Here is a 55,553-nt window from a genome sequence, read left to right on the forward strand (position 1 = left end):
ATCTGAAGCCCGGCGAGGTTTGCTGCCAGTGGCCCGACTGCCGCAAGCCGGCGACGGCCCGCGCGCCCAAGTCGCGTGAGCGGCTGAACGATTTCTACGACTTCTGTCAGGGCCATGCGGGCGAATACAACAAGGGCTGGAATTTCTACGCCGGCATGAGCGACGGCGAGGTCCGCGCGGCCAAGGAGAACGAGGCCATGACCGGTGGCCGCCCGACCTGGGAAATGAAGGCGGGCAAGTTCAGCCGCGAGGCCGCCGCCTTCGCGTCCAAGATGGGCACCGCCAACACCAAGGGGGCCGGCAGCTGGCAGGACAGTTTCGGCCTGTTCGGCCGTCGCACCCGGGAGCAGGCCGGCCCGGCCGGTGAGGACACCCTGCGCCTCGGCAAGCTGGAGCGCGCGGCCCTGGCGGTGCTCGACCTCGACACCCGTACCGACAAGGCCGGGGTCAAGGCGCGCTATCACGAGATGCTGAAGCGCTTTCACCCCGACCTGAACCAGGGCGACCGGGGTGCCGAGGCCAAGCTGCAGAGCGTGATCAAGGCCTACAAGACCCTGAAGAAGGCCGGTCTGGCCTGAACCACAGCGGCCTCGTCGCATCGGACCGGTCCGGCGGGGTTTAAGTGTGCGCGGGCCTGCGCTAATCGCACAGCATGACCTCTTCTCCCGACTCGACGCCCGATCCGCTGCTGACGCTCGAACCGCACCGCAAGGCGACCGTGCGCGAGATATTCGGGGTCGATTCCGACATGGTGGTGCCGGTCTTCACCGAGCGCGACGGCCATGTGCCCGAGATCGACGAGGCCTATCGCTTCGATCCGCAGACGACCCTGGCCATCTGCGCCGGCTTCAGCTTCGACCGCCGCGTCATGGTCCAGGGTTATCACGGCACCGGCAAGTCGACCCATATCGAACAGGTCGCCGCCCGGCTGAACTGGCCGATGGTGCGGGTGAACCTCGACAGCCACGTCAGCCGCATCGATCTGGTCGGCAAGGACGCCATCGTCCTCAAGGACGGCAAACAGATCACCGAATTCCGCGAGGGCATGCTGCCCTGGGCCATCCAGCGCCCGATCGCCCTGGTGTTCGACGAATATGACGCCGGCCGTCCCGATGTGATGTTCGTGATCCAGCGCGTGCTGGAGGCGCAAGGCCGCCTGACCCTGCTGGACCAGAACCGCGTCATCCGGCCGAACCCCTGGTTCCGCCTGTTCGCCACCACCAACACCATCGGCCTGGGCGACACCTCGGGCCTGTATCACGGCACCCAGCAGATCAATCAGGGCCAGATGGACCGCTGGAACATCGTCACCACGCTCAACTACCTCGACCACGACGTCGAGGCCGGGATCGTGGCCGCCAAGGTGCCCGAATGGCAGGACGCCGACGGCCGCCGCCGCATCGCCGCCATGGTCCGCGTCGCCGACATGACCCGCAACGCCTTCATGAACGGCGACATCTCCACGGTCATGAGCCCGCGCACGGTCATCACCTGGGCCCAGAACGCCATCATCTTTGCGGGTGATGTGGGGCTGAGCTTCCGCCTGACCTTTCTGAACAAATGCGACGAGCTGGAGCGGCCGACGATTGCGGAGTTCTACCAGCGGGCGTTCGGGGAGGATCTGCCGGAGGCGGCGGTGAGGGTGAAGGTGGGTTAGGCTCCCGCCCGGAGCACCCTCAACTCCCGCCAGGCCGGTTCGTGAAGGTCCGCGTCGACGAGTACGTCCTGCAGGTCCTGGGTCTTGAACAGGGTCGCAACGCCGCCAGCCTTCCAGATCGCTTCGATTTGGGTTCTGTTCGCGCTCAGGTCTTCTGCCCAAAGCGCTCCATTGTTCGCCAAGTCTGTCAGATCGGAACGCTCACCAAACACGACGGTCAGGAGCATCACGCCGCCCTCGGCGTGATCATCTCCAGCGCCGCACCCATCTTCCGCCGCTGCTCCAGCAGGTCGTGGTCGATCTGCAGTCCGAGAAAAAAGCCCGCGCTGAGCCCCCAGTAGCGCGTGAGGCGCAGGTCCGTGTCGGCGGTCACCGCCCGCTTGCCCAGCACGATCTCATTGATCCGGCGCGGCGGCACGCCGATGGCATTGGCGAGGGCCGTCTGGCTCATGCCCAGGGGCTTGAGAAAATCCTCCAACAGGACATCGCCCGGCGTCGGGTTCTTCAGCCAGTCTTCAGGACGGCCGATGCCGGCGAAACGATCAGTGATAGTCGCAGATTTCGACATCCTCGCACCCTCCTTCACTCCAGCGGAAGCAGATCCGCCACTGCTGATTGATCCGGATCGCGTGCTGGCCCTTGCGGTCCTTCGTCAGGGCCTCGAGCCCGTTGCCGGGCGGAATACGCAAGTCCTCGAGCCTCAAACTCCGGTTCAGTTGGCGCAGCTTGCGCAACGCCACGTCCTGAATCTCAACGGGCAGGCGGCGCGAACGTTCGCCGTTCCAGATCTTCCTCGTCTCCCGATCCCGAAAGCTGCGGATCATCACCGGCACCTATAACGCATAACGTTATACGGGGCAATCGTGCCTGTATTCCAGAGAGAGCTCCTGGTCCGGCTCACGCGACGACACCCTCCTTGGTTGCCTCTTATGCGCCCTTATTGCTTGTATCTTTGCCAATCTGACGCTGTCTGTCGAGAGGCCGCGCTTTCAGTGAGGACTTGCCGACGGCGACAGCGCGGGTGAAGGTCGGTCAACGATTCTTCCCGAGGTTGAGCGATGCTGATTGTCGGACTTTCGGTTTTGGCGATGGTCTCCGACCCGCAGTCGGCCCGGCCCTCTGATGAAGCGATGCTGGCCCTCATCGCAGAACGCATTCCGGGGGCGGTCGTGCTTCAGAGCCAGGACTGGATGATGCCTGCGGGACTGGATGGCGCGCGCGGGCTTTGCGGCGTCGCACGGATCGACGGCAAGCCCCAACCCTTCCTCGTCTACACGCTCTGGCGACCGGCCGGTAACGAGGACGGAAATCGTTGGTCAACCGCACTGCGGGCACCACTTTCCTCGGAAGCGACAGTTCACAACAATTTCGAGCGCCGCGGCGTCCTCAACGCCTGCCCTGAGCTCGCCCCGCCGGCCGGCGTAGACTGGCCAATGGCTCTTCCCCGAAGCGCCGGGGTGGTCCGTTCCACCGATCGGCTGGACGCTGAGGGTCAGGTCATCCCGTGACAGGCTGATCGCAGCTGAAGGCCCCGCTTACCCGTTCCCCCTCCCCCCAAGCCCCCGCCGCCATCTCCCGCGCCGTCTCCCGAACCCCCTCCGGCCACCCCTCCACCGCCGCTGCAAACCCCGCCCCGTCACCCGCGAACAGCATACGCGTCGCCGCCTCATAGCCGGGCAGGTCGCCCGCGATCGCGGTCATGAAGCGATAGGTCGCCTCCTTTGCCTGGCGCGCCCGGTCCGGCCGCTCCGCCTCGCGCAGTGCGCCCTCGACCAGTTTGCGCAAGGCCACCGATGCCCCGCCCGGCTGGCCCGCCAGCCAGTCCCAGTGGCGCGGCAGCAGGGTGACCTCGCGCGCGGTGACGCCCAGTTTCGGACGGCCTGGGCCGCGCTTCTCCGGTCCGGACGCCGGGGTCAGCCGGGCCAGGACGGCGGCCAGATCGCCGCGCAGGTCGAGGTCGACGACCCGGCCGTCCGCCGCGTCGAAAGCCAGGACGGTCTCGCCCCCATCGGTCGCCGCCTTGACCGCCGCCACGACCTCGGCGGCTTTCCCGCGCGCCAGCAGACGGTGGCCGGCGAAGGCGAACAGGGGTTGGTGGGCGGGCACGGTCATGGGGTGGATCCTCGGTTCAGGCGATGGGATTTACCCGGGTATAACAAGCCGGTCAATATGATCCGGGTAATATCTGAGCGCACCGGGTTGCGACACGGTGCCCGCCGGCTCTTTTCGCGGGAACCGGGCGTCCCCAGATGCGCTCCATCGGCACCCTCCCCTCCCCGATCCCAAGGATTCCTCCCATGACCAACCACCGTATCGACGCCGCCGCAGAGACCCTGACCGGCAAGGCCCAGTCCGCCCTCGGCCGCCTGACCGGCGACAGCCGGCTGCAGCTGGATGGCCGTCTCAACGAAGTGAAGGGCAAGGCGCGCGACGCCTATGGCCGGGTCATCGACGGGCTGGACGGCCTTGTCGAAAAGGCTCCGTCGGATCTGCGGGAACCCGCCCGCACGGGTCTGGATTTTGCCCGCCGCAAGCCGCTGCTGACCACCGGCATCGTCGCCGGCCTGGCCTTGCTGCTCAGCAGCATGGGTCGCCGCCGCTAGAGCCCAACGGACCCGATCGTCAAAAGGCCCGGGCATCGCTGCCCGGGCCTTTTTCGTTTCGACGTTCGGGATGAGACCCCTCCACCACCCTTCGGGCGGTCCCCCTCCCCCGGAGGGGGAGGAATTCGGTCAGTCCGCGGCCTGGGCCTCGACCGCCTTGACCTGGGCCGCATTGGGGCCCGTGACGTCGAAGGCGATCTTGCCGTCGGTCAGGGTGACCTTCACATGGCCGCCGCGGGTCAGGCGTCCGAACAGGATGTCGTCGGCCAGCGGCTTCTTGATGTGCTCCTGGATGACCCGGGCCAGAGGCCGTGCGCCATACAGTTCGTCGAAGCCGTTCTTGGCCAGCCAGTCGGCCGCCTCGTCGGTCAGTTCGATGGTGATGTTCCGGTCCGCCAGCTGGGCCTCCAGCTGGATGATGAATTTGGTCACCACCGACTTGATCGTTTCGGAGTCCAGCGCCTTGAAGGCGACGATGGCGTCGAGGCGGTTGCGGAACTCCGGCGCGAACAGACGCTGGATGGCCTTGTCGTCCTCGCCCTCGACCTTGCCCCGGCCGAAGCCGATGGAGGCGCGGGCGTTGTCGGCGGCGCCCGCGTTGGTGGTCATGATCAGGATGGTGTTCCGGAAATCGACCTTCTTGCCGACCGCATCGGTCAGCATCCCGTTGTCCATCACCTGGAGCAGGATGTTGTAGACATCCGGGTGGGCCTTTTCGATCTCGTCCAGCAGGACCACGGCGTGGGGGTGCTGGTCGACGGCGTCGGTCAGCAGGCCGCCCTGGTCATGGCCGACATAGCCCGGAGGCGCGCCGATCAGGCGGCTGACCGTATGCCGCTCCATATATTCCGACATGTCGAAGCGCAGCATCTCGATGCCGAGGGTCGAGGCCAGCTGTTTGGCCACCTCGGTCTTGCCCACGCCGGTCGGACCGCTGAACAGGAAGGCCCCGATCGGCTTGGACGGATCACGCAGACCCGCGCGGGCCAGTTTCATGGCCGCCGAGACCTGTTCGATCGCCGCCGACTGGCCGAAGACGACGCGGTTCAGGTCGGTCTCGAGCTGGCGCAGGCCCTCGGTGTCGGACTTGGACACCGACTTGGCCGGGATCCGGGCCATACGGGCGATGACGACCTCGATCTCCTTCTGGCCGATGACCTTCTTCCGCTTGGCCTCGGACAGCAGCATCTGGCTGGCACCCGCCTCGTCGATGACGTCGATCGCCTTGTCCGGGAGTTTGCGGTCGGTCATGTAGCGCGCCGACAGCTCGACCGCCGTGCGCAGGGCCCCGTCGGTGTAGCGGACCTTGTGGTGGCCTTCGTAGGAGGTCTTGAGCCCTTTCAGGATCTTGATCGTGTCCTCGACGGTCGGCTCATTGACGTCGATCTTCTGGAAGCGGCGGGCCAGGGCCCGGTCCTTCTCGAAATGCTGACGGTATTCCTTGTAGGTGGTCGAACCCATGCAGCGCAGGCTGCCTGACGCCAGGGCCGGCTTTAGCAGGTTCGAGGCGTCCATGGCCCCGCCCGAGGTCGCGCCGGCGCCGATCACGGTATGGATCTCGTCGATGAACAGGATGGCGTTGTCGTGCGTCTCCAGTTCCTTGACGACCTGTTTCAGCCGCTCCTCGAAATCGCCGCGATAGCGGGTGCCGGCCAGCAGCGCCCCCATGTCGAGGCTGTAGATGGTGGCGCCTTCCAGCACCTCCGGCACCTCGTGATTTACGATCTTGCGGGCCAGGCCCTCGGCGATGGCGGTCTTGCCGACCCCGGGGTCACCGACCAGCAGCGGGTTGTTCTTGGTCCGGCGGCACAGGATCTGGATGGCCCGCTCGACCTCGGCGTGACGGCCGATCAGGGGATCGATCTTGCCGTTCCGCGACTTTTCATTGAGGTCGACGCAATAGGCTTCCAGGGCCTCGCCGCCGGTCTTGGCGGCGGCGGCGTCTTCGGCGTCCTCGGGGCTTCCGCCGGTCTTGGCAGGGCTCTTGTCGACGCTGCTGCCGGCCTTCTTGGCGATACCGTGGGCGATGTAGTTGACCGCGTCATAGCGGGTCATGTCCTGCTCCTGCAGGAAATAGGCGGCGTGACTCTCGCGCTCGCTGAAGATGGCGACCAGCACATTCGCGCCCGAGACCTCCTCGCGGCCCGAGCTCTGGACGTGGATCACCGCGCGCTGGATCACGCGCTGGAAGCCGGCCGTGGGCTTGGCGTCCTCGCCGTCGCTGGTGGCCAACGCCGCCAGGTCTGTGTCGACATAGAGGGTCAGGGCCGTCTTCAGCGCGACCAGATCGACATTGCAGGCCGTCATCACATTGGCGGCGTCCGGGTCATCGACCAGGGCCAGCAGCAGGTGTTCAAGCGTGGCGTATTCGTGCCGCCGCTCGTTGGCGTAATGCACCGCACGGTGCAGGGTCTCTTCGAGAGGACGCGAAAATGAGGGCATGGGGAGGTTCCTCTCAGTCCTTTTCCATCGTGCATTGCAGCGGGTGCTGGTGGCGTCGCGCCGTCTCGATCACCTGGGCGACCTTGGTCTCGGCCACCTCATAGGTGAAGACGCCGCACACCCCGACGCCATGCTGGTGCACATGCAGCATGATGCGGGTGGCCGCCTCGCGGTCCTTCTGGAAGAACCGTTCCAGCACATAGATGACGAACTCCATCGGCGTGTAGTCGTCGTTCAGGATCAGCACCCGATAAAGCGAGGGCTTCTGAAGTTTCGGCCTGGTTTCGGTGACCGTGGCGGACCCGAGGCCTCCACCATTCTGTTCACCTGGCCTGCGGGACGGCGGCATTCGTAATCCGTATGGGGAGAGTCGATGGCTCAGATAGGGAATGATGGCCTGAATTGAAGCCGCGTCCAGTGACTCTTGAGTGGGCTGCGTCAATTCTCCCTCGCCCGCAGTGGGGTCGGCCAAACGAAAAAGCCCCGGCGTTTCCGCCGGGGCCTCTCGTATGCTTGCAGGTGACGCTCGTTGAAGCGTCGGGTCGCCTTAGCGGGCGGCCTGGAACTTTTCGACCGAGGCGGTGACGCGCTCGTTGATCGGCTTGAAGCTGTTCTTGACCGAGGCGGTCAGGACGTCCGTCGCCTTGGTGACTTCCGCCAGATAGGCTTCGGTCGCCGACTTGGCCCAGGTCGTCTGCAGCTCGAGCAGCTCCTGGATCGAACGGGCCTGCGACATCGACTGGGCCGCGGCGACGCCGTCTTCCCAGGACTTCTTCGTGAAGGCAGCCGACTGGGCCGACAGGGTCTCGACGCCTTTCTGGGCGGCGGCGGCCGAGGCGACGATGGCTTCCAGGTTCTGCTTGCCCTGGATGTTGAGCTCGGTGAGGCCGGCGGCCGACTTGTCGGCGACGTCCTTGAGCGCCTTGGCACCGGCGGCCTGGGCCTGCTCGGCATTGGCCTGGAAGGTGGTCTGGGCCTTTTCAGCAGTCGCCTTGACGCTGGCGGTCGCGGTTTCGACGGTCTTCTTCACGGTATCCGTCGCGGTCTCGACGGTCTTCTTGACGGTATCGGCGGTGGTGTCAGCCATGAGGGGCTCCTGAACGTATTCGCGGTCGGGGAGGACCGCCTGAAATGCTTCCGCGAGGAACGAGTCCATCGCGACAGGCGGTCATATGGTGCAGGTGCGAAGTCGCGTCAAGCAGAAATGGTGCAATGCACAAAAGTTCACAAAATCGTTGACGGGTTGTTTACCCTCACGAAACCGGAATGACGCATGTTAGCTTTTTTATCAGCGTCGCGTGGTGGGGCCGCCGTCGCGCCAAACGTCCTGTGAGGCCTGTCTTTGCCGCTTTCCGCCCTGATCCGTCGCGGACTTCTGTCGCTGCTGCTGGCCGTCGCGGTGACGATGACGCCGACGCGCCCGCCGCTCGCCCAGTCGGCTGACAATGCGCGCTACGCCGCCATCGTCGTGGATGCCGAGTCCGGCGAGGTGCTGTTCGCCCGCCACGCCGACAGCCGTCGTTATCCGGCCTCGATCACCAAGGTGATGACCCTCTATCTGGCGTTCGAGGCCCTGGCCGAAGGCAAGATCAAGCTCGACGACGTCATCACCGTCTCACCCCACGCCGCCAGCCAGCCGCCGTCCAAACTGGGGCTCGCCGCCGGCCAGACCATCACCGTGGACGACGCCATGCGGGCCACGGCGGTCCGCAGCTCCAACGATATGGCCATGGCACTGGCCGAACACATCAGCGGCTCCCAGGACCGGTTCGCCGCCCAGATGACGCTGAAGGCCCGTGAACTGGGGATGACCCAGACCCGCTATGTCAATCCCAATGGGCTGCCGGACGCCCGCCAGCTGACGTCCGCGCGCGACCTGGCGATCCTCGCCCGGGCGGTCATGCGCGACTACCCGCAGTACTACAGCTATTTCGGGCTCCAGGACTGGGCCTACAACGGTCGCGACTATCGCAACACCAATGGCCTGCTCCGTGAGGGCCAAGGCTATGACGGCATGAAGACCGGCTACACCAACGCCTCCGGCTACAATCTGGCCGCCTCGGCGGTCCGCGACGGTCGCCGGATCATCACCATTGTCCTCGGTGGCCGCTCGACGGCCAGCCGCAACGCCCATGTGGCAGCCCTGATGGATACCGGGTTCGAGGTCGAACGCGCCCGCGCCCGTGGCGAGACGATCCAGGTGGCCCAGACCTTCTTCGAGGCGCGCGGCTTCGGCCTCGGCCCGGACAGCAACGGTCCGATCGAATACGCGGCCGCCACCGGCGAGAATGACGACGCAAGCGCGGGGTCCAGCGCTCCGCCTGGCAGCGGCGTCGCCTACGCCGCCCTGCCCGCCCCTCCGCCGCCGGTCGCCCGGGTGACCCCGGCCCCCTCCGAGCCTGCCGCCGCCGAACGGCCGGCCGATGTGACGGCCATCCTCAACGGTGGATCCAACGTCGCATCCCCACCTCGCGCCCGCCCGCCGGCCCGGCCGCCGGCGCGGGAACCCGCGCGCGAGCCCGCGGGCCGCTGGGCCGTGCAGGTCGGTGCCTTCCGTGACGAGACGGTCGCCCGAAACTGGCTGACCGAGGTCAACCGCCGCTTCCGCAGCCAGTTCACGGCCGCAGAGCGCACCGTCCAGAATGCCAGCGGCTGGTACCGCTCGCGCTTCACCGGCATGACCGAGCAGGGAGCCCGCTCGGCCTGCGCGGCCCTGGAGGAACGTCGGGTCACCTGTCTGGTGGTGCGGCCGGAGTAACCCGCACCCTCGGCGATCCGCCGAACGCGCACCCGGGGCTGGACCGGACCGACCTTTTCCCCTATACGCGCCGCCTTTCCAGGACTTCGGTCCCGGTCGCGGAACTCCAAAGGGTTCGGGAAGTCATCCCGGCCGCCGCATCGGGATCCATCGTGGGAGAGGACTTACCCGGTCCCCTCGCGCCGACGTCCTACAAGGGAGAATACCGCATGGCTCTTTACGAGCACACGGTCATGTCGCGCCAGGATATCAGCGCGCAACAGGCCGAAGCGCTGAACGACACCATCAAGGGTTTGATCGAAGCCGGCGGCGGCACCGTCGCCAAGATCGAATACTGGGGTCTGCGCAACCTGACCTATCGGGTCAAGAAGAACCGCAAGGCGCACTATTCGCTGCTCGCCGTCGATTGCCCGCCCGCCGCCATGGCCGAGGTCGAGCGTCAGCTGTCGATCAACGAGGACGTCCTTCGCTGGCTGACCGTCCGCGTCGAGGAACTCGACCTGGAACTGTCGCCCCTGCTGGCCCGCCGCGAGCGCGAGCGTGAACGTGAGCGTGAACGCACGCCGCGTGACGACGCCGCCGAAGCCGCATTTTAAGGAACCCGGAACATGACCGACACCACCGCTCCGTCGCCGGGCGCGCCGGCCGGCTCCGGCGCCGCCGGACGCCGTCCCTTCTATCGTCGCCGCAAGGTTTGCCCGTTCACGGGTGAAGGCGCGCCGAAGATCGACTACAAGGACGTCAAACTGCTGCAACGCTACATCAGCGAGCGCGGCAAGATCGTTCCTTCGCGCATCACCGCCGTTTCCCAGATCAAGCAACGCGAACTGGCCAAGGCCATCAAGCGCGCCCGCTATCTGGCCCTCCTGCCTTACGTGGTGAAATAAGATGAAGGTCGTTCTGCTTGAGCGCGTCGATAATCTCGGCGCCATCGGCGACGTCGTGTCCGTCAAGGACGGCTTCGCCCGCAACTTCCTTCTGCCGCGTGACAAGGCCCGTCGGGCCACGTCGGCGAACCTGAAGGCGTTCGAACTCGACCGCGCCGCCATCGAGGCCCGCAACGAGAAGAACAAGGCTGACGCCGGTGCGATCGGTTCCAAGATCGACGGCCAGACCTATGTCATGATCCGGCAGGCCGGTGAGACGGGCCAGCTGTACGGTTCGGTCGCCGCCCGCGACGTCGTCGAGGCCGTCACGGCCGAAGGCGGCAAGGTCGAGCGCAGCCAGATCGTGCTCAACACCCCGATCAAGACGCTGGGCGTCCACGAAGTGCTGGTTCGCCTGCACGCCGAGGTCTCGGCCACCGTCAAGATCAACATCGCCCGTTCGGCCGACGAAGCCGAGCGTCAGGCGAAGGGTGAGGACGTGATCAAGGCCGCCTATGACGAGGACCGCGAACTGGCCCTCGAACAGGCCAAGGACATGGTCGCCGGCGGCGCCGGCCAGCAGGAAGGCCTCGGTTCGGAAGCCTGAACCGGAGTCAGCCGATAACAAGTCAGTGATCGGGCGCGTCCAGTCGGGCGCGCCCTTTCTCTTGGCCGCGATACCGCCTTAAAGGCTCGGCCAAGCTTGGCCGTCCGGGGAGATTGACCATGAAGAAACTCGCGCTCGTCGTCGGCCTCGCCGCGACCCTGTTCGCCACCGCCGCCCAGGCCATGACGGTCCAGGAGTTCCTGACCACCGCCTCCCGGATTCCGCAGAATCCGACGGCCATGCTCCGGTCCGACACACGCCGGCTCATCCGCGAGTTCGAGGGTGCGGTCCGCACGGTTCGCGCCGAGCAGGTCGCGGCCCGACAGGCCGGTCGCAAGCCCGCGACCTGCATGCCGGAGCGGGTGTCGTTTTCACCCGACGCCATCCTTGGACGGTTCAATTCCATCCCGGCGAACCGTCGCAACATCAGCGTCACCCAGGCGATGCGCGAATGGATGGCCGAACGCCACCCCTGCCCTGCAAGCTGAACCATAACTGATCAGGCTACGGAATTCCGGGGCATCCACAGAGCCGCGGACTTATCCCTCTGCCGCGGCTACGTCCGCGCATGTCGCATGGCCTGCGCATGGTTAAGACATGACCCCGATGAACGCCTTCGCCCCCGTCCAATTCCCGTCGCCGATGGACTCCGGCCCGATCCCGTCGATGCCGCACAATCTCGAGGCGGAACAGGCCCTTCTCGGCTCGCTGTTGTTCGACAATGCCGTGTTCGAACGGCTGTCCGACCGCCTGCGCGGTTCGCATTTCCACGAGCCCTTCCACCAGCGCCTGTACGAAGCGATCGAGGACCACATCCGCCAGGGCATGCTGGCCGAGCCGACCATTCTGATGGAGCGGTTCAAGCTGGACCCGGCCTTCCAGGAGTTCGGCGGCCTGCGCTATCTCGCCGATCTGGTCGACCGCGCCCCGCCGGCGGCCAATGCCCCCGACTATGCGCGGGTGGTCTATGACCTGGCCCTGCGCCGCGACCTGATCCGCATCGGCGGCGCGATCGTGCGCGAGGCGCCGCAGCCCGAAACCGCCGCCATCGACCAGATCGAACAGGCCGAACAGCAGCTGTACACCCTGGCCGAAACGGGCAAGCCGTCCTCGGGCTTTGTCAGCTTCTCCAGCGCCCTCGGTGGCGCGGTGCAGATGGCCGCGGAGGCCTATCAGCGCGATGGCAAACTGGCCGGTCTGGCCACCCATCTGGACGATCTGGACGCCAAGCTGGGCGGCCTGCACGCCTCTGACCTGCTGGTCCTCGCCGGCCGGCCGTCGATGGGCAAGACCGCGCTGGCGACCAACATCGCCTTCAACGTCGCGCGCAACTACCGCTGGGAGCCGACGCCCGAGGGCCGCAAGACGGTCAGCGGCGGGGTGGTCGCCTTCTATTCGCTGGAAATGAGCGCCGAACAGCTGGCCATGCGGATCCTGGCCGACGCGTCGGGCGTGTCCTCGGACAAGCTGCGCAAGGGCGAGATCGACGCCGCCGATTTCGGCCGCATCCGCGAGGCCGCCGTAGAGATCGGCGAAAGCCCCCTGTTCATCGACGCCACCGGTGGCCTGTCGATCTCCAAGCTCGCCGCCCGCGCCCGCCGCCTGAAACGCCAGGAGCACGGCCTCGACCTGATCATCGTCGACTACCTCCAGCTCATCACGGTCGGCGAGGGCAACAACCAGAAGAACCGGGTGCAGGAGGTGTCGGAAATCACCGGCGCCCTCAAGGCCCTGGCCAAGGAACTGAGTGTGCCCATCCTGGCCCTGTCCCAGCTGTCGCGTCAGGTCGAGCAGCGCGAGGACAAACGGCCCCAGTTGTCTGACCTGCGCGAATCCGGCTCGATCGAACAGGACGCGGACTGCGTCATGTTCGTCTATCGCGAGAGCTACTATCTGGGCCGCGCCGAACCCCGCGAGGGCACGCCCGAACACCTGCAATGGCAGGAGGACATGGACCGGCTGGAGCACCAGGCCGAGGTCGTCATCGGCAAACAGCGCCACGGCCCGATCGGCATCATCAAGCTGAGCTTCGACGCCAATACGACCAAGTTCGGAAATCTGGCGCAGGGCCAGCGGTACGAGGGTTACGGGGACTGAACCGACGGCCTCAGTCGGGCCGGCCATGCAGGGCGGCGATCAGGTCGAGCCGTTCGGGGAATGGAACCGGCTTCGCGACCGGCCCGTCATTGGTGAATTCCAGCAGCTGGTCGCGCTCCGCCCCGAACTCGGGCCAGACCGGACGGCCTGGTCCGTTCGGATCGCCCCTTGCCGCGAAGGTGGTCCAGTAGTCGGCCATGGCCGTCGCCGCCTGTGCGTCCCGTTCGCCCATGGGCCGGCCGACGGTGTGCAGATTGTCGAACACATAGGGCCGCTCCGACGCATGGGGGGCACCACCGCGGGGCTCGGGATCTGGCTCCGGCACCACATCGAACCGGTACAGATAGGTCGGATGCCCGTTGGCCGCATGCAGCCGCGCGAGATGCCGCGCAGGTTCGTTGAAGACCAGATCGCTCAGCACATGGGCGTCATAGCCGTCCTGCCCGCCATAGGCCGCGAGGAAGGCCGACCGCGCCTCCGGTGTCATGGCGTCCTCAATCGCGCCGTAGGGGCTCAGGTCGGAGGGCTTGATCCGCCAGAGTTCGGCGCTGTTGGCACCGATGATCAGGGGCACGGGTGCCTCCAGTCCGGCAGCGAAGGCCGGGGCGACATCCTCACCGACAAGGCCGCCGCCGTCATGACCGTCAATCACCATCAGATCGCCGCCGAAAAAGCTGGGTGCGGGTGTCAGCAACCGTTCTGCCGGGAGCGCCCGGAGCTGTTCGACCGAGGCGTCCGCAGGCAGGCCGGCCGCGATCGCGAAGGCGAGGCCCCGGTCCTCGAGGGAGGGAGACCCGTCGGGCGTCCGGAATGTCGCCGTGCCCTCGTCACGGCCTAGGCCGGACTGGACGACGGCCCGGTGGAACAGCCCCCGCGCGGGCTCAGAAATCATCAGCCGCGTCACCATCACGCCACCGGCCGACTCGCCGAAGACGGTGACATTGCCCGGATCGCCCCCGAAGGCAGCGGCATTGTCGCGGACCCATTCCAGCGCGGCGATGACGTCCGCCAGCCCGTAGTTCCCGACGATCTCCTCGCCGCCCGCCTCGGCCGTCAGGGCCGGATGTCCGAAAAAGCCCAGCCGCCCCAGCCGGTAGTTCAGCGTCACCACCACCACCCCGCGCTTCGCCAGATTGGCACCGTCGTAGAGCGCCGCCGTGCCCGAGCCGTTGTTCAGCCCGCCGCCGTGGATCCAGACCATCACCGGCAGGGGCTCATCGCCCCGCGCCTGCGGCGTCCAGACATTCAGCGTCAGACAGTCCTCGCTCATCGGCAGGGGGCCGACGCCGGGGTCGCCGTTCGACGGCGGCTGGATGCAGATCGCACCAACCTGTCCCGCATCGCGCTCGCCCGCCCAGGCCTCGGCGGGTTGCGGTGCCCGCCAGCGCCGCGCCCCGACCGGCGGGGCGGCATAGGGGATGGCCTTGAAGCTGGCCACGCCGTCCGCCTGCCGGCCGAGCAGCCGTCCCTGCTCGACGGTAGCGCGAGGGAATGGATCGGAAGGCGAAGCCGGGTTCGTCATCAGCACCGCCGCTGCCAGGATGGAGGCCAGGAACATCGCCCGAGCCTAACCGGCTCCGGCCCGACTCCCAATGGCCCGATATGCCGGATCGACGGCGGCCTTCAGAAACGGACGGCGGTGAGGGGGTTGAAGTCGGTTCAGGCTTCCCCGCGGTCCTTCAGACCGGAGAGGAAGGGCACCAGTCGGTCGCGCCAGGCCCGGTAGCCGGCCTCGTTCGGGTGCACACCGTCCATGAAGAAGGACCGGTTCTGCTGACCGTCAGGGCTGAGGAAGACCGGATAGAGGTCGAGATAGCGGACATGATCAGACGCGCCCGGCTCCATGGCAAACCCCGCCAGGGCTGCATTGACCGGAATGACCAGATCCCGGTTCCGCGCCGCCTCATTGGTCGGCAGCAGTGACTGCAGGACGATCTGCGCCCCCGGCTTGCGCGCATGGACCGCCGCGACCACCGCCCGGATGCCCGCCACCACACTGTCCACCGCCGGAGTCTCGGCGTCCCAGCTGTTGTTGATGCCGACCATCAGCACGATCACATCAGGCTCGAGATCCGGCCGGTCCAGTTGGCCCAGGCCGCCCTCGGATCGCGGCTGGATCCGGTAAAGGACGTGCTCGGTCCGATCGCCGGAAATGCCGAAATTCAAACCGAGACTGGACGGGTCGCGGCCGCCGAAGGTCTCGTCCCAGATCACCCGACCGCCGCGTGCCCCCGGGAACCAGGGGTTGTTTCCCATCGTCCAGAAATCGGTGATGGAGTCCCCGAGGAACAGCAGCCGCACATCTGCCAGGCTGTCCGGCTGTTCCAGGCGCGCGCTGATCTCGCTGAGGCGTTTCTGCCAGTATTCGATCCGTTCGGCCGGACGGGTCGAGTTGAAGCCCTCAGGGGTCTGGGCCATGGCCGGGGTCCCGGCCAGGAACAGGCCGAGCGCCGTTGCGACCCCGATGGCCCATGCCGGCCCCGCGCCTGATCGATCTCGCTTCACGTCCACTCTCCTGCCGTCGAGGCTGGACGCTAGGCCTTCGATCCGCCGCAAGCAATTCGGTCTGACAGGAGGTTCAGCGACCGAGGTCCTTGAGCACCGCCCGCGCCGCATTATGCCCCGGCGCGCCGGTGACGCCGCCGCCCGGGTGGGCACCAGAGCCGCACAGATAGAGGCCCGGAACCGGCATGCGGTGATCGGCGTGGCCCAGCACCGGCCGGGCACTGAACAGCTGGTCCAGGCTCAGCCGGCCATGGAAGATGTCGCCGCCCATCAGGCCGAACCTCCGTTCCAGATCGCGCGGCCCCAGCGCCAGCCGCCCGACCACCGCGGCCTTGAAGCCCGGGGCGTAGCGGTCGACCGTCTCGATCATCAGATCAGCCACGGTGTCCCGGTGTTCATCGCCCAGGGCCGGGTCGACATGCTGGCAGAACAGGCTGGCGACATGCTGTCCGGCGGGCGCGAGACTGTCGTCCAGCGTCGAGGGGATCAGCATCTCGACGATCGGCTTCGAAGACCAGCCGTTCAGGCGCGCCTCGGCATGGGCCCGGTCCATATAGGCCAGCGACGGCGCCATGATGATCCCGGCCGTCAGATGGTCGCCTGTCCCCGGCAGGCTGGTGAAATCGGGCAGTTCCGACAGGGCCACATTCATGCGGAAGGTGCCGGATCCGGACTGGTAGTTGCCGATCCGCTCGCGGAAGTCCGCCGGGACCACGGCGTCATCCACCAGCTGTTCGAACAGCAGGCGCGGATGCAGGTTGGAGACCACCGCCCGGGCCCGGACCACGTCGCCCGCCCCGGTGACGGCCCCGACCGCCCGGCCCTTTTCGGTCAGGACCTCGGCGACCGGCGTCTCCAGCCGCACCTCGACCCCCTGTTCGGCGCAGGCCGCGGCCATGGCCCGGGTGATCGCCCCCATGCCGCCCAGGGCGTGACCCCAGACGCCCTTGCGCCCGTTCACCTCGCCGAAGACGTGGTGCAGCAGCACATAGGCCGAGCCGGGCGTATAGGGGCTGGCATAGTTGCCGACGACGCTGTCGAAGCCGAACAGGGCCTTGATCGGATCGCTCTCGAACCAGCCGTCCAGCCAGTCGCCCGCCGATTTGGCGAACAGGTCCAGCAGGTCGCGCCGTCCCTGGGTATCCAGCCCGGCGGCCTGTCTGCCCAGCGACGCGCCCTTCAGCAGTTCAGGCAGCATGGCCATCCAGCCGCCCTCCACCATGTTGGGCGGGGCCCTGAGAATCCAGTCGCGCAGCACCGCCGCGACCACCTCCAGACGCCGCTCGTACTCGGGCAGCCGTTCCGCATCGCGCGTCGAGAATTTCGCCAGCTGTCCTTGCGTCCGCCCCTCACCCGCGAGGAAATGGCGGCCGTCGTCCAGCGGCAGGAAGTTGGAGACCTTGCGCTCGACCACGGTCAGCCCGTGGCGGGCCAGGTCCATGTCGGCGATGACCTTCGGGTTCAGCAGGCTGACGGTGTAGCTGGCGGTCGAGTTGCGGAAGCCGGGGTGGAATTCCTCCGTCACCGCCGCCCCGCCCACGACGTGCCGCCGCTCCAGGACCGTGACCTTCAGCCCGGCCCGCGCGAGATAGAAGGCACAGACGAGGCCATTGTGGCCCCCGCCCAGGATGACGACGTCGGTGGTGGTGGTGGTCATGGTCTGATCTAGCGGGGCAAGGGTCGGAGTGGCTAGTGGCTAGTGGGCCAAACCTCCGGCTTCGCTGCAAACGGAAGGGCGGCTCTGACTGCGCCGTTGCACTGATGGCGGCCAACCACTGGCCACCAGCCACTAGCCACTAGCCACTTCCTCCTCCGGCCGGTGCACCAGCGACACCAGCACCACGCTGATCATCATCAGCAGGAACCAGCTGCCCAGCTTGTCGAGCGAGACCATATGCCAGCCGTCGCTCTGGGACGGATAGACCCAGGCATTGGCGAAGGTGGCGATGTTCTCGGCCAGCCAGATGAAGGTCGCGACCAGAAAGAAGCCGAGCAGGAACGGCATCTTCCGCCGCTGCCGGTCCGGGGTGAAATAGAACCAACCGCGCCCGAACAGTACCGCGGTCAGGGCGAACAGGCCCAGCCGGATGTCCGGAAGCCAGTGATGGGCGAAGAAGTTGATGTAGATCGCCGCGGCCAGAACCCAGGTCGTCCAAAGCGGCGGATAGTGGCGGAATCTGATGTCGAAGATGCGCTGGATCCGGGCGATGTAGCTGCCCACCGCCGCATACATGAAGCCCGAGAACAGCGGCACCATGCCGATCCGCAGGAGGCTGTCCTCCGGATAGATCCACGACCCGTGCTGCGTCTTGAACAGCTCCATGATGGTGCCGACGACGTGGAAGACGAGAATGACCCTCGCCTCCTCCCAGCTCTCCAGCTTGAACGCCAGCATCGCCGCCTGGATGGCCAGCGCCCCGACCACCAGGAAGTCGTACCGCGCGATCGGCGCATCCTCCGGCCACCACAGATGCGTCGCCAGCAGCAGGGCCAGCATCGCCCCTCCGAACAGACAGGCCCAGCCCTGTTTGATCCCGAACATCAGGAATTCGAAGCCGTACCGGGACCATGCCCGCCGGTCCGCGACGGTCTGCAGCCGCAGCAGCCACTGACGACCCAGGGTTTCGAGGGGAAGGCGCGGGGATTCGGTCACAGGGGAAGGCTAACCGGCCCGGTCCTCAAAGGCATCCGGGATTTCCGGGTCCCGCCCGGGCCCGGCTGGACTGCCTTCACGGCATGAGCAGCGACAGGAGGCCCACAGCCACGGTAAGGCCGCCGAGTCCGAGGGACAGGGGCACGCGCAGCGCCAGCCAGCCGCCGGGCGTCAGACCCGCCGCCCTGAGCCGCAGGTCGACCAGCAGACTGGCTGCGATGGCGAGGCCGAGGAAGATCAGGGAGGGGCCGGGCCAGGTCCCGCCGGTGGCCCATGGCCATGCGCTGGCGAGCGCCAGCAGGGACGGCACGACCGCCGCGACCCAGGCCCAGGTCGGGGTCCGGGTGCCACCCATGGCCGCCAGCCCCCACCACAGCCCGCCGAGAAAGCTGAAAATCAGGGCGGCATAGGCATAGCCGAGGCCCAGGGCCGCGAACCACACGTCCGCCCCACCCGTCACCAGGGCGGCCACGACCAGCCCCTGCGGTATCAGACCAGCCAGCCCCAGCGCCCGGGCGGCAAACGGCAGGGTCGGCGGCGCTTCCGGTCCATTGGGCTGGGTCATGATGTGCCGGGCCTGAGCTGTACCGTCGAACCTTGAATGCGCCGGTCTGCGCGATCCCGGGACGGATCGGGACGGCCGCTCACCTCACCCGCGCCCGCGATAGGTCGGCACGCCCTGGTCAGGCAGCCAAAGCCCCTCGGGCGCCACACCCGTCTGCCAGAAGACGTCGATCGGGATGCCGCCGCGCGGATACCAGTAGCCGCCGATCCGCAGCCATTTCGGTTGCAACAGGTCGGCGATCCGCCGCCCGATGGCCACAGTGCAGTCCTCGTGGAAGGCACCGTGGTTGCGAAAGGCGGTCAGGTACAGTTTCAGGCTCTTGGACTCGACCAGCCAGTCGCCCGGCGCATAGTCGATCACGATGTGGGCGAAGTCCGGCTGACCCGTCACCGGGCACAGGCTGGTGAACTCCGGGACCGTGAACCGGGCCAGGTAGAGGGTCCCCGGGTGGGGGTTGGGCACACGCTCCAGCTCGGCCGTTTCAGGGCTGGTCGGCTGGACGGTGTGCTGGCCGAGCTGGCTCAGGCCTGAGGTGTCGGTGGTCATGGCGGGGATGTAGCGGGTTCGGCCTTCGGCGTCATCTGGCGGAGAGTGATGAGTGGCTAGTGGCTGGTGGCTGGTGGCTGGTGATTGGTGATTATCGCATCCCCGGCGGCGGAAGGGTGGCGCGGACGGCCCCGTCGCGCCAGCGGCGGCCAGCCACTAACCACTAACCACTAACCACTCTTCAAGTTGCCTTCCCCTGCGACACCCCGCTATCCGTAGCGAAAGACAACCCGGGGACACGCCATGGCCATTCCGACTTCTCTGCAACACGGTCTGAAACTGCCGGTCATCGCCGCGCCCATGTTCCTGGTCTCCGGGCCGGATCTGGTGGTCGAGACCTGCAATGCCGGCGTCATCGGCACATTCCCGTCGCTGAACCAGCGCACCACCGAGGGCTATCGGGAGTGGCTGCACGAGATCAAGGCGCGCCTGAACCCCGACGCGGCCGCCTTTGGCGTCAACCACATCGTCCATCCGACCAATCCGCGCCTGATGGCCGACATGATGGTGTCGGTCGAGGAGAAGGTGCCGCTGATCATCACCTCGCTGGGCGCCGTCCGCGATGTGGTCGATGCGGTCCACGGCTACGGCGGCGTGGTCTTCCACGACATCGCCAATGTCCGCCATGCCAGAAAGGCGGCCGAGGCCGGTGTCGACGGCCTGATCCTGGTGGCCAACGGCGCGGGCGGCCACGCCGGGATCATCAACCCCTTCGCCCTGGTCAATGAGGTCCGCGAGTTCTTCAAGGGAACCATCATCCTGTCGGGCTGTCTGTCGAACGGCCAGGACGTCGCAGCGGCGCTGATGCTGGGGGCCGACTTCGCCTATCTGGGCACCCGCTTCATCAACACCACCGAGGCCATGGCCCCGGACGCCTACAAGGAGATGATCATCGACAGCGGCGCGACGGACATCGTCCACACCCCCGCCGTATCGGGCATCCCGGCCAATTTCATGATCAAGTCGCTGCAGGCGAACGGGATCGATCCCAAACAACTGCCCGAACACAAGCTCGACATGGGCGACGAGGCCAAGGCCTGGAAGACCGTCTGGTCCGCCGGCCAGGGTGCCGGGACGATCCATGACGTGGTCCCGGCCGGCGAACTGGTGGCGCGGCTCCGGTCGGAATATGCCGAGGCGACGAAGCAATTCGCCAACAAGGTCGGCGTCGCCTAGACCATGGGCGGATGACCCGCCTCTTCCGCCTCGTCCTCGCTTTCGGAGCCGTCTTGCCGACCGCCGTCCTGGCCCAGGACCGCGACACGGCGCGCTATAGCCCGGAACGGCCATCACACTGGTCGTTCGAGCTGGGCGCAGGCACCGACAACCGGTCAAAGGCGGCGTCCAAGAGCGACGGTGCACCCTATGTTTTCGGTGACGTCCAGTGGAACGCGGCCAGTGGCTTCTATGCGGATCTCGAGGTCGAGACGATCGACTCATCCGGGGCCTGGGCGGAGACGGAAGCGGAGGCCGGCTGGCAGTTTGAGGCCGCCGGGCTGGAGTTCGACACGTCGCTCTCCCGTCGGTGGCGTCTTGGTGCCGACGCCGGCCATGACGACGCGGCATGGGAGTTCCAGTTCGACGTGATGCGGGACTTTGGCGCCGTCGACGCCCGCCTGCGCCTCGAGCATTCGCCCGACGGACTGGGATCGACCCTCGCCACGACCTGGGTCGAGACGCGTCTTCGCTGGCCCGTCACGGACCGGCTGCGAGCCAGCGTCGTCCTCGGTCGGCGCGAACAGGAGAACGCGCCGGACTACTCCGGCTGGAACGCCGGCGTGGCCTATGCCCTGAATGACACGACCGCGCTCGACCTGCGCTGGCACGGCAACGATGCCGAAGTCGGGGGCACCCAGTTCGAGGACGCCCTGGTCGCCTCTGTCCTGCTCAGCTTCTAGACCTCGGCACCATAGCCGGGGGCGACGATACGGACCGCGCCGTTCAGCGTCGCCCTCCCGGCCTCGCTTTTCGCGCCGGGCTCCCCATCTGTGAAGCATGAGCAGCCATCGCCCCACCACCCTGGAACGCGCCTATGCGCTGGCGCGCAGCGGCAGTTGCCGGACCGTCAGCGAGATCAAACAGGCGCTCCAGGCCGAAGGATTCGAGCGGATCCAGGATTCCCTGTACGGCCCGACCCTCACGGCGGCCCTGCGCAAGCTCTGCCAGGAACATCACATCGCCGCCCCGGATGACGAGACTGTCGAATCGCCGCACCCGCCGCCCGCTTGATTTTGACGCCACGCCAGTCCAAAAGCCTGATGTCGAGCTCTCTGCGAAACGCCACCCTCTGCTTTCGCACTGAGGTCTAGCCGCTCCTTTCAGACCCGACAGACCGCAGGGGCTTTTCCCTGTGGTCAACTGCTAGCGGAGGTCCTGAAAATGGCTACCGGCACTGTGAAATGGTTCAACTCCACCAAGGGCTACGGCTTCATCCAGCCTGACGACGGCGGCAAGGACGTGTTCGTCCACATCTCGGCCGTCGAACAAGCGGGCCTGCGCGGCCTGGATGAAAACCAGAAGGTTTCCTACGAAATCGAGCGCGACAAGCGTTCGGGCAAGGAATCGGCTGGTCAGCTGAAGACCGAAGGCTGAGTTCACGCACCCTTCCCGGGTGCATGATTTCGACGGCGGCGAGGGCCCAGGCCTTCGCCGCCGTTTTGCTATCTGCGCCACGCCGCTTGCTATTGACCCGAAAAGCGCCCACCTGAGGCTTCGTCGATCTCTCTGCGAAACGCTGCTGCCCCTTTGCATCGCGCACCGAGGTCCAAAGCCGATCCCATTCAGACCCGACAGGCCGACCCGGAACCTCTTCCGGCGGTCAACGCCTAACGGAGGTCTCAAAATGGCTACCGGCACTGTGAAATGGTACAACTCCACCAAGGGTTACGGCTTCATCGCCCCCGATGACGGCGGCAAGGACGTGTTCGTCCACGCCTCGGCCGTTGAAACGTCCGATCTGGGCACGCTGAACGAAAACCAGAAGATTTCCTACGAAGTCGAGCGCGACTCGCGTTCGGGCAAGGAATCGGCCGGTCGCCTCAAGGCCGCCGAATAGTTTCCGACCAACGACCCTGCCGGGCTTGATGCCTGGCTGACGGAAGGGCCGGTCGCCGAACAGGCGCCGGCCCGACTGTTTTTCAACTTCCGGAGAAGCCGATGACCCCGCTGGCAGACAAGCTCCCCACCATGACCGACCCCGACCTGAAGGCCCTGCGCCTCAATGCGGTCCGTCTGTCCGAGAGCGGCTCCCCCACCAAGATGGCGACCGCCGCGGAGCTGGTGCCCCTGATTGACGCCGAAGTGGCCCGCCGCACCGCCGACAAGACGACCATCACCGTCAAAAAGCCCCGCGCCCCCGCCAAGAAGAAGGTCGTCCCCGCGACCGGTCACCAGACCGCCCTGCCGGACAGCAAGGCCGCCTAGGTCTGCCCTGCGAGCGGCGGCTCCGGCCTGCTCGATTGACCTTGAGCCCGTTTCGCTGACAACGTCCCGCATCGGCGGATCGCGTCCGCCTCAACAGGGGCTTTCATGCGCATCCGTTCGCTCGCCGTCATTCTCGCCTGCACCCTGGCGCCAATGCCTGTTCTGGCCCAGGCCGCCGGCGTCGTCGAAAAGCCGGCAGCCCTGGTTGCCGATGGTGTCCCCGCCATTCCGGCGACGCTGGCGGCCGAGACCCGACCGTATATGGAGTTCCGTACCGCCGGCTTCGCGGGCTGGAATGCGGCCGACCGGTCGATGCTGATTTCGACCCGCTTCGGCAATACGGCGCAGATCCATCGGGTCGCCATGCCGATGGGCGCACGCGAGCAACTCAGCTTCGAGGTGGAACCGGTCGGCGGGCGCTGGTCCCCCGCCGGCGACGTGCTGGTCGTCAGCAAGGACAGGGGAGGCGATGAGTTCTTCCAGCTCTATACCCTGGCCAACGGCCGCCTGACCCTGCTGACGGACGGAGGACGCAGCCGCAACAGCTTCGGGGCCTGGAGCCAGGACGGGCGCCTGATCGGCTATTCCTCCACCCGACGCAACGGCCGGGACAGCGATCTCTACGTCATGGATCCGCGTGACCCATCGACCGCCCGCATGGTGGCCGAGGTCAGCGGCGGCGGCTGGAGCATCGCCGACTTCTCGCCCGACGGCCGCACCGCCCTGGTGGTCCAGGGGATCCAGGTCACCAAGTCGAACCTCCATGCCCTCGATCTCGCGAGCGGACGCATGACCCCCATCGGGGATCACAGCCTGCCGATCGCCTTTGGCGGTGCCGCGTTCGCACCCGACGGGACCTTGTGGGTCACCTCGGATCAGGACAGCGACTTCCAGCGGCTGGGTCGTATCGATATGGCCACCGGTGTCTTCACTGCCGTCTCGACAGAGCCCCGCTGGGACGTCGAGGATTTCGACATCGCCGAGGACGGCTCCTTTATCGCCTATTCGATCAACGAGGCCGGCAGCACCCGCCTGCGCCTGCTCGACCCGGCGTCGGGCCGTGTTCGCGCGGTCGACAGCCTGCCCGCGGGCATCGCCGGCGGCCTCGACATCGCGCCCTGGGGCGAGATCGGACTGACCTTCTCCTCGGCCCGCAGCGCCTCCGACGCCTTTTCCATCGACCCCCGGACCCTGGCGGTCACCCGCTGGACCCGCAGCGAGACCGGCGGCCTGGATGTCACGCGCAACGTCGAGCCGGAGCTGATCGAGGTCGCCAGCTTCGACGGAGAGCCGGTGTCCGGCTTCCTCTACCGCCCCGACCCTGCCCGCTTCCCGGGGCCCCGTCCGCTGATCGTCAACATCCACGGCGGACCCGAGGGCCAGAGCCGTCCGGGGTTCCTGGGGCGCAATAACTATCTGATCAACGAACTGGGGGTGGCCATCTTCTTCCCCAATGTCCGCGGCTCCACCGGCTACGGAAAGCGGTTCGTCAGCCTGGATAACGGGCCCGGGCTGCGCGAGAATTCCGTGCGCGATATCGGAGCCTACCTCGACCGTCTGGGTGCCGATCCGGCCATCGATGCGGCGCGTATCGCCGTGACCGGCGGCTCCTATGGCGGGTACATGTGCTACGCCGGGGCGATCCACTACGGCGACCGCCTTCGCGGGGCCAACTGCGTGGTCGCCATCTCCAATTTCGTGACCTTCCTGGAGAACACCGAGGCCTACCGCCGCGACCTGCGCCGCGTGGAATACGGTGACGAGCGCGACCCGTCCCAGCGCGCGCGCCTGATCGAGATCTCCCCCATGACCCGGGTCAACGAGATCAACATCCCCTTGATGGTGGTCACCGGCTGCAATGACCCCCGCGTCCCGGCGTCAGAGGCCGACCAGATGATCGCGGCTGTCCGGGCCAACGGCGGTTCCGCCTGGCACCTGCTCGGCCAGGACGAGGGCCACGGCTTTGCGAAAAAAGTGAACCAGGACTACCAGTTCTGGGCCAGTCTGCTGTTCTGGCGCGAGACCCTGCTGAGCGCGGACTGAACGCCGACCCGTCCATGAGCCTCGCCGTCGCCCTGTTCGCCACCCTGACGCTTCAGCAGCCTGACCCGCTGGCCCCGGCCAGAACGGGCCAGGTGCTCTGCTACGAGCCCGACGTTGCGCGTCAGACCTGCTATGGGATCGCGTCCTACCGCTGGCTGGGCGACGGAACCATCGTCAGCGACATCGTGGTTGCCGCCAGCCAGGTCCCGGCGATTATCGTGCACTCCAGCGCGCCCGTTTTCGTTCGCGGCGACGCGGAATGCACACGGCTCGTGCCCAGCGCCGATCAGATCACCGCCATCTACGAGGATGGCCAGAGACTGGGCGGCTCCGAGTTCGAGTCGTTCAGACGGATCCTGGGTTCGAGTATCGATCAGGCGAACGGGCGAGGCCGCGAGCTGTGTTTCACCTACAAGCCCCTGGCCAATGGGGATATCAAATCGACGGCGAGGATTGACGGCGTGGCACGCCCTGATCTGGGAGGGACCGCACGCTGGGTGCGTCCCGCCGATGGCTGGCGCGTCGCCTTCTAGCCCAGCGCCTGATCCAGGTCCGCGATCAGGTCCTCGACATCCTCCACCCCGACCGACAGCCGGATCAGGTTGTCGGTCACGCCGCCTGCCTCGCGAAGCTCCTTCGGCACCGAGGCATGGGTCATGATGGCCGGGTGGTTGACCAGGCTTTCGACCCCGCCCAGCGACTCCGCCAGGGTGAAGACCCGCACCCGCTCCAGCACCCGTTTGGTCCGCTCCAGATCGCCGTCGATCAGGGCTGTGACCATGCCGCCGTAGCGGCCGTTCATCTGGCGTGACGCCAGTTCATGCTGAGGATGGCTGGTCAGGCCGGGATAGATCACCTTGGCGATCCCCTTCCGGTCCTCCAGCCAGCGCGCCACCGCCATGGCTCCCTCATTGTGCGCCTTCATGCGCAGGCCCAGCGTCTTCAGGCCCCGGTTGGCCAGGAAGGCGTCGAACGGCCCCATCACGCCGCCGACCGAATTCTGGAGAAACTTGATCTCCTTCGCGAGATCCGGGTTCGCCGTGACCAAGGCCCCGCCGATGATGTCGGAGTGGCCGTTCAGATATTTGGTCGCCGAATGCATGACCACATCGGCCCCCAGCCTGAGCGGCTGCTGGCTCCAGGGCGTGGCGAAGGTGTTGTCGACGATCAGCAGCAGGCCATGGGTCCTGGCGATCTTCGACAGGCCGGCGATGTCGGCCAGTTTCATCAGCGGATTGGTCGGGGTCTCCGCCCAGATGAGCTTCGTCTTCGGCGTGATGGCCGCCTCGACGGCCGCCAGATCGCTCAGATCGACATAGGCGAAGTCCAGCCCCATCGACCGGCGGCGCACCCGCTCGAACAGCCGCCAAGACCCGCCGTACAGATCGTCGCCGGTGACGATGTGCGAGCCGGCGTCCAGCAGTTCCAGCGCCGTCGAGGTCGCCGCCATGCCGCTGGCGAAGCCGAAGCCGTGGGTCCCGCCCTCAAGGTCCGCCAGACAGGCTTCGAAGGCCTCGCGCGTCGGGTTCTTGCCGCGCGCATACTCATAGCCCTTGTTCACCCCCGGGCTTTCCTGGGCATAGGTCGAGGTGGCGTAGATCGGGGTCATGACCGCGCCGGTGGTCGGGTCGGGTCGCTGCCCGGCGTGAATCGCGCGGGTGGAGAAGCCCTGACTGTTCTTCAGCGATGCCATGGTGGTTCCGGTTACGGGGTTAGGCGACCGACGGGGCCGCCGAAGGAGGCCGCGTTGCGGCGAGGCCGGGCCGGGGCGGACCCCGGACCGTCGGGGCCTTGACGACCGGCCGGGTCGTCAAGGCCGCCATCAGGCCCACGCTCGTCGCCCGGCACCGGTGCCGCGAGGCGTCAGCCGGCGGGCGCGACGGGAGCGGCTGCGGCCGGCAGGAGGTTGGCGTCGAGGAAACGCCGCGTATGCTGGAACACCTCGCACCAGACGGGGCCGGTCATGGAGGGATCACGCGACGTCAGCATCTGGACCTCGACCGTCGCGCCGCGGCGGCGAAGGTCGGCGGCCAGGTCGCGCATGGTCGCGATCGAGATGACGGGGAAGGTAGAATAGCCCTCGATCAGCATCATCGGCAGCGCCCGGCGCGTCCGGCCGGGTTCGAAGATGTCCTCGCCGGTAGCAACCCCGATGGCCACGCGCGCCGTCGAATCCGGATGGGCCGATCCGTCCGTGGCGACGAAACCACCCAGGGAGAAGCCCCAGATTCCGACCCGCGTCGGATCCACGCCCTCCAGCGTGCCCATATAGGCCACGGCGTCATGGCCCGCCTCTTCCCACAGGCGGATGTCGCGGCCGTTCCAGGGAACCTGGCGCGCCCGGGCCTCGAAATAGTTCGGGACCAGCACATGGTAGCCACGGGCCGCCAGCTGGATGGCGTGCGGGTCGAACGAATGGGCGTCGACGGTCAGACCTTCCGAGCTGTGCAGCAGGACCACGGCGGCACCGTTGGCGGGGCCGGTCGGCTTGTAGATCAGGCCGCGCACCTTCTGGGAGTTGCTGGTGTACTCGGCCGGCCCGCGCGTCGCCCGTTGCGGCACATCGTCGGCGCAACCTGCCGAAGCAGCCGCCTGGGCCGCAGCGTTCGAGGCGGTGCCCAGCATCGCGGCCGCAGCCACGCAGGCGAGAAGGCGTCTGGAGAATTTCAGCGTCATCGGTTCAGGCTCAGATGGTTGATAAGGTCCGTGCGCGTAATCAGGCCCACAAATCGCTCGCCGTCCAGTACGATCGCCACACGATCGCGATCAAACAGGGGGATCAGCGCATCGAGGCTCTCACCGACCTGCACCGTATCGAGGTCGCGGGTCATCGCCGATGAAACCGGTTTGGCGAAGCGTTCGCGGCGGGTGATCTCGTCGGTGTTCATGACATGGACCAGATCGCTCTCGTCCAGGATGCCGACCAGACGGCCGTCCTGGATAATGGGCAGTTGCGAAACATCGGCCCCCCGCATCCGCTTGAAGGCCGTGTCCAGGGTATCGTCGGGCCCCGCCACGATCACATCGCCCTTCTCGTATTTGCGGGAAATCAGGTCGGACAGGTCGCCATGCAGCGGCTGTCCACCGAGGCCCTGATCCGCCAGCCAGGCATCATTGTAGACCTTGGACAGGTATTTCGCGCCGGTGTCGCAGACGAAGGTCACGACCCGCTTCGGCTCGGTCTGTTCGCGGCACCAGCGCAGGGCACTGGCGATGAGGGTGCCGGACGAGGAGCCGGCCAGGATCCCCTCCTTCAGCAACAGCTCGCGCACCGTGGCGACGGCTTCGGCGTCGGGGATCGAATAGGCCCGGTCGATCAGGCTCATGTCGGCGGTGTCCGGCACGAAATTCTGACCGATACCTTCAACGGTATAGCTGCCCTCAGGGCCGGGCACACCGTCATTGACGATCCCGGCGAGGGTCGAGCCGACCGGATCAGCCAGGATGATCTGGGCCTTCGAGCCCCTACTCTTCAGATAGCGGGCGATCCCGGTGATCGTGCCGCCCGAGCCGATACCGGCCGCGAAGGCGTCGATGTCGCCACCCATCTGTTCGTAGATTTCCGGCCCCGTGGTCTGGAAATGCGCCAGGGAGTTGGCCTCATTGGCGAACTGGTTGACGTAGAAGCCGCCCGGAATCTGCTGTGCCAGTCGCTCGGCCATGTCGGTGTAATATTCGGGATGCCCGTGCGGCACATCCGAACGCGTCAGGCGAACATCGGCACCCATCGCCCTGAGATGCTGAATCTTTTCCCGGGACATCTTGTCGGGGATGACCAGAAGCACCTTATAGCCCTTGGCCTGTCCGACCAGCGTCAGCGCCAGGCCCGTATTGCCGGCCGTCGCCTCGACGATGGTGCCACCGGGCTTGAGAAACCCCTCCGCCTCGGCCGCCGCAATCATTGACAGGGCGATACGGTCCTTGATCGACCCGCCGGGGTTCTGCGCCTCAAGCTTGAGGAACAGGCGACACGGGCCGGTATCGATCTTCGTCACCTCCACCATCGGCGTCTTGCCGATCAGGTCCAGCAGGGAGCCGGTCGGACCGGACAGGACGGGGGCGGCGGCCAGGGACATTCACAAACTCCGGGGGGCTTCTGCGCCGGAAGCTAGGCGCGCCCTCTCCCCATCACAAGCCGCGCAAGATTTCGCCTCTCGAAGAGCGCCGAAGCACGGTATCAAGGAATCCACATGACAAAGAACACCAAGAGGCCGCCCGCCGGTCTCCCCGACAAAGATACCCTGCTCGCCTTCCTGCGCGATGCGGGAACGGCCGAGAAGGCCGATATCGCCCGCCACTTCGGCCTCAAGGGTCATGAGCGGCGCATGTTGCGCGAAATGATCCGCGCACTCGAGGAAGAAGGAAAACTGGGTAAGCGCGGCCGCAAGGGCTTTTCCGAGGTCGGTGCCCTGCCCCCCGTCGGCGTCGCCGATGTCGTCGAGCGCGATCTCGACGGTGAACTCTATGTCCGTCTGGTCGAGGCCTCGGCCGACGCCCCGCGCGCCCTGCTGATTCCCGACAACGGCGGCAAGACCGGCCACGCGCCCGGCATGGGCGACCGCGTCCTGGTCAAGTTCGCCCGCGGCGAGGACGGCTGGGAAGCCCGGCTGATCAAGAAACTGGACGCCGGTGCCAACAAGATTCTGGGCGTCATCCGAAAATCGAACAGGGAGGTCCGGGTCGAGCCCGTGGACCGCCGGTCAAAGGACGTCCTGCTGGTCCCCCACGCCCAGGCCGAAGGCCTGCGCGACGGCGATCTGGTGCTGGCCGCCATCGAGAAGGGCGACCAGCGGTACGGTCCCAAACGCGGCAAGATCCTCGAGAAAATCGGCCACGAGGGCGACGCCCGCGCCGCCTCCCTGATCGCCATCGCCGCCCACAATGTGCCGATGGGCTTCTCCGAGGCCGTCGAGAAGGAGGCCGGAGATCAGGAACTGCCGTCGCTGAAGGGCCGCGAGGACCTGCGCGACCTGCCGCTGATCACCATCGACCCCGCCGACGCCCGCGACCACGATGACGCCGTCTATGCGATGCGCGACGAAGACCCCAAGAACCCCGACGGCTGGATCGTCTGGGTCGCCATCGCCGACGTCGCCGCCTACGTCCGGCCCAACACCAATCTGGACCGCGAGGCCCGCGACAAGGGCAACTCGACCTATTTCCCCGACCGCGTCGAGCCGATGCTGCCCGAGCGCCTGTCCAACGGCCTGTGCAGCCTGAAGGAGGGCGAGAACCGCGCCTGCCTCGCCGTGCGCATGGTCTTCGACAGGGACGGGCGGAAGACCGGCCACAAATTCGTTCGCGGCCTGATGCGGTCGCAGGCCAAGCTCAGCTACGAACAGGCCCAGGCGGCCATCAACGGCCAGACCGACGATGCGACCGGCCCGATCATGGCGGCCATCCTCGAACCGCTGTGGGCTGCCTATCGCACCATGCTCAAGGGCCGGCTGAAACGCAGCCCGCTGGCGATCGAAAGCCCGGAACGTCGCATCCGCATGAATGCCGAAGGCCAGATCATCTCGATCGAGCCCCGCGTCAGCCTCGAGGCCCACCGGCTGATCGAGGAGATGATGATCCAGGCCAATGTCTGCGCCGCCGAGACGCTGGAGCAGAAGAAGACACCCCTGCTCTACCGCGTCCACGATGCGCCCAGTCAGGAGAAGCTCTTCAACCTGGGCGACTTCCTCCAGACCATCGGCAAACCCTGGAACAAGGGTGAGCCCGCAACGACCAGACGGTTCAACAAACTGCTGGACGAGACCCGCGGCGGCGACCACGCCGAGGTCGTCAATGAGGTCGTCCTGCGCAGCCAGATGCAGGCCATCTACTCGGCCGAGAACGTCGGCCATTTCGGCCTCAACCTCGACCGCTACGCCCATTTCACCTCCCCGATCCGGCGCTACTCCGACCTGATCGTCCACCGCGGCCTGATCCGGGCCCTGGGGCTCGGAAAGGACGGTCTGACCGACCGCGAGATCAGCGAACTGCCCGCCATCGCGGAACAGGTGACCCTGACCGAGCGCCGCTCCATGGCCGCCGAGCGCGCTGCCATGGACCGCTATATGGCCGCCTTCCTGCAGGAGCGCGTCGGGGCGACCTTCCCCGGCCGCATTACCGGCGTGACCCGCTTCGGCCTGTTCATCCGGCTGGATGAGACCGGGGCAGACGGCCTGGTCCCAGTGTCCACCCTCGGGACCGAGTATTTCACCCACGACGACAAGTCCCATGCCCTGGTCGGGGAGCGCACCGGCGTGCGCTGGACCCTGGGCCGCAATGTCGAGGTCCGGCTGAAGGAAGCCACGCCCATCACCGGCGGCCTGGTCTTCGAGATGCTGTCCGATCCCGCCCCCCGTGATCCCAATGCCCCCGCGCCGCGCCTCGGCCAGCGCGCCCGTGGCTCCGGTGGCGGCGGTTTCCCCAAGCGGGGCACCGGCCGTCCCGGTGGGCCCAAGCCATCCGGCGGCGGACGCCCCTCTGGCGGTCTGAAGGGCGTTCGCAAGGGCAAGCGGCGCTGATGGCGAAAATCGTCACAACACTGCCGCATCCGATCCGCTAGTCTCGCGGCGGGAGGACGAGATGATCAGACCGAAACCTGGCATAGCCGCCCTGCTGGCCGCTTTCCTGCTCGCCGCTCCGGTCGGCGCCAATGACAGCGTCGCCTCCATGGGTGCCGGCGGCCTGGTCTTCCAGCGCACCGACGGCATCGCGATGCGCTCGGAAGACCTCTATGTATCCGCACGGGAAATCCGCGTCCGCTACCGCTTCTACAATCGCACAGACCGCGACATCGGCACCCTGGTCGCCTTTCCCATGCCCGATCTGCGGGGGGGTATAGAGAGCGATGTCGCGATCGAGGACCCGTTGCAGATGCCCTTCACCACCACCGTGAACGGCCGGCGGGTCGCAACCAATGTCGAACAGAAGGCTGTCTTCGGCGACGTCGATCACTCGGACATGATCCGCGGTCTGGGCCTGCCGCTTTCGCCGCGCGGCGAGGCGACGATGCGGGCCCTTGCCACCCTTCCCCGACCGCAGATCGACATGCTGGTCGAGATGGGCCTGCTGGAGGACCGGTCATGGACTGACGCCGGCGTCCGGCGCCTTGAGCTGGTGCCCCTCTGGACGCTTAGGACGACCCACTACTGGACCCAGGTTTTCCCGGCCGGACGAGAGCTCGACGTCCGCCATCGGTATGCACCGGCCGTCGGCGGCTCTGTCGGCAGCCGTTTCGGCTATCCAGCCCCGGACGGTGTCGACCCGGCCGGAGAAGATGCGGCCCGCTACTGCGCCGACGACGCCTTCCGGGCCGGTGCGCGCCGGATGCGGACGCGCGGCCTTTCCCTGAGCGAAACCTGGGTCGACTACATCCTGACCACCGGCGCCAACTGGGCAGAGCCGATCGGTGACTTCCGTCTGGTGGTCGACAAGGGCCGATCGCGCAATCTGGTGAGCTTCTGCGGTGAGGGCGTGCGTCGGATCAGTTCCACGCAGTTCGAGATCCGACGGCGCAATTTCACGCCCACCCGGGACCTGTCGGTGCTAATCCTGACCGGTGAACGCATCGACGACTGACCCCTTCGACCCGGACGGCGACCTGACCGACGCGCCGCGCGTCGGGGGACGCCAGCCGACGAAGGATGCCGCGACCCTGATCCTGACCCGCATCCGCAAGGGTGCGACCGAGGTGCTGATGGGGCGCCGGGCCCCCGGTCATGTCTTCATGGCGTCGAAATGGGTGTTTCCCGGCGGCCGGATCGACCGCTCGGACTTCACCGCCGCCGCCGCCAACGAGCTGCCGGCGGCCGATATGGCCCGACTGACCCGCGAGGTACCGGCCCGCCGCGCCCGCGCCCTGGCCCTGGCCGCGGTGCGCGAGACCTTCGAGGAGACCGGATTGTTGCTCGCCGCCCCCGCCCCCATCGCCTCCGTCGCCGGACCTTGGCGCGAGTTCCGGGCGGTCGGCGCCCTGCCTGACCTGGCGGCCCTGTCCTATGTGGCTCGGGCCATCACCCCGCCGGGCCGGAGCCGCCGCTTCGATGCCCGCTTCTTCATGGCCGACGTGCAGGCCCTGCTGCACCCGGAGCCGACCGCCGGCTCAGGCGAGCTGGACGAGATCGCCTGGCTCCCGCTCGCCGATACACGACCGCTGGACCTGCCGGCGATCACCCGGTTCGTGCTGGGCGAGGTCGGCGAACGCCTCGCCCGGCCGGATCGACCCCTGCCCTATGTCCGCATGGTGCGCGGCCGGCATGTGATCGAGCATCAGGACTGAGGGGACACGCGCCCCGGGAAGGCCGCCGCTGCCGCCCCGGTCGGCTCTAGGCGCCTGCGCCCGCCGCAGGGCGTGCGCGGCATTCCGCCAGCCAGCGCGCCAGATGGGTCAGCTCCTCGGGCGGCCGGTATTTGATCATCCGCGCGAAATCCAGACCGATCACGGCGACGATGTCGGCGATGGTGAAGCGGTCCGCGGCGATGAAGGCTTGTTCGGCCAGCCGCCGGTCGAGGCTCTTCATGAATTTCTCGGCCGCCACGCGGTTGTACTCGGCCATTTGCGGCATCTGCACCGCCTCCAGCACCGCCAGGGCCGGGTGGGAGTGGCGCACGCTCAGCATCAGCGGATTGGCCAGATAGAATTCGCAGCGCCGCGTCCACATCTCGATGATCGCCTGTTCGCGCGCGTCGTGGCCGAACAGATTGGGCTCCGGATAGAGGGCTTCCAGATACCGGCAGATGGCCACGGACTCCGAAACCGTGGTCCCGTCGTCCAGCTCCAGCGCCGGCACGTGCGGCACACCCACACGGGCCCGATATTCGGGCGTCTTGTGGGCTCCGGTCAGGATGTCGACCTCGATCACCTCGACGTCCTCAATCCCCTTCTCGGCCATCGCCCAGCGGACCCGGCGCGGATTCGGCGCGCGGTAGGAGGTGTAGAGTTTCATCAGACAATCCTCAGGAAACGGGCTCCGGCGTCAGCGGAACATTACAGTGGGCATGGCACCCACAATGGCGGCCGTCATCAGGGTGGCCAGAAAGCCTGCGAACAGGGCCTTCCAGACCATGCCCAGGACCTCCTCCCGACGTTCGGGCATCAGGACGCTCAGGCCGGTTACCGTGATTCCGACCGAGCCGATGTTGGCGAAGCCGCACAGGGCATAGGTCATCAGCATCCGGGTCCGCTCGGTCATCTCGCCAGCCGGGACGGCGCCCAGTTCGATGAAGGCCCTGAATTCGGTCTGGGTCAGTTTGACGCCCAGCAGCCAGCCGGCCTTGCCGGCCTCGGCCCATTCGACACCGGAGAGCCAGGCCACGGGCATGAAGACCCAGCCCAGCAGACGCTCGATCGTCACCGGGCCGTCGAACAGCCAGAAACCGCCGAGCATGACGTTGATCAGGGCCATCAGGGCCACGAAGACGATCAGCACCGCCGAGATGTTCAGCACCACCATCAGGCCGTCGGCCGTGCCCTTGACGATGGCGTCGATCGCGCTGTCGTATCTGAGCGCCGATCCGTAGTCCGCAACGGCTCCGCCCTCGCCCGCGGTCTCCGGGATCATGATGCGGGCCAGCAGGACGCCGGCCGGGGCCGAGACGATCGAGGCCACCAGCACATGGCCGGCGGCGTTCGTCATGACCGGGGCCAGGATGGCGGCATAGGCCACCATGGTCGACCCCGCGACGGTGGCCAGACCCACCACCATCATCAGGAACAGCTCCGACCGGGTCAGCTTGTCCAGATAGGCCCGGATCACGATCGGGCTCTCGACCATGCCGAGGAAGATATTGGCCGCCACCGCCAGCGCCGAGGCCCCGCCCAGGCCCATGGTGCGCTGGAACAGCAGGCCGAAGCCGTGGGTGATCCACTTCAGGATCTTCCAGTGCCACAGCAGGGCCGACAGGGCCGAGATCACCAGGATCATCGGCAGGACGTTGAAGGCGAAGGTGAACAGGGCCGGCGGATTCTCGACCGAATAGGGCTGACTGCCACCGGCCAGATAGCCGAACACGAACTGGGCCCCCACGGCCGAGGCACGGGTCAGACCGTCCACCGCACCGGTAATCGCCGTCAGGACAACCTCGGATCCCGGAATGCCGAACAGCACCGCCACCAGGGCGGCCTGCAGGGCGACCGCCCCAAGGGCCAGCCGCCAGGGAAAGGCCTTGCGGTTCTCGGACAGGCCCCAGCAGGCCACCACGATGACCAGCAGCCCCAGCAGGCTCTGAAGGTTCAGGACACTGAACATGGACATGGTTCCCCACCGGCTCCCCCGCCGGTCCGGCCCCGTTGAACGCCACGCAGAAGAGTCTGGCAAGATACCGTCTTCGGACCGGTCATCGGACGCTTCGCCCTGCGAGGGCAGCCCGTCCGAAAACCGGCGCTTCAGCCCTTCCGGCAAGCTTCTCTGGCAAGCGCTGCAAAGGTTACCGAGCTGATGACGCGGTCACTTCGCATCGACCGAACGGATCGACCGTAACGAGAAAATGCCGATAGTTCGGGAACGGTCGCCTTGTCATCATAGCGGTTCGGAACTCGGCCAACTCCCCCGTGCGCGCAAGCGCGACAAAATCAGTGTGATTGACAGGGTCGAAGTAGACGCTGATGACCCCGAGAGCCGGGTCGTATTCGTAGACGATTTGTGGGCGGTCGGGATCGCCGAGTAGCAGCCGCCGCCCAGTGCCTTGACGGTGCGGTGTGAGGGGCTCTTCTTCCTCGTTCAATACGACGGTACGGACACCCCCGGCGCGCCACTCTGTTCTTCCTTCCAGGTCATCACAGGACCGCGGCACTGCGATTCTGACCGTTTCTCCTCGTGCGCAGAAAAGCGTCGGGGTGGAACAGTCGTCGAGAATGCTCCCGGTCGGAGCCGCCCCACGCTCGAGGCGGTTTGGAAAATCGAGGAGGATGTCACCGAATACGAAAACCCCGCGCCCCGACCAACTCTGTAGCGATAGGGACGAGACTGCGCCCGTCGGCGCGCAAGCGCCGACAAGTCCGACCAAGAACAACCAGCCCAAGGCTTTCAATTCGATCCTCCGCTGTTCTCCCAACGAGTACCCACGAGTTGGAAATCCCCCTGTAGGGATCGCTACACCGGCAAAGCCCCCTGGAGTTCGCGCAACATTGTTGGCGGCTCCTTCGCTTTGCTCAAAGTAACCCGTTGTACCAGGATGGAAATTGGACGCCGTGCCTTCGACGCGAGTTGGTGTGCTGACACTTTCACAACATCAGACACTCTTCAAGTGAAGATCGAGCTCGCGCAGCCTAAGGCTGTCCCCGCACCAGCCGGCTGTACTCATCCATCAGGCCGAGGCTGAGATCGGCCGGGGTGAAGCGGTAGTCGCCGATCTCGCTCACCGGGGTGATCTCGGCCGCCGTGCCGCACAGGAAGCATTCGCTGAACCCGGCCAGCTCTTCGGGCAGGATCGCGCGCACCTCGACCTCGATGCCCCGCGCCGTCAGCATTTCCAGCACGGTCTGGCGGGTGATGCCGTTCAGGATTGCGCCGTCGGCGGGCGGGGTGATCACCCGGCCGTCCTGCACGAAGAACACATTGGCGCCCGTCGCCTCGGCGACATAGCCGCGCCAGTCCAGCAGCATGGCATCGGCATAGCCCCGCGCGTCGGCATAGTGGCGATTGATGGTGCCGATCATGTACAGGCCCGCCGCCTTGGCCTCGGTCGGGGCGGTTTCCGGCGACGGCCGCTTGTAGGGTGCCCAGCAAAGGCGGATGCCCTTGCGCTTGGTTTCCGGGTCGAAATAGCTGGGCCAGTCCCAGGCGGCGATGGCCACATGGACGGTGGTGTTCTGGGCCGGGACGCTGACCTGCTCCGAACCGCGCCAGGCCAGGGGGCGCACATAGGCGTCGGTCAGGCCATTTCGCGCGCAGGTCTCCTTGCAGGCGTCGTTGATCTGCGCCACCGTGAAGGGAATACTGAAGTCGAGCACCTCGGCCGAACGGAAGAAGCGGTTCGTGTGTTCCGTCAATTTGAAGATCTGGCCATTATACATTCGTTCGCCCTCGAAGACCGAAGACGCGTAATGCAAGGCGTGGGTCAAAACGTGCACGCGAGCTTCGCGCCAGGGCACAAATTCGCCGTCAAACCAGATCCAGCCGTCACGATCGTCGATAGGAACGAAGGCCATTGAATATCGTCTCCCGCGCTGATCACCGGGTTAGAGCCGTCGCAATCGTTCAGGTCAACGCCTGGACGCGCTGTTCGGTCGCTTCGGCATGAGCGATATCCGCTCCCACGGCCGGTCCGGCCCGGTGGCCGGTGCCGGTGCCGGTCGCCATCTGCTGGTCGTCGATGATGATGACCGCATCCGCGAACTGCTGAAGGAGTTCCTCGCCCGGGAAGGGTATCGCGTCACCGGCGCGGCCCATGCCGCGGCCGCCAGACGCCTGATGGAGCTGATCGAGTTCGACCTGGTCGTGCTGGACGTGATGATGCCGGGCGAGAGCGGCTTCGACCTGACCACCTGGGTGCGCTCCAAGGCCGAGACCTCGAAAACGCCCGTCCTGCTGCTGACCGCGCGCGGCGACCCCGACGACCGGATCGAGGGCCTGTCGCGCGGTGCAGATGACTATATGTCCAAGCCGTTCGACCCGCGCGAACTGGCCCTGCGCGTCGACGCCATCCTGCGGCGCACCGGCGGCAAGCCCCTGACACCGCGCGAGATCAAGCTGGGTCCCGCGGTGTTCGACATGGAGCGGCTGGAGCTGATGCGCGACGGCAAGCTGCAGCGGCTCACCGAGGCCGAGGCACAGCTTCTGAAAACCCTGGCCATTCACGCCCACGCGGCCGTGGAACGCATGAGCCTCTCACCCGACACCGCCGACATCACCGGCCGCGCCGTGGACGTGCAGGTCACCCGCCTGCGCCGCAAGCTGGAGGCGGATCCCAAGAACCCACGCTATCTCCAGACCGTGCGCGGCGTCGGCTATATGCTGGCACCGGACTGATGCCCCGATGAGGCTGCTCGCCACCAGCCTGTGGACGCGGTTCCTGAAGCGGCGGCTGCCGACCTCGCTGTGGGGCCGGTCGCTGCTGATCATCGTCCTGCCCGTGCTGGTCATGCAGGTGGCCGTGACCTGGGCCTTCTTCGACATGCATTGGCAGACGGTGACCGCCCGCCTGTCCGACGGCCTCGCCGGCGACATCGCCTGGGCGGCCGAGAGCTGGCGCGATGACCCGACGCCCGAAAACATGGCGGTCATTTCGGAACGGGCCGAAAGGTCGATGTCGCTGTCGGTTCAGCTGCGGGACGGTGACACCCTTCCGGCCGAGAACCGACGCGGGCCCATCGGGGTCGTCGACCGCACCCTGGAAAAAGCCCTGGCGACCCGCCTCGACCAGCCCTTCTGGTTCGATACCACCCGCTACCCCGCCTATGTCGATATCCGGGTGCAGCAGCCGCAAGGGGTGCTGCGCGTCATTGCCCCGCGCGAACGGGCCGTGGCGACCCAGGCGCATATCTTCGTCCTGTGGCTGACCATCGCCACCGTCCTGTTGATGAGCGTCGCCATCCTGTTCATCCGCAACCAGGTGCGCGCCATCGAGCGCCTGGCCGACGCCGCCGAGGCCTTCGGCCGGGGCGAAACCAGCGAGAATTTCAAGCCCCATGGCGCACGCGAGGTCCGGGCCGCCGCCAATGCCTTCCTCGCCATGCGCGAACGGATTCAGCGCCATATCGACCAGCGTACGGCGCTTCTGGCGTCGGTCAGCCACGACCTGCGCACCCCCCTGACCCGACTGCGGCTCGAACTGGCCCTGGCCCCGCCGTTCAAGCGCTCGAAGGCGATGGAGGGCGATCTCGACGAGATGGAACATATGATCGACGAATACCTCGCCTTCGCCCGCGGCGAATCCGGCGAGGCCGCGCAGGCGGTGTCGATCCCGGATCTGCTTGAGGCTGCGGCCGAGGACGGACGCCGCGCGGGGGCCATGGTCGAGGTGGATGCACCCGTCGACCTGACCGCCACCCTGCGACCGCTGGCGTTCAAGCGGGCCCTGACCAACCTGGCCGGCAATGCCGCCGCTCACGGCGAAAACGTCCGTCTCAGCGCCCGTCCCCTGCCCTCCGGCGGGCTGGAGTTGTCCGTCGAGGACGACGGCCCCGGCATTCCCGAAGACATGCACGAAGAAGCCTTCCGGCCGTTTTCCCGGCTGGACGCCTCGCGCAACCAGAATCGCAAGGGTGTGGGACTGGGCCTCGCCATCGCCCGGGATGTGGCCCGCGGACATGGCGGCGACATTACGCTCGAGCGCAGCGACATGGGCGGCCTCCGCGCCCTGATCCGCCTGCCCGGCTGATATTCCTCCCCCATCGGGGGAGGATTGCGAAACGACGTCGGAAGGCCCACCTTCAGTCCAGACAGCGTTTTCGGAGGATATCATGCGTAAACTCGCCTTCTTCGCACCGCTCGCCGCCGTTCTGGCGTTCGGCGCCGCCCCGGCCATGGCCGAGCCCGCCCTGATCAGCGTCAGCCTCGGTCCCGACCTTCAGGAAAAGGCCGAGGAACTGGGCCCGCGCGAGGTCCAGGAACAGGCCGATCGACTGGCCGACCTGGTCGGACGCGCCCTCGCCCGCGACCGCGACGGCGACCTTGACGGGGCCCGGATCGAACTGGTGCTTACCGACCTGCGGCCCAACCGGCCGACGTTCCGGCAACTGGCCGACCGCCCCGGCCTTGACGGCTATCACAGCCGTTCGATCGGCGGGGCCGCCATCGAGGGCCAGATCACGACCGCCGACGGCCGCACCCTGCCGGTCCGCTACGACTGGTTTTCCAGCAGCCTGGCCGATGTTGTCGGGATCGATACCTGGTCCGACGCCGACCGGGCCTATCGCCGGCTGGCCAACAACCTGGCCGACGGCCGCTACGCGTCCCGCTAAAGGGCGCGCGCTCGCTTGACGGCGGCCTTGACCGCGGCCCCGGCCGCCCGGTCGAGGTCGCCGCTCGCGGCCATGGCGTCCAGCCCCGCCCGCGTGGTGCCGCCCGGCGAAGCGATGCGCCTGATCAGGGTTTCCAGCGACTCGCCCGTCTCGATCCCCGCCCCGGCCGACCGCAGGGCGCCACGTGCCAGTCGGATCGCCGCATCCCCGGACAGGCCTTCCGCCTCTCCGGCCCGCGCCAGGGCCTGGACAAAGGCATGGATGAAGGCCGGTGCCGAGCCCGCCGTCGCGGTGGCGACATCGATGTCCGCTTCCTGATCAAGGTCCACGACCTCGGCCATGGCTGAAAACAGGGCACGCGCCCGCTCGCTGGCCATGGCGTGCTCGCACCAGAGGCCCGCGACGCCACGCCCCTGGGCGACCGCCGTGGTGGGCATGACCCGCGCGGTCGGGCGGCCGGTCAGGGCGCTGATCTCCGCCGCGGCCACACCCGCCATCACCGACACAATCAGGGACTCCGCGTTCAGCGCCCCGACCAGGGGGGCGAGCGCGTCACGCCATTTCGCCGGCTTGACAGCCACCACCAGCGTTCGCGCCTCCGCCAGGGCGGCCAGGGGTGGATTGACCCGCGCCCCCTGCGCCCGCGCCGCCTCTGCGGCCGGCTTGTCCGAGGGTGTCAGAATGATCAGATCGGGCGCCGCGACGGCACCAGTCGTCAGCCAGCCCTCAAGGATGGCTGAACCCAGCCGGCCGCATCCGACAAGGACCACGGGTCCGGTTCCGACCGGCGTCCCCATGGCCTCAGGCCGTGCCGACGGTCTCGAACAGGCAGGAATCGATCGCCTCCTGCGGCTTCTTGTTGCCGCGGATCATGAAGTCGAAGGCCGGATAGTAGCGGTCCGCCGCCTCGACCGCGGCATCGATCATGGAGGCCGCCTGGGCCAGGGTCGGGCGCTCACCCATCGGCAAGGCCAGCGAATGGCGGAAGACGATCTCGCCATCCTCGGCCCAGACCTCGAAATGGCCCATCCAGGTCCGCTGGTTGATCAGGCCGACCAGCTCATAGGCCGCGGCGCGGCGGGCCCTGGACGCCTGCAGGTCCAGGGCGCAGCACAGCTGAAGGCAGTCGCCCTCGGGCCGCCAGGCGAACCACAGCTCGTAATCCTTCCAGTCTCCGGCAAGCGCAAAGGCCAGATCGCCTTCGTCGGTCCGGTCGAACGGCAGGTTTTCGGCCACCAGCACGTGTTCCACGACATCCAGGGGATCGTAGGGCACATCGACTTGTTCGGGCCGTACAATGTCCATCAGGCACTCTCCGGGCGCGACTCACGCCCTGTCGTCAGACGGTAGGCGGGTTCGCAGATTCGGCTCAACCGGCTGCGTCCCCAGGGGGAACCCGGCCTGTGGACGTTCCCGTGGCAGGCTTCTTTACCATCTTCGCAGGCGACCCCAGCGCCGCAACCTCGGCCCGCAGGGCGGCGATTTCGGCCTTGAGCGCGTCGAACTCGTCGCGGCGAACAAGGTCCAGGTCGGCGGCCATGCGATCGGTGCCGGCACGAAACGCGGTCTTCGCCTCTTCTCCCGCGGCCTGGGCCAGGCCCATCGCCCCGGTGGTCAGCTTGGCGAACTCGTCGAGAAGGGGATTGCGGGTCTGCATGGGAGTCTCCGGCTCGAACCAGCGAGCGACGTTAACGAAGGTTCACCCGATATGGTGAACGAAACCTTGCTGTCGATGTGACTGATAGCGTGATTTGGGCAGCGGAGGGCGTTAAGGAAATTTCAGGGACGCGCCCGGCGCCGCTTGCTAAACCTCCGCCAGCGAACCGCCGTCAGGAGTCCCCGTGCCCTTTCCCGAATTCGATCCGGTCCTGTTCAGCATCGGCCCGCTGGATATCCGATGGTACGCCCTCGCCTATGTCGGCGGTATCGTGCTGGGTTGGTGGTATGCGGCGAAGCTGATCCGGAACACGGCCATCTGGGCCCCGGGAAAGCCCCCGCTCTCGACGATCCAGCTGGACGACCTGATCCTGTGGATCACGCTCGGCATCATTCTCGGCGGGCGGTTCGGTTACGCCCTTTTCTACAAGCCGGAACTCTACGGTGCCCTGTTCAGCGGCTTGAGCTGGGGCGACCGGCTGGCCCTGTTCCGGCTGTGGGACGGGGGCATGTCCTTCCACGGCGGCATGATCGGCACGACCCTGGCGGTGGTGATCTTCGCCTGGCGCAACAAGCTGGCCACGCTCAGCATCGGCGACATGGCCCTGGCGGCGGCACCCTTCGGCCTGTTTTTCGGCCGGGTGGCCAATTTCATCAATGGCGAGCTGTGGGGCCGTGAGACAACGGTTCCCTGGGCGATCCGGTTCTGCAACGCTCGCATCGAACAGCTGTATGGCTTCTGCCCGGCCGGCGATGTGCCGCGCCACCCCAGTCAGCTCTATGAAGCCGGTCTCGAGGGTATCGCCCTGTTCGTCATCCTGTGGCTGGCGGTGTTCAAATGGCGTCTGCTGGCCAAGCCCGGCTATGTCACCGGCCTCTTCCTGTTCGGATACGGGCTCGCCCGCGCGACGCTCGAGAATGTCCGCCAGCCTGATTTCGGGATGGAAAACCTGCCGCTCGGCCTGACCATGGGCATGATGCTGTCGATCCCGATGATGATCATCGGTGCCTGGCTGATCTGGCGGGCGCGGAGCCGGCCGCCGGTCGCTGCCTGAATCCATGTTGCTGAAAGACCGTCTGGCCCGTGAGATCGCCCTGACCGGGCCGATGACGGTGGCCGACTATGTCACGCGCTGTCTGCACGACCCGGAGGGCGGCTATTACGCCACCCGCCCGGCCATCGGCGCGACCGGGGACTTCATCACCGCGCCGATGATCAGCCAGATGTTCGGCGAGCTGATCGGCCTGTGGGCGGTCGAGCTCTGGAGGCGGCTGGGTGCACCGGAACGGGTGCGGCTGGTCGAGGTCGGGCCCGGCGACGGGACGCTGATGGCCGACGCCCTGCGCGCCGCCCGGCTGGACCCGGAGTTTCTGCGCGCCGTCGACCTGATCCTGATCGAGCCCAGCCCGCCGCTGCGCGAGGCACAGGGCCGGATGCTGGCGGACAGCGACCTCCACCCGCGCTGGGTCACCTCCCTGGACCGTATCGACACCGACGCCCCGGTGATCCTGATCGCCAATGAGGTACTGGACTGCCTGCCCGCCCGCCAGTTCGTGAAGACCGAAGACGGCTGGGCCGAGCGCCGCGTGGGCGTGACCGATGACGGCGAGCTGACCTTCGGACTGGTCCGGATCACCGGCGGCTTCAAACGCCCGGAATTCGAAATGGAACCCGGCCAGACGGTCGAGATCTCGGACCAGCAGGCCGCCTTCGGCCGCGACGTCGGGGCCCTGATCCGGGAGGCCGGGGGTGCCGCCTTGTTGATCGACTACGGTCGTGCCCGACGCGAGGCCGGCGATACCCTCCAGGGCCTGCGTCGCCACCAGAAGGTCGATCCACTGGAGACGCCGGGCGAGGTGGACCTGACCCAATGGGCCGACTTCCCTTCGGTGCTGGAAGCCGCCATCCATGCCGGGGCAGACGTTACCGGGACCCTGGGTCAGGGCAGGTTTCTGAACCAGCTGGGGATCGGGGCCCGGGCCGACCGGCTGAAGGCTGGGCGGCCCGACGCCGCTCCGGTCATCGACCGCCAGCTGGCCCGCCTGACCGCCGACGACCAGATGGGAACCCTGTTCAAGGCCTGCGCGATCTTCTCGCCGCACGCGCTCGTCGTCCCGGGCTTCGAGGCATAGCCATGACCCTGTCCCCCATCACCCACCCCCTGCTGGACCGTGCCGGCATTCGCCACGGCTTCTTCACACGGCAGGGCGGCATCTCGACCGGTCTTTATGAAGGCCTGAACACCGGCGTGGGCTCGCAGGATGACCCCGCCGCCGTGGCCGAGAACCGCCGCCGCATTGCGGAACATCTGGGCGGCGTCCCCGACGACCTGGCCGCCTGCTACCAGGTCCATTCCGCCATCGCCCGCGTCGCCGGGGCCGGCTGGAAGGGCGACCGGCCCGAGGGCGACGCCACGGTCACCGCCACGGCCGGCGTCATCTGCGCCGTTCTGACCGCCGATTGCGCCCCGGTGCTTCTGGCCGACCCCGAGGCCGGCGTCGTCGGTGCCGCCCATGCGGGCTGGAAGGGCGCGCTGGACGGCGTCGTCCAGTCCATCGTCACCGCCATGCAGGGACTGGGGGCCGATCCGCGCCGCACGGTCGCCGTCATCGGCCCCTGCATCGCCCAAGCCTCCTATGAAGTCGGGGCCGATTTCCAGGAACGGTTCGACCGCCACGACCCCGGCAACGCCCGCTTCTTCGCGCCGGGCGCAGCGGCCGACAAACGCCTGTTCGATCTGCCCGCCTACGTCCTGCGGCGACTGGAGCAGGCCGGGGTCGGCGACGCCGTCTGGACCGGCGACGACACGCGCACGGATGCGACGCGGTTCTACTCGAACCGGCGGGCCTATCTGAACGGGGAAGCCGATTTCGGCCGGCTGATGAGCGCGATCAGCCTGGGCTGATCAGGGGCCGGTCAGCCCGCCATCGCCATATCCGGCACGCGCGTCACTTCGCGCCAGGCCTGCGGATTGGCCAGCAGTTCGCGGACCAGCAGATTGTTGATCGCATGGCCCGCCTTGACGCCCTCATAGCGACCCAGCAGGGGCGCGCCGAGCACATAGAGGTCACCGATCGCGTCCAGCGCCTTGTGCTTGACGAACTCGCGCTCCATCCGAAGCCCGCCCGGGTTCAGGATCTGGTCGCCGTCAATCACCACCGCATTCTCGAGGCTGCCGCCGCGGGCCAGGCCGGCGCGGCGCAGGGCCTCGACCTCATGGGCGAAGCCGAAGGTGCGGGCGGCCATGATCTCGGTGCGGAAGGTTTCCTCGTCAACGACGAAATCCACCACCTGATTGCCGATGACCGGCGTGTCGAAATCGATCTCGAACCGCATCTCAAACCGGTCGCAGGGCAGCAGGGCCGCGGTCTTGTCGCCGTCCTGGACCCGGATCGGCTCCAGGATTTCGATGTAGCGCACCGGAGCTTCCTGGCGACGGAAGCCGGCACGATCCAGCAACTGAACAAACTGCAGGGCCGATCCGTCGAGGATCGGCAGCTCGGGACCGTCCACCTCGACCACGGCGTTGGACACACCAAGGGCCGAGAAGGCCGCCATCAGATGCTCGATGGTCGACAGGCGAACGCCCGCGGCGTTCTCGATCATGGTGTTCAGACGGGCGTCGACGACCGCCTCACCCGAGACCGGGATGCGGTTGTCGCGGTCCTTGATGTCGGTGCGCACGAAGACGATGCCGGTTCCGGCCGGAGCCGGACGCACGGCCAGACGCACGCGGTCGCCCGTATGCACGCCCACGCCCGCGATGATCGCAGGGGCGACGGTCGTCTTCTGCCGATGGTCGTTTCTGACCGACACACTCATACTCTTTGCGTTCTTGCGACCCGCCGCAGATTGCGAAGTTCGCCCTACGAACGCTCTAGCCGCCACCTCGCAAGCGCGAAATGAAAGTCAGGTTTCGGATTGTTTCGGTTTCAGTAACCCTCTCCCGCGCCCGGCGCAGGGCGTGAGCGCTTTCAGGGACCGGCCATCCGGGCCGGGTCGACGGCGGACAAGGCGCCGGAATCGGCCAGACCGCCTGCCCGTTCGCCAAACGAAAAGGGCGGCCCCGGCGGACCGCCCTTTCCAAAAACCTGATCCTGAAACCTAGTTCGCCAGACGTCTCAGGAAGGACGGGATTTCGAGATCATCCTCGGCCTCGCCCAGAACAGCTTCAGGGGCCGTCTGCACCTGGCTGGTCGTGCGCATTTCCGTTGTCCGCGACTGGGGCGGATAGGTCGGCTGGGTCTGCCGTCCCTTGCCCCGACCGAAGAGGCTCCAGCCGGACTTGCGGTGATCGCGGTCGTCATAGACGTCGCGGGCGGACTCATCCGGCTGGGCACCGGTCTGCTCAGCGGCCGTGCGGTCCATGTAGAGATCGCCCTGGCTGACCGGGGCCGCGGCTTCGGCCGCCGTCCGGCTGCGTGGCGTGGATTCATATTCCTCGACCCAGGGGTCAACGATGGGCTCGAGCGTCCGCTCCTCCGAGACATGGATCACCGGCTCAGGGCGCGGCTCAAACCGGGGTTCGGGTGCCCGGGCAGCGGTTCCATAGGCCGACTGGCTGGACTGAAAGGTCGGGACCACCGTAGCGGACCCGGCCTCATGCGACGCCTCGGCGCGAACCGGCTCCTGACGCACGGGTTCGGCGTGAGAGGCCGTCTGGGCCGGTGCCGGGCGGCGGGCATCAAACACCGAAGTCGCGGTGTTCGGCGTTGCCCGGGCCGCAGCCGGGTCTTCCATGCCGGTGGCCACGACGGACACGCGGATCTTGCCTTCCAGCGCCGGGTCGAAGGCCGCGCCGAAGATGATGTTGGCGTCGGCATCCACCTCGCCGGCGATGGCGTTGGCGGCCTCGTCGACTTCCAGCAGGGTCATGTCCATGCCGCCGGTGATGTTCACCAGAACGGCCTTGGCACCCTTCAGCGAGGTCTCGTCCAGCAGCGGGTTGGCGATGGCGTTCTGGGCCGCCATCAGGGCACGGTCGTCGCCCGAGGCCTCGCCGGTGCCCATCATCGCCTTGCCCATCTCGGACATGACGGCGCGGACGTCGGCGAAGTCGAGGTTGATCAGGCCCGGCAGGATCATCAGGTCGGTGATCGACCGCACGCCGGAATGCAGCACCTGGTCGGCCATGCCGAAGGCATCGGCGAAGGTGGTGCGCTCATTGGCGACGCGGAACAGGTTCTGGTTCGGAATGACGATCAGGGTGTCGACATAGCGTTGCAGCTCGGCGATGCCCGCATCGGCCAGCCGCATGCGGTGCCGACCTTCAAAGGTGAAGGGCTTGGTCACGACGCCGACCGTCAGGATGCCGCGGTCCCGGGCACATTTGGCGATGACAGGCGCAGCACCCGTGCCGGTGCCGCCGCCCATGCCGGCGGTGATGAAGACCATATGGGCACCTTCCAGGTGCCCGTGGATTTCGTCGGCCGACTCCTCGGCGGCATTCATCCCGACCTCGGGATGGGCCCCGGCTCCCAGACCCTGGGTGATCGTCTCGCCCAGCTGGACGCGGCGGTCGGTCTTGGCGAACGACAGATGCTGGGCGTCTGTGTTGGCGACAACGAATTCGACGCCTTCGAGACCGGCATCGATCATGTTGTTGACCGCATTCCCGCCGGCTCCGCCGACTCCGAAAACAACGATCCGCGGCTTGAGATCCGTGGCTTGAGGACGCACCAGCGAGAGAGACATTTCTATTCCGACCTTATCCGACCCTGCCCCTGCAGACCGCTGCGCAACCCCGCCGTTTCGCATTGGTTATGAGCGGGTTAAGGAGACGCCCGTTCTGCTTAAGAGAGAGTTACCGGATAGGGTGAGTCGGCGCTGTCGCCACGATTTTCATTAACCCTGTCGACAGTTTTTGGGGGTGAACCAACGAAAAAGGGCGGCTCTTGCGAGCCGCCCTTTCCGTCTTGTCTGGATCCGACCGTCTTAGAAGGGACGGTAGTTCAGGCCCACGAAGAAGCGCGTGCCATAGGGGTCCATGTTGCTGAGCAGCGAGCCACCGAGGTAGCGGGGCTGTTCGGCGTCGAAGGCGTTGACCACACCCATGCGGACCGACAGGTCGTCCCGGGCATTCCACCGCACCGTAAAGTCGTGACGGGCGAAGTTGCCGGTGTTGAAGGTATCGGCCGGACGGGTGTCCAGGTTGCTCAGGTTGTCCCGGATGAACGCGCTGTTCTGGGCCGTTTGCCAGTCCATGGACCAGTTGACGCTCCAGATGTCGTTCGGCGACCAGGTCAGCGAGGAGGTCAGGCGAACACGCGGGTAGAAGATCGTGCTGCCGATTTCCGTGCCGTCGGTGGGATCGGCAACGTTGGTGAAGTTCTCCTGCTCGATCAGCCACAGGCCGCCGACGCTGTAGTTGAACCGGCCCAGGTTGACGCCGAAGGCTTCTTCGGTGTCGAGCGAGTAGCGAGCCGAGAAGTCCAGACCACGGGTGGTCAGGGCTGCCAGGTTGACCGGGCTCTGGATGAAGCCGCCGATCGGATCGCCCGTCGGAGCACCGACACCGAACGGAATGGTCGGGTTGTTACGGAACACCACGTTACAGGCATCGGGGTTCAGCTGCGCGCCGCTGACGCAGGCGGCGGTCAGGGCGACGGCCGACGGCGACACGATCACGCGGCTGAGCTCGATCTCGTAGTAGTCGAGAATGATGCTCAGGTTCGGGAACATGCGCGGCTGGAGCACGGTCGAGAAGGTGAAGCTTTCCGACTCTTCCGGCGTCAGGTTCGGGTTGCCGGAGTTAACGCCCGCGATACCGCTGGAGTAGATCGGGTTGTAGTCGTCCAGGTTGGTCGCGGTGGCACCGGCGAAGTCGAAGGTGAAGCCGCGAGCCGTGGCCAGAGCCGTACAGTTGGCGATCCGGTTGGCGCGGACTTCCGGGCTCTGGGCGGCGATCTGCAGGGTGGCGCAGGCGTCGACAAAGCCGTTCGCGAAGGTCTGGCTGGCCGGAGCGAAGTTTTCGCCCAGGTTCGGCGCCCGGAACGAGGTGTTGAAGCTCGTCTTGAAGGCGATGTCCCGGATCGGACGGTAGACCAGGTTCACGCCATAGACGCTGCCCTCACCGGCCGTGGTGTAGTCGAAGGCGCGGTAGGAGCCGCTCAGTTCGGCGTATTCGCCCATCCAGCCGTCACGGAACAGCGGGATCGACAGTTCGGCGAACCATTCCTTGGACTCATACTCGGCAGCCGCGAAGTCTGCACCGGTGTTCAGGAACAGCAGGCGGTCGCCGGTCGTGCGCGAACGGCCCACGCCCTCGGTGAACTCCTTGCGGTATTCCGCGCCGATGGCCATGCCGATCTCGCCGGCACCCCAGAAGTCCCAGAGCTGGCCGGAGACAACCGCCAGGCCCTGGTCCTGCTTGTTGGTGTGGCTGACCGTGATCGCCGCATCGACATAGTCCAGGGCCGCCTGGCTCTGGTTACCGGCACCGAAGACGTTCAGCGGCACGCAGTTGTCGACGGCCTTCTTGAACTCGGCATTGCCGTTGTAGGCCGTCCGGCCACCGAAGACGCCGCGGACGTAATCGTCCAGGTCGCCGAGGGCGGGGTTCGAACGGTTCGTGGCTTCGATCCGACGAGCGCGGCAGACGATTTCGCCCGGACGGCCGTTGACGACACCGGCCGTATCCACGACCGCGTCAGCGGCGAGGGCGAAGCGTTGGACGTCAACACCGCGTTCCACGTTCTGGTTGCGGGCCTCGCCCGACACCCAGGACAGATCCCAGTCGATGTTCTTGATGAAGCCGACCTGGTCCAGGTCACCGCTCAGGGCGATGACATAGCGCTCGACTTCACGCGTGTTGTCCTGCGTGCGCTGCGGGCCGAACATCGAGTGACGGGCCCACTGGCGTGCCGTGGCGGGGGTGACGGCGGTGCCGTCGGTGTTGGTGTTGGCCGTCCAGTTGGTGACGGTGTTCGCCGTGATGGCGTCCTTCACGTTCTGCGGCAGATAGGCGTTGTCCGAGTAACGCAGGTCGAACTGCGACGTACCGCGGATCACGTTGGTCCAGTTCGAAGCGGTGGAACCGTCGTTCAGGAAGATGTCGAAGAAGGTCGGCTGCGAGATGTCGAACGTGTCTTCGGTGATGAACTTGTATTCGACCGACAGATCAACGTTGTCGGCGACCGCGAAGTTCGCACCGACCTGGTAACGTTGCGAGGTCGACTGCGGAACGCGGCTTTCCTGACCGAAGTTGTTCGGGTTTTCGCCGTCACCACCGATGTTCAGCGTGCGGTTCGAACCGACGTTGCCGATCCGCTGGCCGAAGTTGGCGAGGCGGGCGGTGTTGCCCTCGAACACATAGGTCTTGGTGGGGTCGAGGCTGTAGCAGTTGGCGCTGGTGAGCGAGGTACAGCTGGCCAGCGGCACATCGGGATCGATCAGCGGGCTGGGACGCTGCGAGTTGGCGAGCGTGGTCTGGCCCCAGCGCGGACGCGACAGGGTGCGAACGCCGCTGAACACGGCGTTGTCCAGCATGCCGTCAAACGGAGCGTTGGTGGGGTCAGCGTCGATACCGACGAAGGCGTGCGCAGCGCGCAGCCAGTCGATGTCCAGGCTCTGGACCTCATCGATGTCTTCGTACTCGCCGAAGGCATACAGGTTCAGGCGGTCGTCCAGCAGGTTGGTACCGATCAGGGCCGACACGCGCTTGTTGGCCTGACCGTCCTGGTTGATCATGCCGTAGTTGGCATCGACTTCCATGCCTTCGAAGTCACGGCGCAGCTGGAAGTTCAGCACGCCCGAGACAGCGTCGGCGCCGTAGACCGACGAGGCACCGCCGGTGACGATCTCGATGTTCTCGATCAGCAGACGCGGAATGGAGTCGACGTCGACAGCCAGGTTACCGGCGGCGGCACCGACGTGGCGACGACCGTCAACCAGCGTCAGGGTGCGGCCCGAGCCGAGCGAGCGCAGGTTGGCGAACGACAGACCACCGTCGTTCAGGTTCGAACCGGTGGTGTCCGACGGAACCAGCGAGTTCGACAGGGCGGGGATGGTGGCCAGGTAGTCGACGACCGTCGACTGACCGGTGCTCAGCAGGGTTTCGCGCGAAACCTGGATCAGCGGGGTCGGGGCGTTCGTCGGGTCACGACGGATGCGCGAACCGGTGACGACGACTTCGTCGATCTCGGTGGCCTGGGCGTCAGCCTGGCCCTGGACGTTCACGCCCGGGAGCTGGTCCTGGGCGAAGGCCGGAGCCGTGACAGCCATGACGCCCGCGAGGATCGTCGTGCCAAAAAGGTACTTGCGCTTGAGAAGCATGTTGATTGGGCCCCAACCGTTGTGGATGCATTACGCAGCGTCCGCCGGACGACGGATTCTGCTTCGGAGTTCCACGCTAGCAGCAAAGGCGGCAACGGCAAGGGATTGTGGCCAGTTGGCGACCAATCCGGGCACCTATTGTTACAATCTGGACACAGTCTCGCCATGACGGGGAAACTTTGCGCCCGTCACTCGCGCAAAACGCCCGTCCGTCAGAGGTTTTCGCGCAGCCAGCCGGCGGCCCGGGCCACAATCCCGCCCCGGTGCACCCGGGGCGCATCCGCCGCCGAGATCTGGCGCGACATAAGTTTGCGGGCCGACACGGCCTCGCGCGGACCATAGGCGGCGCGCAGCAGCACCCCGGCCGCCGAACAGAAGGCCGGGCCCGAGGCGGCGTCGGCCAGGTGGGGCGCGCGCTGGGGCTTGCCCAGCCGCACCGGCCGGTCGAACACCCGGATAGCCAGCTCGCGGACGCCGTTCAGCTGGCTGGCCCCGCCGGTCAGCACCAGGCCCGTACCGGGCTCAAGCCCGACACCGGCGTTGCGCAGACGGTCCCGCAGCAGCTCCAGCGTCTCCTCGACGCGCGGGGCGATGACGGTCTTGAGCATGGCCCTCTGGACGAAGATCGGACCGGCCGAGGCGTCCTCACCGCGGGGCGGGGCCTCCAGCATCTCGCGGTCCTCATGGGCATTGGCCATGGCCGAGCCGTGCAGGGTCTTGAGCCGCTCGGCCCCGGCCCGCGAGGTCGACAGGCCGCGCGCGATATCCGCCGTGACGTGATCGCCGCCGACGTTCAGGCTCTCGATATGCAGCAGCGACCGCCCGCCCCAGACCGCCGCCGAGGTCGAGCCGCCGCCCATGTCGATACAGACGCAGCCGAGATCCATCTCGTCATCTTCCAGCGCCGCCAGCGAAGACACCACCGGTGCCGCCGCCACACCCTGCAGATCCAGGTGGGCCAGCTCGAGGCAGTGGCTCAGGCCGTTGAAAGCGCTCTCGGCCATGGACACGACCAGCAGGTCCAGCCCCAGCGAATGGCCCTTCATCGCGCGCGGATCATGCACGCCGCGCGCGCCATCGACCGACCAGGCGATGGGCAGGACGTGGATCGGGCGGCGGTTGGGCAGGCGGATCTGGGCCAGGGCCATGGCGATGGCCCGCGCCAGGTCGGCGTCCCCGACCGGCGTGGCCCCCAGCGAGACGCGGGCCTGCACCCTGTGGCTGGCCATCTGGCCGATGGCGGTCGTGACGACCACGCCCGAGACGGGGCTGCCCGCCGCCCTCTCGGCCCGCTCGACCGCATGGCCGATGGCCTGGGCCGCTTCGTCCATATTGACGATGCCGCCGCCGCGTACGCCACGGGACTGGACATGGCCGGCCCCGGCGACGCGGATGGTGCGGTCGGCGTGGCGGACGCCGTCGGCCTTCATGATGAAACAGGCGACCTTGGACTGGCCCAGGTCGAGGGCGGCCACCACGGGGGTGCGGCCCGCCTTCTGGCCGGCACTATCCACAGATTTGTCCACAGCACGTCCGGCCATCGGTCGCCTCGCTCTACGCTTCGCCGGCGGAGGGCCGGACGGCGACCTCCTCGGGCGTTCTCAGGTCAATGCGGGCAAAGCCCAGCTCCAGAAGTCTTTCTCGCTGGTCCAGGGCGTCCAGCTGGATCAGCGCCGCCTCCTGGTCGGCGGCGGGCAGCTGAATCAGACTGCCGTCCTTGAGCCGCAGGTCCCAGCGCCGCTCGTCGACCCGCACCAGGGCCTCGACCCGACTGGCCAGTCGCGGGCGCTGGGCGATCAGGGGCAGGACCTCGGAGGCGGCCTGTTCGGCACCTTTGCCGACGACCAGCGGCAGGTTCGGATAGCGACCGGCATCAGCCCCTGCGATCACGGTTCCATGGCTGTCGATAACATGGTTCACGCCGCCCGTCTGCCAGACGGCCAGTCGGTCGTGCTCGATGACGTGGACGATCAGGGTGTCGGGCAACAGGCGCACGACCCGGGCGGACTCAACCCAGCCGATGGCCTCGACCCGCTGGCGCACGGCCTCGAGATCGATGGAGGTCATCGGCTGGTCGGCCGACAGCTGGACCGCCTGCTGGATGGCGCGGGTGGCCTCGGGGCTCTCACCCTCGATGAAGACCTTTTCCAGCTTCAGGCCGAGACCGGCGGTCAGGCCGTCCATGCCGTGAGTGATCGAGGCACCGATGCGCTCGGCCCGCGCCCCGGTCGCCAGCACGCCGGCCAGCAGAATCACGCCGGCGGCAATCGAAATCACGACGGCGCGGGGGGACAGGTCAAGCCGGCCAAGGGCCGCGAGCTTCCCGGGCGTAGCCGGGGCGTTGCGCGGCGCGCGACCGCGCCCCCGGGCCTTGGGAGCCGCGCCGCGACTTGCAGGCTGGTTCGAACTCTGTCGCCGACCGCCGCGAACTACCGCGGGCATGAGGCGTCCTCCACCATCCACCGTACCAGGGTCTTGTAGTCCATCCCCACATGGGCGGCCTGCTCGGGGCTGAGCGAGGTCGGTGTCATGCCGGGCTGGGTGTTGACCTCCAGAAGGACCAGTTCGTCCTTAACATCGTCATAACGAAAGTCGGATCGCGACACGCCGCGACAGCCCATGGCGGTGTGCGCCAGCTCGGATTCACGCAAGGCTCGCTCGAACACATGCGACGGCAGAACCGCCGGCAGCACATGCACCGACCCGCCCGGCGCGTATTTGGCCTCATAGTCATAGAAGCCCTTGGTCGGGGTGATGTCGGTGATGGTCAGGGCGCGCGGCCCGGATTTTTCCCCAAGAACCGTCACGGCCAGCTCCTTGCCGGCGATGAAGGGCTCGACCATCACCTGCTCGCCCCAGACCCAGCCGGCCTCGCCCGGTGCCGCGCACGGCGGCTCGCCCTCGCGCACCAGATAGACGCCGACGGACGAGCCCTCGGCGTTGGGCTTGATCACATAGGGCGGCGGAATGACGTGCCCGCGCGCCACCGCATGCCGGTCGAACAGGCCCCCGCCGGGCACCACAACGCCGGCAGCCTTCAGCACCGCCTTGGACTTCTCCTTGTCCATGGCCAGGGCCGAGGCCAGCACGCCCGAGTGGGTATAGGGAATGCCCAGGGTCTCCAGCACGCCCTGAACGCAGCCGTCCTCGCCCCAGGCCCCGTGCAGGGCGTTGAAGACGACATCGGGTTTCAGGTCCGCCAGCACCTGGGCCAGGTCGCGCCCGGCGTCGACGCGGCTGACCCGGGCGACCTGCCCCTCAAGCGCATCGGCGCAGCCCTTGCCGGACGACAGCGACACCTCCCTTTCGGACGACAGTCCGCCCATCAGGACAGCGACGTGCAGGTCGGAAAAGGGGCGGCTCATGACGGACTCCGGATCAGCCGATCAGTTGCCGCAGATGTCCTTAACAACGCCTCAACCCTGTTGCGCCCAGCCCCGGATAAACTCGTGCTGATCCGACCAGTCGACCCAGACGGCGTTCGCCCATCGACGCACGGCGGCCCGGTGCGCATCGGGCGCTTCGGCCTCGACGACGTCGGCCACCGTCACGGTGTAGCCACCGCGCGGCGGAAGTTCCGGCAGGTCGCCCTTGCGCGCGGCAAAGCCCAGCATGGCGGCATTGGCCGCCTCCCCTTCCAGCCCCTGATCGATCTGCACCATCAACCGCGCCAGATGCAGGCCGACGGACTGGACGGCCCGGCGCGAGCCGTCGCCCGGATGCTGCACCGCCCAGGCATCGACGCTGAGCCGGTGCACCGCCATCAGGCCGGGATCGGAATACTCCCGCGCCATCACCGCATTGAACGCGGCCCAGCAGGCGGGCGAAGAGGTCATATAGGCGTGGACCGGCCCCTCGACGGCCGGCACGCGCGAGCCGCAGCCCGGGCAGACGGCAATCTCAGCCGGGGCGGCCAATACGCTTGATTTCCCAGTCCAGCTGGACACCGGTCTTCGCCAGAACATCGGCCCGCACCACATCGCCCAGCCCCTCGATATCCGCCGCCGTCGCCTCGCCGGGGTTGATCATGAAGTTGGAGTGGAGCTCGCTGAACATCGCCCCACCGCCGGTGGCCGTGAACAGCTTGCCGCGCCAGCCCGCCTCATCGACCAGTTTCCACGACGAATGGCCGGGCGGGTTCTTGAAGGTCGAGCCGCCGGTCTTGTCGCGGATCGGCTGGGTCTGTTCGCGGCGCGCGGTGATTTCGGCGATGCGGGCGGCGACGGCCTCGGGATCGTCCGGCGTCCCGCGATAGGTCGCCTCGATCCAGATGATGTCGGCCGGGGCCTCGGAGTGGCGGTAGGTGTAGCCGAAATCGGCCAGCGCATAGTCGACCCGCTCACCCGCCCGCGTCAGCCCCCAGGCCGACACGAGGATGTCCTTCGTCTCCGCGCCGTAGCAGCCGGCGTTCATGGTCAGGGCCCCGCCGATGGTCCCCGGAATGCCCGCATAGAACTCCAGACCCGCCAGCCCGGCCTTCGCCGAAGCCTTGGCCACCATGGAGTCCAGCGCACCCGCGCCGGCGGTGATCGTGTCGCCCTCGGTCGTGATCCCGGCGAAGGGCCGCCCGGCCAGCCGGATGACCACCCCCTCGACCCCGCCGTCGCGGACGATGACGTTGGAGCCGACGCCCAGCACCGTCACCGGCACGGCCGGGTCCAGCGCCTTCAGAAAGTCAGCCAGATCATCGGCGTCCGCCGGGATGAACAGGGCATCGGCGTTCCCGCCGACCCGAAACCAGGTGAACGGGCCGAGCGGCTCGTTGCGGAGGAGCTTGCCTCTCGCCTCCGGCAGGACGCTCACCCCAGCCCCTCCAGCTGCCCCGGCAGGGCATAGGCCCACTGGGTGATGTCCCCGGCCCCCAGCAGCACGACCAGATCACCGTCCTTCGCCTCGGCCGCGATCACGCCCGGCAGGGCCAGGGCGCTCTCCAGCGCCTGCACCGACCGGTGCCCGAAGCGG

The 55,553-nt window shown here is 67.2% G+C and carries 58 protein-coding genes (2 of these 58 cut by a window edge); 27 read left to right on the forward strand and 31 right to left on the reverse strand.

The window, feature by feature from the left end; translation table 11 throughout:
* On the forward strand, nt 1–578 hold the 3' portion of the coding sequence (locus tag Q0053_RS00985; protein ID WP_298094784.1) for a J domain-containing protein. The gene continues 94 nt to the left of window position 1, outside the view; 578 of the gene's 672 nt are visible here — the last part of the coding sequence; its start codon lies off the left edge, out of view; the stop codon is at nt 576–578.
* Between the two features lie 74 nt (nt 579–652).
* The gene (gene cobS, locus Q0053_RS00990; RefSeq protein ID WP_298094787.1) at nt 653–1,657 is read left to right on the forward strand and encodes a cobaltochelatase subunit CobS; all 1,005 of its coding nucleotides are present in this window, start codon (nt 653–655) and stop codon (nt 1,655–1,657) included.
* Here cobS and Q0053_RS00995 read toward each other — a convergent pair.
* The 3 genes from Q0053_RS00995 to Q0053_RS01005 are packed head-to-tail and all read right to left on the reverse strand — an operon-like array spanning nt 1,654 to nt 2,481.
* A complete protein-coding gene (locus tag Q0053_RS00995) occupies nt 1,654–1,884 on the reverse strand; it encodes a hypothetical protein (protein WP_298094790.1) in 231 nt (76 codons plus the stop codon). The genes cobS and Q0053_RS00995 overlap by 4 nt on opposite strands.
* A complete protein-coding gene (locus Q0053_RS01000) occupies nt 1,884–2,225 on the reverse strand; it encodes a HigA family addiction module antitoxin (protein ID WP_298094792.1) in 342 nt (113 codons plus the stop codon). The genes Q0053_RS00995 and Q0053_RS01000 overlap by 1 nt, the downstream gene beginning before the upstream one ends.
* Nucleotides 2,200–2,481 (reverse strand): type II toxin-antitoxin system RelE/ParE family toxin, encoded by a 282-nt coding sequence (locus tag Q0053_RS01005; RefSeq protein WP_298095070.1) that lies wholly within the window; start codon nt 2,479–2,481, stop codon nt 2,200–2,202. Before Q0053_RS01005 ends, Q0053_RS01000 begins: the two co-directional genes overlap by 26 nt.
* 306 nt (nt 2,482–2,787) lie before the next feature.
* On the opposite strand from Q0053_RS01005, the gene Q0053_RS01010 reads away from it, so the two are divergent.
* Entirely contained in the window at nt 2,788–3,165 is a 378-nt protein-coding gene (locus Q0053_RS01010) for a hypothetical protein (protein WP_298094796.1), read from the forward strand.
* On the opposite strand, the gene Q0053_RS01015 is transcribed toward Q0053_RS01010, so the two are convergent.
* On the reverse strand, nt 3,155–3,769 hold the full coding sequence (locus Q0053_RS01015; RefSeq protein ID WP_298094799.1) for a DUF2239 family protein: 615 nt from the start codon (nt 3,767–3,769) through the stop codon (nt 3,155–3,157). The genes Q0053_RS01010 and Q0053_RS01015 overlap by 11 nt on opposite strands.
* A gap of 185 nt (nt 3,770–3,954) precedes the next feature.
* Between Q0053_RS01015 and Q0053_RS01020 the strand changes: the two genes are divergently transcribed.
* Entirely contained in the window at nt 3,955–4,260 is a 306-nt protein-coding gene (locus Q0053_RS01020) for a CsbD family protein (protein ID WP_298094802.1), read from the forward strand.
* Between the two features lie 129 nt (nt 4,261–4,389).
* On the opposite strand, the gene clpA is transcribed toward Q0053_RS01020, so the two are convergent.
* From clpA to Q0053_RS01035, 3 genes are all read right to left on the reverse strand, one after another.
* The gene (gene clpA, locus Q0053_RS01025) at nt 4,390–6,702 is read right to left on the reverse strand and encodes an ATP-dependent Clp protease ATP-binding subunit ClpA (protein WP_298094805.1); all 2,313 of its coding nucleotides are present in this window, start codon (nt 6,700–6,702) and stop codon (nt 4,390–4,392) included.
* Nucleotides 6,703–6,715: 13 nt separating this feature from the next.
* A complete protein-coding gene (clpS, locus tag Q0053_RS01030; RefSeq protein WP_298094808.1) occupies nt 6,716–7,051 on the reverse strand; it encodes an ATP-dependent Clp protease adapter ClpS in 336 nt (111 codons plus the stop codon).
* Between the two features lie 198 nt (nt 7,052–7,249).
* Nucleotides 7,250–7,789, reverse strand: a complete 540-nt coding sequence (locus Q0053_RS01035) for a phasin family protein (protein WP_298094811.1) — start codon at nt 7,787–7,789, stop codon at nt 7,250–7,252.
* A gap of 255 nt (nt 7,790–8,044) precedes the next feature.
* Between Q0053_RS01035 and Q0053_RS01040 the strand changes: the two genes are divergently transcribed.
* The 6 genes from Q0053_RS01040 to Q0053_RS01065 all read left to right on the forward strand — a co-directional run bounded on the left by Q0053_RS01040 (nt 8,045) and on the right by Q0053_RS01065 (nt 13,030).
* Complete coding sequence (locus Q0053_RS01040; protein WP_298094813.1) at nt 8,045–9,460, forward strand: D-alanyl-D-alanine carboxypeptidase; 1,416 nt, start codon at nt 8,045–8,047, stop codon at nt 9,458–9,460.
* A gap of 209 nt (nt 9,461–9,669) precedes the next feature.
* A complete protein-coding gene (rpsF, locus tag Q0053_RS01045; RefSeq protein ID WP_298094815.1) occupies nt 9,670–10,056 on the forward strand; it encodes a 30S ribosomal protein S6 in 387 nt (128 codons plus the stop codon).
* A gap of 12 nt (nt 10,057–10,068) precedes the next feature.
* Entirely contained in the window at nt 10,069–10,347 is a 279-nt protein-coding gene (gene rpsR / locus Q0053_RS01050; protein ID WP_284221729.1) for a 30S ribosomal protein S18, read from the forward strand.
* Nucleotide 10,348: 1 nt separating this feature from the next.
* Nucleotides 10,349–10,933: a 50S ribosomal protein L9 gene (gene rplI / locus Q0053_RS01055; protein ID WP_298094817.1), complete on the forward strand. Its 585-nt coding sequence runs from the start codon at nt 10,349–10,351 to the stop codon at nt 10,931–10,933.
* 119 nt (nt 10,934–11,052) lie between these two features.
* A complete protein-coding gene (locus Q0053_RS01060) occupies nt 11,053–11,421 on the forward strand; it encodes a hypothetical protein (protein ID WP_298094819.1) in 369 nt (122 codons plus the stop codon).
* 118 nt (nt 11,422–11,539) lie between these two features.
* The gene (locus Q0053_RS01065; RefSeq protein WP_298095073.1) at nt 11,540–13,030 is read left to right on the forward strand and encodes a replicative DNA helicase; all 1,491 of its coding nucleotides are present in this window, start codon (nt 11,540–11,542) and stop codon (nt 13,028–13,030) included.
* 10 nt (nt 13,031–13,040) lie between these two features.
* Here the strand turns inward: Q0053_RS01065 and Q0053_RS01070 are convergent, their stop codons facing one another.
* The 6 genes from Q0053_RS01070 to queF form a co-directional block, all read right to left on the reverse strand.
* Nucleotides 13,041–14,588, reverse strand: coding sequence for a carboxylesterase family protein (locus tag Q0053_RS01070; protein ID WP_298094821.1), 1,548 nt, complete (start codon nt 14,586–14,588; stop codon nt 13,041–13,043).
* A gap of 101 nt (nt 14,589–14,689) precedes the next feature.
* Complete coding sequence (locus Q0053_RS01075) at nt 14,690–15,535, reverse strand: GDSL-type esterase/lipase family protein (RefSeq protein WP_298094824.1); 846 nt, start codon at nt 15,533–15,535, stop codon at nt 14,690–14,692.
* Nucleotides 15,536–15,608: 73 nt separating this feature from the next.
* Nucleotides 15,609–17,192 (reverse strand): NAD(P)/FAD-dependent oxidoreductase, encoded by a 1,584-nt coding sequence (locus Q0053_RS01080; RefSeq protein WP_298094826.1) that lies wholly within the window; start codon nt 17,190–17,192, stop codon nt 15,609–15,611.
* A gap of 132 nt (nt 17,193–17,324) precedes the next feature.
* A complete protein-coding gene (locus Q0053_RS01085) occupies nt 17,325–18,140 on the reverse strand; it encodes a DUF817 domain-containing protein (protein ID WP_298095076.1) in 816 nt (271 codons plus the stop codon).
* Nucleotides 18,141–18,264: 124 nt separating this feature from the next.
* Nucleotides 18,265–18,753: a DUF3429 domain-containing protein gene (locus Q0053_RS01090; protein ID WP_298094828.1), complete on the reverse strand. Its 489-nt coding sequence runs from the start codon at nt 18,751–18,753 to the stop codon at nt 18,265–18,267.
* 84 nt (nt 18,754–18,837) lie between these two features.
* On the reverse strand, nt 18,838–19,299 hold the full coding sequence (gene queF / locus Q0053_RS01095) for a preQ(1) synthase (RefSeq protein WP_298094829.1): 462 nt from the start codon (nt 19,297–19,299) through the stop codon (nt 18,838–18,840).
* 243 nt (nt 19,300–19,542) lie between these two features.
* Here queF and Q0053_RS01100 point away from each other — a divergent pair, with 243 nt between their 5' ends.
* From Q0053_RS01100 to Q0053_RS01135, 8 genes are all read left to right on the forward strand, one after another.
* Nucleotides 19,543–20,475 carry a nitronate monooxygenase family protein gene (locus Q0053_RS01100; RefSeq protein WP_298094831.1) on the forward strand — a complete coding sequence of 311 codons (933 nt, stop codon included), beginning with the start codon at nt 19,543–19,545 and terminating at the stop codon, nt 20,473–20,475.
* A gap of 11 nt (nt 20,476–20,486) precedes the next feature.
* Nucleotides 20,487–21,197 (forward strand): TorF family putative porin, encoded by a 711-nt coding sequence (locus Q0053_RS01105; RefSeq protein ID WP_298094833.1) that lies wholly within the window; start codon nt 20,487–20,489, stop codon nt 21,195–21,197.
* A gap of 97 nt (nt 21,198–21,294) precedes the next feature.
* The gene (locus Q0053_RS01110) at nt 21,295–21,528 is read left to right on the forward strand and encodes a hypothetical protein (protein ID WP_298094834.1); all 234 of its coding nucleotides are present in this window, start codon (nt 21,295–21,297) and stop codon (nt 21,526–21,528) included.
* 150 nt (nt 21,529–21,678) lie between these two features.
* Complete coding sequence (locus tag Q0053_RS01115; RefSeq protein ID WP_055828888.1) at nt 21,679–21,891, forward strand: cold-shock protein; 213 nt, start codon at nt 21,679–21,681, stop codon at nt 21,889–21,891.
* A 250-nt stretch (nt 21,892–22,141) separates the two neighbouring features.
* A complete protein-coding gene (locus Q0053_RS01120; RefSeq protein ID WP_055828885.1) occupies nt 22,142–22,354 on the forward strand; it encodes a cold-shock protein in 213 nt (70 codons plus the stop codon).
* Between the two features lie 101 nt (nt 22,355–22,455).
* Nucleotides 22,456–22,722, forward strand: coding sequence for a hypothetical protein (locus Q0053_RS01125; RefSeq protein WP_298094836.1), 267 nt, complete (start codon nt 22,456–22,458; stop codon nt 22,720–22,722).
* A 105-nt stretch (nt 22,723–22,827) separates the two neighbouring features.
* On the forward strand, nt 22,828–24,765 hold the full coding sequence (locus Q0053_RS01130; protein WP_298094838.1) for a prolyl oligopeptidase family serine peptidase: 1,938 nt from the start codon (nt 22,828–22,830) through the stop codon (nt 24,763–24,765).
* Between the two features lie 14 nt (nt 24,766–24,779).
* Nucleotides 24,780–25,298, forward strand: coding sequence for a hypothetical protein (locus Q0053_RS01135; RefSeq protein WP_298094839.1), 519 nt, complete (start codon nt 24,780–24,782; stop codon nt 25,296–25,298).
* On the opposite strand, the gene Q0053_RS01140 is transcribed toward Q0053_RS01135, so the two are convergent.
* From Q0053_RS01140 to Q0053_RS01150, 3 genes are all read right to left on the reverse strand, one after another.
* Complete coding sequence (locus Q0053_RS01140) at nt 25,295–26,458, reverse strand: cystathionine gamma-synthase (protein ID WP_298094841.1); 1,164 nt, start codon at nt 26,456–26,458, stop codon at nt 25,295–25,297. The two genes, Q0053_RS01135 and Q0053_RS01140, sit on opposite strands and share 4 nt — an antisense overlap.
* 170 nt (nt 26,459–26,628) lie before the next feature.
* A complete protein-coding gene (locus Q0053_RS01145) occupies nt 26,629–27,441 on the reverse strand; it encodes a dienelactone hydrolase family protein (protein WP_298094843.1) in 813 nt (270 codons plus the stop codon).
* The gene (locus tag Q0053_RS01150; RefSeq protein WP_298094844.1) at nt 27,438–28,841 is read right to left on the reverse strand and encodes a cystathionine beta-synthase; all 1,404 of its coding nucleotides are present in this window, start codon (nt 28,839–28,841) and stop codon (nt 27,438–27,440) included. The genes Q0053_RS01145 and Q0053_RS01150 overlap by 4 nt, the downstream gene beginning before the upstream one ends.
* Before the next feature lie 114 nt (nt 28,842–28,955).
* Between Q0053_RS01150 and rnr the strand changes: the two genes are divergently transcribed.
* From rnr to Q0053_RS01165, 3 genes are all read left to right on the forward strand, one after another.
* Nucleotides 28,956–31,280, forward strand: a complete 2,325-nt coding sequence (gene rnr, locus Q0053_RS01155) for a ribonuclease R (protein ID WP_298094846.1) — start codon at nt 28,956–28,958, stop codon at nt 31,278–31,280.
* Nucleotides 31,281–31,341: 61 nt separating this feature from the next.
* Complete coding sequence (locus Q0053_RS01160; protein ID WP_298094847.1) at nt 31,342–32,337, forward strand: DUF4424 domain-containing protein; 996 nt, start codon at nt 31,342–31,344, stop codon at nt 32,335–32,337.
* Nucleotides 32,318–33,037 carry an NUDIX domain-containing protein gene (locus Q0053_RS01165; protein WP_298094850.1) on the forward strand — a complete coding sequence of 240 codons (720 nt, stop codon included), beginning with the start codon at nt 32,318–32,320 and terminating at the stop codon, nt 33,035–33,037. Before Q0053_RS01160 ends, Q0053_RS01165 begins: the two co-directional genes overlap by 20 nt.
* Before the next feature lie 46 nt (nt 33,038–33,083).
* Here Q0053_RS01165 and Q0053_RS01170 read toward each other — a convergent pair whose 3' ends face one another.
* The 3 genes from Q0053_RS01170 to Q0053_RS01180 all read right to left on the reverse strand — a co-directional run bounded on the left by Q0053_RS01170 (nt 33,084) and on the right by Q0053_RS01180 (nt 36,907).
* Nucleotides 33,084–33,704 (reverse strand): glutathione S-transferase, encoded by a 621-nt coding sequence (locus Q0053_RS01170; RefSeq protein ID WP_298094852.1) that lies wholly within the window; start codon nt 33,702–33,704, stop codon nt 33,084–33,086.
* Nucleotides 33,705–33,734: 30 nt separating this feature from the next.
* Complete coding sequence (locus Q0053_RS01175; protein ID WP_298094854.1) at nt 33,735–35,006, reverse strand: nucleoside transporter C-terminal domain-containing protein; 1,272 nt, start codon at nt 35,004–35,006, stop codon at nt 33,735–33,737.
* Nucleotides 35,007–36,025: 1,019 nt separating this feature from the next.
* On the reverse strand, nt 36,026–36,907 hold the full coding sequence (locus Q0053_RS01180; RefSeq protein ID WP_298094856.1) for a branched-chain amino acid aminotransferase: 882 nt from the start codon (nt 36,905–36,907) through the stop codon (nt 36,026–36,028).
* A gap of 88 nt (nt 36,908–36,995) precedes the next feature.
* Between Q0053_RS01180 and Q0053_RS01185 the strand changes: the two genes are divergently transcribed.
* The 3 genes from Q0053_RS01185 to Q0053_RS01195 all read left to right on the forward strand — a co-directional run bounded on the left by Q0053_RS01185 (nt 36,996) and on the right by Q0053_RS01195 (nt 39,661).
* Nucleotides 36,996–37,727, forward strand: coding sequence for a response regulator transcription factor (locus tag Q0053_RS01185; RefSeq protein ID WP_298094859.1), 732 nt, complete (start codon nt 36,996–36,998; stop codon nt 37,725–37,727).
* Between the two features lie 7 nt (nt 37,728–37,734).
* Nucleotides 37,735–39,078, forward strand: coding sequence for an ATP-binding protein (locus tag Q0053_RS01190; protein WP_298094862.1), 1,344 nt, complete (start codon nt 37,735–37,737; stop codon nt 39,076–39,078).
* A gap of 82 nt (nt 39,079–39,160) precedes the next feature.
* A complete protein-coding gene (locus Q0053_RS01195) occupies nt 39,161–39,661 on the forward strand; it encodes a hypothetical protein (RefSeq protein WP_298094865.1) in 501 nt (166 codons plus the stop codon).
* On the opposite strand, the gene Q0053_RS01200 is transcribed toward Q0053_RS01195, so the two are convergent.
* The 3 genes from Q0053_RS01200 to Q0053_RS01210 form a co-directional block, all read right to left on the reverse strand.
* The gene (locus Q0053_RS01200) at nt 39,658–40,431 is read right to left on the reverse strand and encodes a pyrroline-5-carboxylate reductase dimerization domain-containing protein (RefSeq protein ID WP_298094867.1); all 774 of its coding nucleotides are present in this window, start codon (nt 40,429–40,431) and stop codon (nt 39,658–39,660) included. The two genes, Q0053_RS01195 and Q0053_RS01200, sit on opposite strands and share 4 nt — an antisense overlap.
* Nucleotides 40,432–40,462: 31 nt before the next feature.
* On the reverse strand, nt 40,463–40,966 hold the full coding sequence (locus Q0053_RS01205; protein WP_298094870.1) for a YbjN domain-containing protein: 504 nt from the start codon (nt 40,964–40,966) through the stop codon (nt 40,463–40,465).
* A gap of 64 nt (nt 40,967–41,030) precedes the next feature.
* On the reverse strand, nt 41,031–41,318 hold the full coding sequence (locus tag Q0053_RS01210; protein WP_298094872.1) for an accessory factor UbiK family protein: 288 nt from the start codon (nt 41,316–41,318) through the stop codon (nt 41,031–41,033).
* A 184-nt stretch (nt 41,319–41,502) separates the two neighbouring features.
* Between Q0053_RS01210 and lgt the strand changes: the two genes are divergently transcribed.
* Genes lgt through pgeF form a run of 3 tightly spaced genes read left to right on the forward strand, consistent with a single transcriptional unit; the run spans nt 41,503 to nt 44,223 of the window.
* Entirely contained in the window at nt 41,503–42,372 is an 870-nt protein-coding gene (gene lgt / locus Q0053_RS01215; RefSeq protein ID WP_298094874.1) for a prolipoprotein diacylglyceryl transferase, read from the forward strand.
* Between the two features lie 4 nt (nt 42,373–42,376).
* Entirely contained in the window at nt 42,377–43,450 is a 1,074-nt protein-coding gene (locus Q0053_RS01220; RefSeq protein WP_298094877.1) for an SAM-dependent methyltransferase, read from the forward strand.
* A 2-nt stretch (nt 43,451–43,452) separates the two neighbouring features.
* Nucleotides 43,453–44,223 (forward strand): peptidoglycan editing factor PgeF, encoded by a 771-nt coding sequence (pgeF, locus tag Q0053_RS01225; RefSeq protein ID WP_298094879.1) that lies wholly within the window; start codon nt 43,453–43,455, stop codon nt 44,221–44,223.
* 11 nt (nt 44,224–44,234) lie between these two features.
* Here the strand turns inward: pgeF and lpxC are convergent, their stop codons facing one another.
* The 9 genes from lpxC to murC form a co-directional block, all read right to left on the reverse strand.
* Nucleotides 44,235–45,134 (reverse strand): UDP-3-O-acyl-N-acetylglucosamine deacetylase, encoded by a 900-nt coding sequence (gene lpxC / locus Q0053_RS01230; RefSeq protein ID WP_298094882.1) that lies wholly within the window; start codon nt 45,132–45,134, stop codon nt 44,235–44,237.
* A gap of 288 nt (nt 45,135–45,422) precedes the next feature.
* On the reverse strand, nt 45,423–47,012 hold the full coding sequence (ftsZ, locus tag Q0053_RS01235; protein WP_298094884.1) for a cell division protein FtsZ: 1,590 nt from the start codon (nt 47,010–47,012) through the stop codon (nt 45,423–45,425).
* 240 nt (nt 47,013–47,252) lie between these two features.
* Nucleotides 47,253–50,591 (reverse strand): TonB-dependent receptor, encoded by a 3,339-nt coding sequence (locus Q0053_RS01240; protein WP_298094887.1) that lies wholly within the window; start codon nt 50,589–50,591, stop codon nt 47,253–47,255.
* Nucleotides 50,592–50,803: 212 nt separating this feature from the next.
* A complete protein-coding gene (gene ftsA, locus Q0053_RS01245; protein WP_298094889.1) occupies nt 50,804–52,132 on the reverse strand; it encodes a cell division protein FtsA in 1,329 nt (442 codons plus the stop codon).
* Nucleotides 52,133–52,145: 13 nt separating this feature from the next.
* Complete coding sequence (locus Q0053_RS01250; RefSeq protein ID WP_298094892.1) at nt 52,146–53,033, reverse strand: cell division protein FtsQ/DivIB; 888 nt, start codon at nt 53,031–53,033, stop codon at nt 52,146–52,148.
* Complete coding sequence (locus Q0053_RS01255) at nt 53,021–53,956, reverse strand: D-alanine--D-alanine ligase (protein ID WP_298094895.1); 936 nt, start codon at nt 53,954–53,956, stop codon at nt 53,021–53,023. The genes Q0053_RS01250 and Q0053_RS01255 overlap by 13 nt, the downstream gene beginning before the upstream one ends.
* A gap of 51 nt (nt 53,957–54,007) precedes the next feature.
* Entirely contained in the window at nt 54,008–54,508 is a 501-nt protein-coding gene (locus Q0053_RS01260) for a DUF5946 family protein (protein WP_298094898.1), read from the reverse strand.
* Nucleotides 54,492–55,394 (reverse strand): UDP-N-acetylmuramate dehydrogenase, encoded by a 903-nt coding sequence (gene murB / locus Q0053_RS01265; protein WP_298094901.1) that lies wholly within the window; start codon nt 55,392–55,394, stop codon nt 54,492–54,494. Before murB ends, Q0053_RS01260 begins: the two co-directional genes overlap by 17 nt.
* Nucleotides 55,391–55,553, reverse strand: partial view of a UDP-N-acetylmuramate--L-alanine ligase gene (gene murC / locus Q0053_RS01270; protein ID WP_298094906.1) — the 3' end only. It continues 1,268 nt past the right edge of the window; 163 of the gene's 1,431 nt are visible here — the last part of the coding sequence; its start codon lies beyond the right edge, outside the window; its stop codon occupies nt 55,391–55,393. Before murC ends, murB begins: the two co-directional genes overlap by 4 nt.

The organism is Brevundimonas sp. (assembly GCF_027487935.1).
Taxonomy (GTDB): Bacteria; Pseudomonadota; Alphaproteobacteria; order Caulobacterales; family Caulobacteraceae; genus Brevundimonas.

Bases quoted from the DNA above. Each gene is read 5' to 3' on its own strand.
- Q0053_RS01145 (WP_298094843.1), bottom strand. From the start codon at position 27,441: ATGACGCTGAAATTCTCCAGACGCCTTCTCGCCTGCGTGGCTGCGGCC.
- Q0053_RS01180 (WP_298094856.1), bottom strand. From the start codon at position 36,907: ATGGCCTTCGTTCCTATCGACGATCGTGACGGCTGGATCTGGTTTGAC.
- Q0053_RS01255 (WP_298094895.1), bottom strand. From the start codon at position 53,956: ATGAGCCGCCCCTTTTCCGACCTGCACGTCGCTGTCCTGATGGGCGGA.
- rpsR (WP_284221729.1), top strand. From the start codon at position 10,069: ATGACCGACACCACCGCTCCGTCGCCGGGCGCGCCGGCCGGCTCCGGC.
- Q0053_RS01150 (WP_298094844.1), bottom strand. From the start codon at position 28,841: ATGTCCCTGGCCGCCGCCCCCGTCCTGTCCGGTCCGACCGGCTCCCTG.
- cobS (WP_298094787.1), top strand. From the start codon at position 653: ATGACCTCTTCTCCCGACTCGACGCCCGATCCGCTGCTGACGCTCGAA.
- Q0053_RS01065 (WP_298095073.1), top strand. From the start codon at position 11,540: ATGAACGCCTTCGCCCCCGTCCAATTCCCGTCGCCGATGGACTCCGGC.
- Q0053_RS01010 (WP_298094796.1), top strand. From the start codon at position 2,788: ATGCTGGCCCTCATCGCAGAACGCATTCCGGGGGCGGTCGTGCTTCAG.
- Q0053_RS01160 (WP_298094847.1), top strand. From the start codon at position 31,342: ATGATCAGACCGAAACCTGGCATAGCCGCCCTGCTGGCCGCTTTCCTG.
- Q0053_RS01110 (WP_298094834.1), top strand. From the start codon at position 21,295: ATGAGCAGCCATCGCCCCACCACCCTGGAACGCGCCTATGCGCTGGCG.
- Q0053_RS01185 (WP_298094859.1), top strand. From the start codon at position 36,996: ATGAGCGATATCCGCTCCCACGGCCGGTCCGGCCCGGTGGCCGGTGCC.
- Q0053_RS01100 (WP_298094831.1), top strand. From the start codon at position 19,543: ATGGCCATTCCGACTTCTCTGCAACACGGTCTGAAACTGCCGGTCATC.
- clpS (WP_298094808.1), bottom strand. From the start codon at position 7,051: ATGCCGCCGTCCCGCAGGCCAGGTGAACAGAATGGTGGAGGCCTCGGG.
- Q0053_RS01000 (WP_298094792.1), bottom strand. From the start codon at position 2,225: ATGTCGAAATCTGCGACTATCACTGATCGTTTCGCCGGCATCGGCCGT.
- rplI (WP_298094817.1), top strand. From the start codon at position 10,349: ATGAAGGTCGTTCTGCTTGAGCGCGTCGATAATCTCGGCGCCATCGGC.
- Q0053_RS01130 (WP_298094838.1), top strand. From the start codon at position 22,828: ATGCGCATCCGTTCGCTCGCCGTCATTCTCGCCTGCACCCTGGCGCCA.
- Q0053_RS01140 (WP_298094841.1), bottom strand. From the start codon at position 26,458: ATGGCATCGCTGAAGAACAGTCAGGGCTTCTCCACCCGCGCGATTCAC.
- queF (WP_298094829.1), bottom strand. From the start codon at position 19,299: ATGACCACCGACACCTCAGGCCTGAGCCAGCTCGGCCAGCACACCGTC.
- rpsF (WP_298094815.1), top strand. From the start codon at position 9,670: ATGGCTCTTTACGAGCACACGGTCATGTCGCGCCAGGATATCAGCGCG.
- Q0053_RS01090 (WP_298094828.1), bottom strand. From the start codon at position 18,753: ATGACCCAGCCCAATGGACCGGAAGCGCCGCCGACCCTGCCGTTTGCC.
- Q0053_RS01080 (WP_298094826.1), bottom strand. From the start codon at position 17,192: ATGACCACCACCACCACCGACGTCGTCATCCTGGGCGGGGGCCACAAT.
- Q0053_RS01205 (WP_298094870.1), bottom strand. From the start codon at position 40,966: ATGGACATTGTACGGCCCGAACAAGTCGATGTGCCCTACGATCCCCTG.
- Q0053_RS00995 (WP_298094790.1), bottom strand. From the start codon at position 1,884: ATGCTCCTGACCGTCGTGTTTGGTGAGCGTTCCGATCTGACAGACTTG.
- Q0053_RS01005 (WP_298095070.1), bottom strand. From the start codon at position 2,481: ATGATCCGCAGCTTTCGGGATCGGGAGACGAGGAAGATCTGGAACGGC.
- Q0053_RS01190 (WP_298094862.1), top strand. From the start codon at position 37,735: ATGAGGCTGCTCGCCACCAGCCTGTGGACGCGGTTCCTGAAGCGGCGG.
- rnr (WP_298094846.1), top strand. From the start codon at position 28,956: ATGACAAAGAACACCAAGAGGCCGCCCGCCGGTCTCCCCGACAAAGAT.
- Q0053_RS01070 (WP_298094821.1), bottom strand. From the start codon at position 14,588: ATGTTCCTGGCCTCCATCCTGGCAGCGGCGGTGCTGATGACGAACCCG.
- Q0053_RS01060 (WP_298094819.1), top strand. From the start codon at position 11,053: ATGAAGAAACTCGCGCTCGTCGTCGGCCTCGCCGCGACCCTGTTCGCC.
- Q0053_RS01170 (WP_298094852.1), bottom strand. From the start codon at position 33,704: ATGAAACTCTACACCTCCTACCGCGCGCCGAATCCGCGCCGGGTCCGC.
- Q0053_RS01250 (WP_298094892.1), bottom strand. From the start codon at position 53,033: ATGCCCGCGGTAGTTCGCGGCGGTCGGCGACAGAGTTCGAACCAGCCT.
- Q0053_RS01195 (WP_298094865.1), top strand. From the start codon at position 39,161: ATGCGTAAACTCGCCTTCTTCGCACCGCTCGCCGCCGTTCTGGCGTTC.
- pgeF (WP_298094879.1), top strand. From the start codon at position 43,453: ATGACCCTGTCCCCCATCACCCACCCCCTGCTGGACCGTGCCGGCATT.
- Q0053_RS01120 (WP_055828885.1), top strand. From the start codon at position 22,142: ATGGCTACCGGCACTGTGAAATGGTACAACTCCACCAAGGGTTACGGC.
- clpA (WP_298094805.1), bottom strand. From the start codon at position 6,702: ATGCCCTCATTTTCGCGTCCTCTCGAAGAGACCCTGCACCGTGCGGTG.
- Q0053_RS01035 (WP_298094811.1), bottom strand. From the start codon at position 7,789: ATGGCTGACACCACCGCCGATACCGTCAAGAAGACCGTCGAGACCGCG.
- Q0053_RS01015 (WP_298094799.1), bottom strand. From the start codon at position 3,769: ATGACCGTGCCCGCCCACCAACCCCTGTTCGCCTTCGCCGGCCACCGT.
- ftsA (WP_298094889.1), bottom strand. From the start codon at position 52,132: ATGGCCGGACGTGCTGTGGACAAATCTGTGGATAGTGCCGGCCAGAAG.
- ftsZ (WP_298094884.1), bottom strand. From the start codon at position 47,012: ATGTCTCTCTCGCTGGTGCGTCCTCAAGCCACGGATCTCAAGCCGCGG.
- Q0053_RS01220 (WP_298094877.1), top strand. From the start codon at position 42,377: ATGTTGCTGAAAGACCGTCTGGCCCGTGAGATCGCCCTGACCGGGCCG.
- Q0053_RS01210 (WP_298094872.1), bottom strand. From the start codon at position 41,318: ATGCAGACCCGCAATCCCCTTCTCGACGAGTTCGCCAAGCTGACCACC.
- Q0053_RS01125 (WP_298094836.1), top strand. From the start codon at position 22,456: ATGACCCCGCTGGCAGACAAGCTCCCCACCATGACCGACCCCGACCTG.
- Q0053_RS01020 (WP_298094802.1), top strand. From the start codon at position 3,955: ATGACCAACCACCGTATCGACGCCGCCGCAGAGACCCTGACCGGCAAG.
- Q0053_RS01105 (WP_298094833.1), top strand. From the start codon at position 20,487: ATGACCCGCCTCTTCCGCCTCGTCCTCGCTTTCGGAGCCGTCTTGCCG.
- Q0053_RS01175 (WP_298094854.1), bottom strand. From the start codon at position 35,006: ATGTTCAGTGTCCTGAACCTTCAGAGCCTGCTGGGGCTGCTGGTCATC.
- Q0053_RS01115 (WP_055828888.1), top strand. From the start codon at position 21,679: ATGGCTACCGGCACTGTGAAATGGTTCAACTCCACCAAGGGCTACGGC.
- Q0053_RS01135 (WP_298094839.1), top strand. From the start codon at position 24,780: ATGAGCCTCGCCGTCGCCCTGTTCGCCACCCTGACGCTTCAGCAGCCT.
- Q0053_RS01240 (WP_298094887.1), bottom strand. From the start codon at position 50,591: ATGCTTCTCAAGCGCAAGTACCTTTTTGGCACGACGATCCTCGCGGGC.